The sequence below is a fragment of the Geobacillus proteiniphilus genome (genome assembly GCF_001908025.1).
Taxonomy (GTDB): Bacteria; Bacillota; Bacilli; order Bacillales; family Anoxybacillaceae; genus Geobacillus; species Geobacillus proteiniphilus.
Map to the genome: position 1 here is coordinate 1 of NZ_MQMG01000016.1, position 57,671 is coordinate 57,671.

Consider the following 57,671-nt stretch of genomic DNA (forward strand, 5'->3'; position numbering starts at 1 on the left):
CCATCTGTGAAAGCAACAGAAGAACATAATGATTTTCTTAGAGTTTCACAAGCACAATTTCACTTATCTTTACTAAAACGACAGGAACAAAAAATTTATAATGAAAATGGTGAGTACGTAGGGACTCTTGGTATTGAGCCTGTGCTATCAGCAGGATCAAATGATAATATTATGTCAGCTTTAGCTTCATATAAAGTCGGCACAGGGAATAGTACTTGGAAGATTTATTGGTACTCTGGAACTGTCAATTATCATTTTTATGTGGATATTAATATTAGTAGTACTGGGTTAGCCACAATAACACGAGCTTATAATGGATGGTATTTTATAACTCCTCCTTACACCGTTAAAAAAGATTGGATCTCTATTCTTAGAAAAACAGAAACATATACTTTACCAGCCGAAGCTAGATATCATCTAACCCTTAATAGCATTTGGGGTGGAGAATGGACTATTTATTTATATGCTCGTGTGAAGGATCAAACATTGTATACCGGTACCAATTAACAAAAAGGAGAATGGGACATGCTGACCACCATTACGTCTATTTTAGGCTACCTTTTTATAGGTGTCGTTATTTTAGCTGTTTTTATGGTTTTTAAATTCGTGAGAAAACGGTAAAAAATTAGAAGACTGATAATAAAAGAAAAACGCCGTTCATAAATCGAAAAAGTTCCCAAAACACGGCGTTTCCAAAAACCTCCCCTGGGAACGAAACGTCCGAAGGCTCTAACAAGACGGCCGCCGCCCTTTATGAGGGATTTGACGCCATTGCGGGCGGCGACGTTCGCTCTAGCCAGGGGGCATCCGACTTACTGCTTCACCTTTTCAATCGTCTCGACCGGCAGCCCGGTCAGTTCGTGAATCGTGTCGACATCGTACCCTTTCGCCAGCATTCTCTTCACCACGTCGAGCTTCCCTTCCTCGATCCCTTGTTGGCGTCCTTGCTTCATCCCTTGCTTCATCCCTTGCTTTATCCCCAGTTCGATTCCTTTTTGGATTCCCTTTTCCATCCCCCGCTGTTCGTATGAGACAATGAGCTCCATCACACGCTTTGCTTCCTTCGTTTCCATTTGGCTCACCTCGTTTCGCAGTTTCGCTTCCTCCTCTTCGGATAGACGCAAATACGTCTCGAAAAAACCGAACAACAGCCGCTGTTTCGCTTCATCCAGCTCGAGGCGGACGAGCATGCGCAAAAATTCCTTTTTCACTTCGACTTTCTCATCTTCATTATACCCCATTTTGCTTAGCAAAGCAGCGGCGACAGGGTTGGCATGGCGGATGTACGCCCGCCACGGCAGTTTGCGCAGCTCCACCGTCAGAAAGCGGAAGTCGAGAACGGTCAAAAACGGAAACTGCATGACCAATGAGGAAGGTTCATCGTATTGTTCGTCATAGCTGAAGATGGCAATCGGGAGAATGCGGCGGCGGTATTTTTGAAACAAGCGGCTGAAGTAGAGGAACATTCGCTCGGGGAAGGTCCGCTGGGTGTAGCTTTGATGCTCGACATGAACAATGACGAGCCCGTCTTCCCCTTTTACCTTTGTTTCGACCAACAAGTCGACGCGGTGCTTCTCTCCGGCCGTCACATCGGTGAACAGTTCCTCGGAGAGGAAAGAGAGATGGTGAACGTCAATGTGCTCGTACACGTCGGGAAAGAAAAGAAGCAAAAACTCCTCAAAAAATGTCGACAGCAACTCTTTGAACAACCGGTCATGATCGATTCGCTTCCTAGCCACGTTTTCCCTCCCTGCAATGTCGGATTCACTGTACTGTATTCGCTCTTCGCAGCCGAATTCCTCCTTATCCCTCCCATGTTTTTGGGCATGCGCCATGTCGCATTTGTCCTTTTCCTATGTCGAGCGGTAAAACAAGCTGAACTCAGCGGCAGTTCAGCTGTGGCAGGAGACAGTTTCAGTTCCTCATGGGTACGATAAAAAACGCGGGAACCGCTCAACGTTGTTACAGGCTCTACTGGTTTCAGTTCCTCATGGGTACGATAAAAAACCCAAACCATGCGCATAAAATCAAGCTTTTCTCTTTGGACTGTTTTTAGAATATAATGTTTAAAAATTCTGTTAATTATGTCTAGCCGTGTTGGCTGTTAGGAGTTTGACGAGAAAAGACATTGTCGTCGATCCTCCGGGATTTTTGCACGATTGGGGGTCGACGACAGCCTACCCCGTTTTCATCCCCAAATTGGAAACAACAGCCGGGCCGCATATACTGTGCCTGTCACGGTAATGGCGCTTAACAAGGTCGACACCAACACCGCTTGGGCGGCGTAATCTGGGTGGCAGTCATACTCGAGTGCATACAGCGCAGTATTGCGCGAGCACGGATAGGAACTGGCAATGAGCAACGCCTGAGCCGTCACGCCATCAATTCCTAATAGAAAGATCAAAGACGCAGCCAACAGCGGTGACAAAATCAAGCGCCCGAACACACTCACATACACAAGCCGCGGCAAGGCAGTAAAACGGACGTAGGCGATTTGCGCTCCCAACGTAAAGAGAGCGATGGCTAAAAACGCATCGGCGACCCGCTGAAGCGGCGCCCATAAAAATGATGGGATGGGGATGTGAAACCATCGACAAACTACGCCAAGCAACAGCGCGTGAAGAACGGGATTTTTCCATATCTCCGCAGTCCATTTCCCTCTTTTTCCATTCCCGGATACAAACTGGTATACCCCATATGTATTCGTCAAGAAATTTTGAAAGATCGTCACCATAATTTGAATCGTCGCCCCGAGCGGATGTTGATGAAATACAAGCTGACTGACCGGGATGCCGAAATTACCTGAGTTGTTCAACACAATAGTGTTTTGAAATACGGCTGACAAACTCCGTTCCAATTTGAATAACTTGGCCATTATCATACTCAAAACGATAAGTCCGCTGTTTTGCAACAAGAGAAATCCTAAGATGGCCGCCAACACCTTTCCATTCAACTCACTGTCATACACGTTGATGAATGCGACTGCCGGCAACAGGACATACATGTTCAATTTGGATAACGTATTGAGATCAAGGTGAAAGAAGCGGTGAAGCCCTGCCCCCAAGCCGACAATCAACAACATAGGAACCATCACTTGCAATAAAATGCCGCTAAAAACAGCCAAGACGCTCTCCTCTCTTTCTTTATCCATATAATGGATGTTTCATTTTTGCAAATCCATATCTACATTTTCTTCTTGTAAACTCGTTCCGGCCGCCCAACAGATCCATAGGTAATATCAGCTGTCACTTGATCAATCGAGACAAGATACTCCAAATAACGACGAGCCGTCGTCCGGCTCGTGCCGATTTGCCGCCCGACTTCTTCAGCGGTGATGCCTTCCGGGCACTGTCTCACAACCGCCAACACTTTTTCTAAGGTCAACGGCTGAATGCCTTTAGGCAACATGGGCTGTTCCTTAACGGACACTTCTCTTCCAATTAATGCATCAACATCTTCTTGGCCAATCCACTCTTTCTCTTTCACCCACCGTTGCATTTTGTCATAATACTCCTTGTATCGATTTAACGTTTCCACAAAACGGTCAAACATAATCGGCTTGATGATGTAATCAAACACTCCGCCATGCAGCGCTTGTTTCAGTACATCTACTTCCCGGGCTGCGGTAATCATAATGATATCAATATCAGAAAAATGTTCACGAACCCATTTCAAAAACGAAAGGCCGTTCATATCGGGAAAATAGACGTCAAGCAACAACACGTCTGGCCGCAACACCTCCGTCAATTCCCTTGCCTCTTCAGCGTTCGTGGCGATGCCGACCACTTCATAACCGTTCACTTTCTCAACAAAGCGCCGATTGATTTCCGCAATGCGACGGTCGTCTTCAATAATCAGTACACGAATCGGCAACATCGGTTCCCTCCTTCTAGCCTTGGCGGCACTGCCGACCGACATGGGCCGGTCGCTTTGGGATCATGATGGTAAATACCGTGCCTGCTCCTTGCTCAGATCGATACATCATTTGCCCCTCGAGCATTGTCAACGCCCGGTTCACTAGATCAAGCCCATACCCCCGTCCTCGGGTAGCTTTCGTTGAAAAGCCGCGGTCGTAGATCCGTTCCGCTACAACTGGGTCAATGCCTAATCCGTTATCCTCGACCTCAATAATCAAATCATCGCCGAGGTCAGTCAAAAAAATGGCCACTCGTTTCTCTTCCTTTCCGTTATGAAGGACCGCTTCCATGGCATTATCTACTACATTTCCAATAATGGTTACCAGATGGTCCCGGTCCATCCATGGAGGCACATCACGGAAACTGCTTTCCCGATCAATTTCAAACACAATTTTCAGCTCGTTTGCGCGATTGAACTTGCCGATCAGCAGCCCGCCAATGATCGGATCGGGAATTTCCTTCATCACAAACCGGACGATGTTTTGTTGCAAGTCGGTTTCTTTTGCAATCAGTTCAAGCGCTTCCTCATACGATTCCAGTTGAATAAGACCGGAGATCAAATACAGCTTGTTGGAAAATTCGTGTGTTTGCGCGCGCAAAGCATCGGCATAGCTTCGCAACTGTGACAGCTCTTTTGTCAGGCGATACAGTTCTGATTTATTGCGAAACGTCGACACCGCTCCGATCACGCCGCCCGTTTTATCTTTAATCGGGATGCGATTGGCAATAACCGTTTCTTCACCTAGCACCATTTCATCGTCAAATTCCGCCTGCCCCGTCCGAATGACTTCAGGCAGCCTCGAGTGGGGAATAAGCTGTAAGATCGGCATTCCTAGTACATCGCGTTCGTTCTCATACCCAAGCAACTTCAACGCGGTTTGATTGACCATTGTAATCGTTCCCTCTTGATTGATGGCCACAATTCCTTCGCGAATCGCTTCTAAAATCGCCTGCTTTTCTTGGTAGAGCAAACCGATTTCTTCCGGTTCAAGACCATGAATCGATTTTTTCACCGTGCTGGCGATCGCCATTGCACCCACCGCTCCGAGAAAGAGGGCAAAAACGGAGAAGAGAAACATCTTCATACGATACGACCATACTGTACGCTGAATATCCTCTAGCAAAAAACCAACCGAAACAATGCCGATCACATGTCCGTTTTCATCAAAAATCGGCGCTTTTCCGCGAATCGCCGGGCCAAGCGAACCGACCGCCTCGGAAATAATCGCTTTGCCTTTCAGCACTTCGCCGTTGTCGCCCCCTACCATATGCTTTCCAATCCGATCTGGCAGTGGGTGAGCGTAGCGGATTCCCTCATGGTTGCCAATCACTACATATTCCGCCCCTGTCTTTCGGCGAATATGTTCGGCAAACGGCTGCAAGCGCACTGACGGATTCGGGTCGCGGAACGCCTCGCGCACGAGCGGAGTCGACGCGACCGTCTCGGCCACATTCAGCGCTCGCATGCCAATTTGTTGTTTGAGCGTCGTCGCAAACATATGCTGAAACAAAAACGTTAAAACCACGATCACCAGCAGCAACAATGAACAAATAATGACCATTAACCGTGTCTGAAGCTTCATAGGGCTCGCTCCCCAAACAGAAAATAAAGAAAGACAGTCCGCCTGTTAGGCGGAACGTCTTTCTTTCTATTATTACATATCTTCGTTGATGACGACCGATTTTCCTCTTAGTTTCATGACAAACGGCACGGCAATCCATAAAAAGGCAATGACCAACAAGACGAGCGAAATCGGCTTTTCAAAGAAAACGAGATAGTCCCCGTTTGATGCCGTCAACGCCCGGCGCATATTGTTTTCGATCATCGGCCCCAACACAAGCCCTAGTACAAGAGGTGCAAGCGGGTAATCGTGTTCCGCAAGCCAATAGCCGAGCAAGCCAAATGCCAACAGCAGGAACACATCAAACGTCGTCACTTGCACCGCATACACCCCGAACACGGAAATGGCAATAATGAGCGGCAACAAATACTTCGTCGGTGTTTGGATGATTTTCGCAAATATTTTCACAAGCGGCATGTTGAGAATTAACAACATCACATTTCCAATGAACATGCTCGCAATCAATCCCCAGGCGACGGCCGGATGCTCGTCAAACAAAAGCGGCCCGGGCTGGACGTTGTACATAATGAGCGCTCCCATCAAAATAGCCGTCGTTCCCGATCCCGGGATGCCCAGCGTTAAAAGCGGGATCATCGCGCCTCCAGACGCGCCGTTGTTCGCCGACTCGGGCGCCGCGACGCCGGCGATCGTCCCTTGACCAAATTTTTCTGGATGTTTGCTGATTTTCTTTTCAAGAATATAGGAGAAAAACGAGGCCAATGTAGCACCGGCTCCCGGCAACACGCCGATGAAAAACCCGAGCAGCGACCCGCGGGCGATCGGTCCGGCGCTTTCTTTCAAGTCCGCTTTCGTCGGCAACACGCGGCCAATTTTCGCGATTTCCCCACTGTTCATTTCGTTGTGGAGAATGGACTTGAAAACTTCCCCCAACGCAAACAATCCGACCGCTACGGTTAAAAACTCAAGCCCCCCATACAAGTACGAGATATTGTACGTGAAGCGTGCGACGCCAGAGACGTTGTCGAGCCCGATCGTGGAAAGCAACAAGCCGAACACCGTCATGATCCACGCTTTCGTCATCGATTTGCCGGCAAGGCCGCTCACCGCGGCGAGCCCCAGCAGCATAAGCGAAAAGTATTCCGCCGGGCCAAACTTGAGCGCCACATTGGAAAGTGGTTCTGCCAGCAGCACAAGCCCAATCAAAGCCACAATCCCCGCCACAAACGAACCGATCGCCGCAATCGCAAGCGCCGCTCCGGCCCGACCTTGCCGCGCCATTTGGTAGCCGTCCAGCGTCGTGACAACAGACGATGATTCCCCGGGCGTGTTTAACAAAATTGACGTCGTCGAACCGCCGTACATCGCCCCGTAATAGACACCGGCCAACAAAATGATCGAACTGGCGGCCGCCTGCTCGGGACTCAAGCCCGATGTCATCGACGCCGTCACCGGAATGAGCAACGCCACCCCGCTCATCGGCCCGATCCCAGGAAGCACCCCAACCGCTGTACCGATCAACACCCCGATAAACGCAAACAGCAAGTTATGCGGCTGAAGCGCCGTCTGAAATCCATCAAGCAAAAACGATAGGGTGCTCATGATGCCCCTCCTTTCATTGGAACCAAATTGGCCAGCTTGGCAACGTTCCTTGCAGCAGCTTCACATAAAGGCCATATACGCCAAGCGAAAAGCCAGCCGCAATGGCGATCGACTTCCATAGCGCCCCTTTTTCCATCGTTTGAAAGCCGATCACAAGAAACAGAAACGTCGTGATCACATATCCAACCGTTTCAAGCAACGCCGCATAGAAAACAGCGGCAATGAAAATGACAAGAAATTTTTTATATTGCCGCGGCGGCTTCTCATCTGCCGCATCTGAATAACTTCTTGTCTCAAACAACAGTTTGATGCTTAAGAAAACCAACACAAGTCCAAGCAAAAACGGAAACACGTTCGGCCCGACAGCACTGCCGTAAGCGCTTTTCGATAGGCGCAAGCTCTCGGCCATAAACAGCGCCCCGACGGCCAGAAATGCCGCCGCCGCGATACGGTCAGCCGTTTTGTTCATCGCTCTGCCTCCTGTTCTTTACGAAAAAGGGGAAGAATGTTCTTCCCCCCTCGTTTTATTTATGCATGCCAAGCGACTTCAGAAGGTCGCCGATTTGCTGCTCTTGCTCTTTCAAAAATTTCGTAAACTCTTCGGAATTGCGGTACTCTGCTTCCCAACCTTGCTTTTGCAGCTCTTCTTTCCATTTTTCATGCTCAGACAGCTTTTTCAATGTCTCTTCCCAAAACGCTTTTGCTTCCGGAGACATTTCCTTCGGCCCGAAAACGCCGCGCCAAATCGTAAACTCGGCATCAAGGCCAAGCTCTTTCAACGTCGGCACGTCTTTCAGCACTCCGCCGAGGCGTTCTGGAGCGGAAACCGCCAACACCCGCACTTTGCCGGCTTTCAAATACTCCCCAACCGAAGACGCATCCGTTGCAATCACATCGGCATTGCCGCCAAGCAGCGCCGCCATCGCTTCCCCACCGCCATCGTACGAAACATACTTGACTGATTTCGGATCGATGCCCGACTTATAGATTGGCAAAATCGCGACTAAATGATCCATCGAACCTGGCGCCGATCCCCCGGCTACCGTGACCGATTTCGGGTCCTGTTTAATGGCATCAAGCAGTTGGGTCAACGACTGAAATTTGGAATCTGCTTTCACGACAATCGCACCAAAGTCCTTCGTCAACTGGGCGAGCGGGGTCGTGTCTTTGTAGCCAAATGGGCTGTTTCCTTCTTTTTTCAGGTTGTTGATGATAATCGGCGGCGAGTTGACAAACAGTTTGTAATCATTTTTGACATCTTGGGTGGCGTACTCAGCCATAAAGACCGCACCGCCGCCGCCCGGTTTGTTTTCAACCGTCATCGTCTGTTTGACAAGCCCCGTCTCATCGAGCACCTTTGTGATCGCGCGGGCCGTTAAATCCCAGCCGCCGCCCGCTCCGGACGGAGCAACAATCGTAATCGGCTTCGTCGGATAGTTTGAGGCCGATGAGCCAGAGTTCGAACCGGACGATTTCGATCCTGATGCATCGTTGCCGCTGCAGGCTGCCAATGCCAGTGTCATCATCCCTGCGGCTAGCAACCCCCACCATCTTTTTTTCTTCATTCTCCCTTGCCCCCTTGTTTTTGATAACGTTTTCATCCATAACGTTACCATGCTGCTGTGTTAGTGTGAAGTTTTTGAAAATAAAATGAATTTTGTGCATTTTGTTCACAAGAATGTCCTGCTGCGCACAACCCTAAACCAGCTCATCGTTCTTTGCACCGTCGAACGAGCAATGTAAAATAGCTGAAGCGGAAAAAATGACAGGGAATCGTCAAAAAGAGATGAGGGAATGAGCCATGTAGACAAAAATCCCGCCAGCCAAGAAGGCAAGCGGGAGACCAATTGACGTTGTTGTTTTTAGTGTGATTTTCGCATCTTGTCGTACTCTTCCCTCACCGCCGCCACAAGCGGGTGCGCACTCTCAAGCCCCGCGTATTGCCGAAGCGCGCCTTCGATTCCGTGCTCGGCAATTGTTTGCTGGAGGGCGGCGGCTTCCACGTCGCGGTCGTCATCGAACCGTAGCAGGGCGGCGATTCCTTTGGCCAAGCCGTGCGGGACTTTGCCGAATAAGGCGCAATATTGCACTGCCGGAGCGACGAGGCGGTCATTCGGCCCGAGCTTGCGGATCGGCGAACGGGCGACGCGGAGGATGTCGTCGGACAGTGACGGATTCATGAAGCGCCCGATCGTCGTGTCGATATACGCGTGGTGCTCTTTTTCGCTCCAACCATGCTTTTTCACCAACACTGCTCCCGACTCATGGAGCGCTTGTTCAACGCTCGCACGGACGCCCCCGTCTTTCATGGCGTCTTGCACCGTTTCGTATTGTTTTAGGTAGCCTAAATAGGCGGCGAGCGCATGGCCGGTGTTGACGGTAAATAACTTTCGTTCAATATACGGCCCTAAGTCAGCGACAAAATGCGCTCCTTGAATCGGCGGAACAGTGCCGATGACGTTTCGCGCCTCAATCGCCCATTCGAAAAACGGTTCCACCGTGACGGCGAGTGGATCATCATTCGTCTGATTCGGCACGATGCGGTCGACCGCACAGTTGAGAAAGCCGACATGTTCGCTCGCCAACTGTTGTTCGGCTTCGGAAAGGTGGGCAAGGACGTGCTGTTTCAACGCCTCTGTGCCGGCGATCATGTTTTCACACGCGATGACGTGAAGCGGCTTTTGTTGGATGGCGAACCGCCGCTGGAGCCCTGCAGCAACAACGGGAGCGATCGCTGGCAAAATAGGTGGGCCGACGGCGGTTGTCACCAAATCAGCGTCTGCGATCGCCTCGATGACCTTCTCCCGCTCCGTTTGGCTGTTCAGGGCCGAAACGCCGCGCACCCATTGTTCTTCTCGCTGCTCGCCGGCGACAATGACGCGATACTCCCCCCGCTCTTTCAGCAAACGGACGATTTGTTCATTGACATCAACGAACACGACGTCATATCCCGACGCCGCCAGCAGACTGCCGATAAAGCCGCGGCCGATGTTGCCGGCGCCAAAGTGGACGGCCCGCATCAGCCGTTCACCTCATTGAGCAGCGCAAGAATTTCTTCTTCTGTTTTGGCGTTCGCCATCGCTTCTACATGATCCGCTTCCGCGCAAACAAGCGCGAGTTGAGAGAGGATGTCTAAATGTTCCCCATCTTTGCCAGCAATGCCGATCACGATCGTGGCCATGTTGCCGCCGCCAAAATCGACGCCGTCTGGAACTTGCACGATCGAAATGCCGGACTGTTTCACGAGCGCTTTTGCCGCTTCCGTTCCGTGCGGAATGGCGACGTTGTTGCCGATATACGTTGATGTCAGTTCTTCCCGTTCAAGCATCGCATCAACATATGCTGGGGCGACATATCCTTGCTTGACCAGCACCTCGCCGGCGAGGCGGATCGCCTCTTCTTTCGTCTTTGGTTGCGCATTGAGCACAATGTTTTCTTTGTTTAAAATCGAATGGGTCAACATCCGTTTCACTCCTTCATCGATATCCAATAATCATCGAAAAATTGTTCCAAATGATCGCTAATAAGCGAATACACTTCGTCTTCGCCGCCATAAGCCAACATGGCCGCGCTTTGCTCGTCCTTTACGAGCAACGTGCTCACATGGCTTAATACTGAAAGCACCTCTTCATCCGCATCAGCAGGACCGAGAAGCAACACGACCGTGTTGATCTCCATCGGCTCCCCGTCCATCCCCGCCACCGTTTGCGGCGAATCAAGTCGGTACATTGTCAGCGACGGACGAAGGACAGCGAAGCTTCGAGCGTGGTAAAGCGCCAGCGTCGTGCCAGGGACGCCAAGCCCGCCAAGCGACTCGCGGCGCCGCAGCTCCTCGATGACGACATCGGCATCGACAATGACGCCGCTTCGTTCGAAGCGGCGGCACGCGTCCGTCAATATTTCATGAACAGAGCGCCTCTTGACCACCTCGAGGGAAAAACCGTCCAAAATGTGGACGATCGTCTCGCTGATGCGCCGAACCGCCTTCATCGTGTCGAGCGCTGGCCTGTTTCGCCGTGCGGTTGACTCTTTCCTCATCCGCTTTTCAGCGGCCGATTTTCGCTCTAAACACTCGCGGATCGACCGCGCTTCCTCCTCGGTCAGCATCGGGCTGACGACGATATGCGGCCCATACTCCTCGGGAAGCGGCACGGTCGAGATGACGAGATCGTACGCGCTGACATCTTTTCCTTTCCATTCAAACGCGGAAGCTTGTTCCAGCGAAACAATGTCCGGAATCTCTTTTTTCAGCCTCATCGCTAAAATTTTCGCCGTCCCAAGCCCGCTCGAACAAATGACTAACACCCGCCAGCCTTTTTTCTCCCGCATGAGCGCGGCCGCAAAATGGAGCACCAAATAGCCAATCTCCTCATCCGGGATCGGAATGTCGCCAAACAGCTGCCGCGCCCCATCTGCGACAATGGCGAACAGCTCCGCATAGTCTTGTTTGATTTGATCAAGCAGCGGATTGGCGACCCCCATTCCGTGTTCGAGGCGATACAGAGCCGGCTTTAAATGGACGACAAGGTCTTCGTATAACGTACGGTCGGTGGATAAATCAACGCCGAGCTTATCACTGACAGAGCGGATGAGTTGCTGCGCTTTCATGCCAACGGTTAAGCTCGGTTCTTCCATCATCGTTCCTTGACGGTTGCGCCATTTCGCTCCCATCAAGTGCATCGTCATATAGCCGACTTCTTCGTTAGGGATGTCAACGTCAAAGACTTTTTCTAACGATTCAGCGAGCTCATGCGCGATCTCATATTCTTTCGTCGCTTGCAACGCCTGCAAATCCCGCGGATCGAAGTGGATCGCTTCTCCCCGCTTGATGCGCTCCATGGCGAGCGCCAAATGGACGACGAAGGCGATGTACGAGCTGTCGGCCATCGTAAACGGAAGCTTTTCTTTCACTTGCTCGATTTGCTGCTCAATGATGGCGAGCTTTTTTCTGTCCACAAGCCCGAGCAGCTTCTCCGCCACGGTGTCAAGCGGAGCGTCCGCCCGTTTTTGGATCGTCTCTTTCATCAATGCCAAAAATTCGTGTTCATCAACATGGCGGAACAACAAGTCGCTCATCAAGCGCCGTTTCGCTGATTCCGAACCGGCAAGCTCCACCCCGTATCCACGCTTGCGGATGAGCGAAAGCCCGTACGCTTCTACCGTTTGTTCCAATTTGTCCAAATCCAAGCTGACAGTGGCGACCGTGACGTTCAAGTCATAGGCCAATGTGACGAGTTTCACTGGCTCGTTGGCTTCCAACAGCGCAATTAAAATCATGAGCTGCCGCTCTTCGGGGGTGTATTCATGATGAGAAAGGCGAAACAGCTCTGCGGCCAGCGCCTGCTTGTTTTCCTCTTCCCCGACGAGGCGGATGCCGACTCCTGCTCTTTTCGCGAGCTTAAGCCCATAGCGGCGGAAGACCGATTCCAAACCTTGCAAATCACGATGAACCGTGCGGGCGCTGACATTCAGTTCCTCCGCCAATTCGCCGACTGTTATGTCCCTATCGTCCGCCAACAACCGTTCAAGCAACTTCCGCTCCCGTGCCGATACGTACATCGCCGTTCACCTCCCATCACGGAACAGCATTGTTGACATTTTTGAAATAAATCTTTGCCTCTTCCATCCTTATTGTAAGGGCTTTTTTCTTGATTTGACAATGAATAGATGTTTCGTTTTCGTCATTGTTATTGTTGACAGATTTTAATTTTGCATGTATTTTTCTCTTTCGTCGTTTTAACGAAGTTCACCGCGGTCGGGCACATCCATGCGGATGGGAGCGGAGGAAAGTGCCCCTAGCCGTCGAGGTAAACGCGAAATCACAAAGCAAAACGCAGGGGGAACGCCATTTCCCCTGCGTCTCATGCCGATTTACGCGTTCTTTTTCAATTGCTCGATCAATTCATCGTATTTCGGGCTGTTTAAGAAGTTTTCGACCGATACATGGTACGCATTTGGCAACTTCGCCTTCGCCCGGTCGGTCAAGTTTTGATGGGTGACGACGATGTCGGCGTCGGCCGGAAGCTGGTTGATCGCTGTATTCGTCACTTCGATATCGAGCCCGGCCTTTTGTACTTTGTTGCGCAAAATCGATGCTCCCATCGCGCTCGAGCCCATTCCCGCATCACACGCGAACACAATTTTCTTCACGCGGCCAGGAACCGCTTGGGCCACAGCTGCCGAAGCGGCTTCTTTCTGTTGCAACGCGGCAGCCACTTGGCTCTTTTTTCCTTTCAGCTGTTCCATTTTTTCCGTTGCTTTCGTCAACTCTTCTTCCTCTTCGGATTGTTTCGCCGCTTTTAAGAAAATCGAAGCGACGAGGAACGACACCGCTGCGGCGACGAACACGCCGACTAGCACGCCGAAGTAATTCCCTTTCGGCGTCATCGCCAGCAAGGCGAAAATGCTTCCCGGCGACGGCACCGCCACCAGCCCGGCGTTGAGGATGGTAAACGTGAACACGCCGCTCACGCCGCCCGCCATGGCTGCCAAAATCAAAATCGGTCGCATGAGAATGTACGGGAAGTAAATTTCATGAATCCCGCCAAGGAAGTGGATAATGACTGCCCCCGGCGCCGATTGTTTCGCCATCCCCTTGCCAAACAGCCAATACGCCAGCAAAATCCCCAACCCTGGACCAGGGTTCGTTTCCAGCAAGAACAAAATCGATTTCCCGGTTTTCGCCGCTTGTTCGACGCCAAGCGGGCTTAAAATTCCATGGTTGATCGCATTGTTCAAGAACAGCACTTTCCCCGGCTCGATGAACAAGTTCGCCAGCGGCAACAAGTGCCAATCAATGATTTTTTCCACTCCTGCCGCTAACGTTTTACTGATCACAGAAATGACCGGGCCGACTCCTTTAAAGGCGAGCAGCGTCAACACGCCGCCGACGATCCCGGCCGAAAAGTTGTTCACAAGCATCTCAAATCCTTGCTTGACTTTCCCTTGGAAGAGCCCGTCTACCTTTTTGATCACATAACCGCCAAGCGGCCCCATGATCATCGCGCCTAAAAACATCGGGATTTCCGAACCAACGATGACCCCCATCGTCGCCGTCGCCCCGACGACACCGCCGCGGACGTCGTACACCATTTTGCCGCCCGTATAGCCAATCAACAGCGGCAGCAAATACGTAATCATCGGACCGACGAGCTTCGCAAACGTCTCGTTCGGCAGCCAGCCGGTCGGGATAAACAGGGCGGTAATCAGCCCCCAGGCGATAAACGCCCCGATATTCGGCATAATCATGCCGCTCAAATAACCGCCAAACCGCTGAATCTTCACACGGAAGCCTGTTTCGTTTCCGGTTGTATGCGTCATAAAGCTGTTCCTCCTTTTCTGCTTGACTGTACCTTTATCTTAAAACGCTTACAACCGGCCCTTCAATGATAAGTAAACGCGATTTTGTCAAGGGGGTTATTGACAGGTTTTAAAAAGGAAAAGCCGAGCGCGGTGGGCGGGGTTACGGTATTTCTTCTGCTAATGACAACGCCTCTCGATAGAGACGTTGGGAGAGATAAAATCCATTTTCAAGCAAAATGTCTAATAGCGGCTTTACTTCCGCTATTTTCCTGTTTTTCTTTCCCAGAATCAAAACTCCAATTGTACCGATAGGCCGTAAAAGGAATTGTTTCGACAATGATCTGGCAGCATGCTCATCAATCACAACGACTTGAGCACCAAGTTCTTTCGCTCCAATAATAACTTCTAACTCCCCGGCATGGAATTTTCCATATAAACTTTCAACAAGGCTGCGATTTTTTACATGGTATAGCCTAAACACCCCCTCGCTGACCAATCGTTTGAGCTCCTCTTTTCCATAATGGCGTGGGGCATGGTTATGAACAATTTCTTGATAGACAGCTTCCGGAACATATACTTCATCAAATAGTTCAGACAAAAGAGTCAATTGACCAACGATCGACAGACCTATAATCGGTGTAGAATTGACCGTAACCCTACTCATTGTGATCCCTATTTTCTTTGCTCAATTTTTGCACCGTGTCCCAATCATCTTTGATGTGTTCCTCCGTATATTCCATCCAAGGAATCGCCTTCGAACGCAATACATCGATAAATTCCCCTAAGGATTTTCCTGCCAATTCAGCCGCTTTCGCCAGCGTCACCTGTTTTCCAACAAACAAACCAATCGCCAATGAAAGCTTTATTTTTGCCTCAACTGTGTTGCCTTCCAATTCATTAATGGCGGGCAAAAACTCTTTCGGCAAGTTCACCTGAAAGTAGTCCATGGCCATTGAACTCACACCCTTTTTTATTTTATTCTATCACACTTCGCGCCTTTTGGATGCTGTCACGGAACGAATAGCATTTCCAAATTTTTTACTACACGCTCAACACGACGGAAATGAAACCGACTCAATTGAACACTCCCCACCCGCGCTCACGTAGAGAAGTAGGGGATTCTCGGGAACACCCTAACCTACGGTAAGCTGTCAGCTAAGCCATCCCTGTGCATCCCACCGTTGAGCTTCCTCAAAAAGATCGCAATCGAAGCCCTTCCTTTGTTCTTTTGGTGCAAGGGGAAGATCGTTGGTGGAAGACGCCGGTTCATCCCCCACTTACGCTCATGCTTGGAAGTTGAGGCCTTCTCGGTTCGAGGTGATAAAAAAGGGGACTGACCCAAAAGGGTAATTTTCCTTAACAAAACACAACATATTGTCTATATACGGTAATAAGAAAGGGTGCCCCGCTACATTTGGGACACCCCATCATTCGCTTATTGATATCTCGCCGTCACCATTTTCTTTCTCGTGTAAAATTCGACGCCGTCGCGGCCGTTGGCATGGAGGTCGCCGTAAAACGAGTTTTTGTAGCCCGAGAACGGGAAAAACGCCATGGGCGCCGGGACGGCGACGTTGACGCCAAGCATGCCGGCGTCGATTTCTTCGCGGAACTGGCGGATCGCTTTGGCGCTGTCGGTGTAGATGCAGGCGCCGTTGGCGAACTCCGACCGGTTGGCGATCTCAATCGCTTCGTCCAGATCACGGGCGCGGACGACGGACAAGACCGGGGCGAAAATTTCATCCGTCCAAATCGTCATGCCTGGTTTGACATGGTCAAAAATCGTTGGGCCGATGAAATAGCCTTTTCCGCTTGTCGCCGAGTCGCGGCGTCCGTCGCGGACAAGGAGCGCCCCCTCTTTTTCGCCGATTTCGATGTATTTGATCGTCCGTTCTTTGTGCGACTCGCGGATGACCGGCCCTAAAAAGACGCCTTTGTCGAGCCCGTTGCCGATTTGAATGCGGTCGGCGGCTTCTTTGAGCCGTCTCACTAATTCATCGGCGATATCGCCGACAGCGACAACGACCGAGCACGCCATGCACCGCTCGCCTGCCGAACCGAACGCGGCGTTGATGATGTTCGTCACCGCCATATCGAGGTCGGCGTCCGGCATGACAATCGAATGGTTTTTCGCACCGGCGAGCGCCTGCACCCGCTTGCCGTGGGCGGCGGCTGTTTTGTACACGTACTCGGCGACCGGCTGCGAGCCGACGAACGAGACGGCTTTAATGTCTTTATGCTCTAAAATGCCGCCCACCACCTCGTGCGCCCCATGAACGATATTGAGCACTCCCGGTGGCAGGCCGGCTTCGGTGAACAGTTCAGCTAAGCGGTTGGCCAGCATGGGCGTCCGCTCCGATGGCTTCAATACAAACGTGTTGCCGCAGGCGATCGCGAGCGGGAACATCCAGCACGGCACCATCATCGGGAAGTTGAACGGCGTGATGCCGGCGACGACGCCGAGCGGGTAGCGGTACATGCCCGATTCGATATCGGTCGCGATATCCGGCAGCTGCTGGCCCATCATGAGCGTCGGAATCCCAGCCGCAAACTCGACGCACTCAATGCCGCGCTGCACTTCACCGTAGGCGTCCTCATAGACTTTTCCATTTTCTAGCGTCACAAGTCTAGCGAGTTCGTCCCAATGTTCGACCAACAGCTGCTGATAGCGAAACAAAATGCGGGCACGGCGCGGAACCGGGACTTTGCGCCATTCGCGGAACGCTTCTTTCGCGGCCGCCACCGCTGCATCAAGCTCCTCGCGCGAGGAAAGCGGCACTTTCGCCAATACTTCCCCCGTTGCCGGGTTCGGCACGACTTCTTCTTTTCCGGATGTTGAAGCGACCCATTGGCCGCCGATAAAATTTTTCAATGTCTTCGTTTCGGTCACGGAACTCATGGATGAAACCACCTTTCTAGTCGATCTTTCAAAAGATTGGTTCATGAACGCACACAAGAGTTATGGATGATCAGCGAGCGCTTCCTTTCGCGGAAACGGCCGGCGGGCTGAACGCTTCCAAAAAGCGGCGTTCTTTTCTGTCTGTTTGCTTCTGGTCGCTGTCATGCATTCTGCAATCGCCATCCCAGCCGCCGACTCATTTACGAACTTACGGTTTTGGTGTCGTACTGATAGTCGTAACAATAATGGTACAATGCCACAATTTCCTCATGCGTCGGCACTTTCGGGTTGTTGGCGGGGCTGCCGCTCGCAAGCGCGTCAGCCGCCATTTTGTCCACCACCTTGTCAAACGCTGTTTTGTCAATGCCCCACGTTTTCATATTCGGGATGTGCAAATCGCGGCAAAGCTGTTTCACTTCCTCAACGAGCGCCTCAGCCGCTTCCGTATCGGAAACGTCTTTGAGCGGCGGCTTGATGATTCGGGCGATCACCGCCAATCGTTCGATGGCGCTGTCTTTTGTAAACTCAAGCACCCCAGGCAACAACATCGCGTTCGATACGCCGTGCGGCACGTGGAAAAGCGCGCCGATCGGCCGCGACATGCCGTGCACGAGCGTCACCGAGGCGTTGGAAAAGGCCATGCCGGCTTTCATGGCCGCGATCGCCATCTTCTCCCGCGCTTCGATGTCTTGGCCGTTTTCATACGCCCGGCGCAAATGACCGACGATCGCTTCAATGGCAGAGAGCGCCAGCGCATCGGTCACCGGGTGGGCGCGTCGGGAAATATACGCCTCGATCGCATGGCACAGCGCATCAACCCCGGTCGCCGCTGTAACGGACGGCGGGCATGAAACCGTGAGCAACGGGTCGACAATCGCCACGGCTGGAAGCAGCGCCGGTTGGGAAATCATCATTTTGACGTCCATCTTCGTATCGATAATGACCGTTACTTTCGTCACTTCCGAACCCGTTCCGGCCGTTGTCGGAATGGCGATGAGCGGCAGCGGTTTTTCGGTAAACCTTTTTTGATTGCCGACATAGTCGCTGATCGTTCCTTCATTCGTCATCATCACGGACACCGCTTTGGCGGCGTCGATGCTGCTGCCGCCGCCAAGAGCGATAATGACATCGCACTGCTCGCTCCGGCAGACGTCAAGCGCTTCCTTCACATGGACATCCGTCGGCTCCGTGTCAACCCCTGTGTACTTGGCAAACGTCATCCCCACCTGTTGCAAGTATTGCTCGCAACGGGCGACAAGGCCGATTTTCTCCATCACCGGGTCGCTGACGATCAGCGCTTTCGTCCCGAGCGCTTTTGCTTGTGGGCCGACTTCGGCGAACGTATCGCGCCCATACACAACCCGGCTGGGCACCAACAATTCGTACATCGTTTCCCCTCCTTTTTTGACAACGGTTTCATTTCCTTATAAAGCAAATTCCGTGCCAACATACAAAAGGCACCATGATAAGGGGGCTGTTTCGAAACGAAAACGCGTTCACCGACAGTAAGCAGACATTTTCCCTACAATACCAGACACTTATCCAACAGAGCAACAAAAAACAACGGCTTTGCCGCCGTTGCCTACAATCCGTATTTTTTCAGCTTCTCATATAACGTCGAGCGGTGAATGCCGAGCCTCCTTGCCGCTTCCGCCTTGTTGCCGCCCGCCGCCACCAGCGCCGCAGCGATGCGCTCACGTTCCGATTGATAGACCATTTCTTTCCACCGATCAGCCATCTTCACACCACCGTTTGGCAAAGACGAGGCTGCCGGTTGAACGGTCGACAAGTAAGACGGCAAGTGTTCGCGTTCCACTTTTTCCCCTTCGACCATACTGATCAGCCATTCGACGACGTTGACCAGCTCGCGGACGTTCCCCGGCCATGAATAGTGGACAAGCACTTCCATGGCCTCTTTGGTAAACGACTTCAACGCGACGCCAAACTGCCGGCACATCCGCTCCATATGGTAAGCCAACAGCGCGGGAATATCCGTTTTCCGCTCGCGCAACGGCGGAAGATGAATGCGAATGATATTCAACCGATAAAACAAATCTTCGCGAAAGGTTCCATTCCGCACCATCTCCTCGAGCGGCTTGTTCGTCGCGGCAATAATGCGCACGTCCACCTCTGTCCCCGACAATCCGCCGACTTTTTCCACTTTCTTTTCTTCCAAGACGCGCAAAATTTTCGCCTGCATGGCAAGCGGCATATCGCCGATTTCATCCAAAAACAGCGTCCCTCCATGGGCGAGTTGAAACTTGCCGGGCTTGCCCCCTTTTTTCGCACCGGTGAACGCCCCATCTTCATAGCCGAACAGTTCCGCTTCCAACAACGACTCAGGGATGGCGGCGCAATTCACGCTGACAAACGGTCCGTCCGCATGCGGCCCCGCTTCATGGATCGCCCGCGCCACCACCTCTTTCCCCGTTCCGCTTTCACCGGTAATGAGCACCGTCGACGGCACGCGCGCCGCCCGACGAATCATCTGCTTCACAGCAGCGATCGCCGGGTGGCGGCCAATGATCCGCTCGATTCCTTTCGGGGCGGAGGCGGCCGTCTCCTGTGGTTTCGCTTCCGTCTCTTGCTTCTCCTTCCGGCTTGCCTCACGCGACAGCTCCTGCAGGCGCCGGAAAATTTCATATACTTCCGATACCCCTTGGAAAATAAGCATCCCGATCGCCCCGATCACCTTGCCGTCCCGCCAAATCGGAATACGGTGCACAACCATCGGCTGGCCGTAAATTTTTTGAATATATCCTCTTTCTGGAATGCCCGATTGAACACAAATGTGCAGACGGGTGTTTTCGATCACTTCCGTCACATGTTTTCCGATCGCTTCTTCCCGGCGAATGCCGAGAAACTGGCAATACGCCCGGTTGATTTCACGAACCACGCCGTCCTCATCGACGACAACCACCCCTTCGTACGCCGCATCCAACACCGTTTTCATCGTCTCAGCCAGACGGTGCGTTTCCTCCAACTCACGCCGCAGTCGCTCGAGCTCATTCGTTGCTTTGGAATCGCTTTCGGACATTGGCATTGCAGCGCAGACGCCTTCCTGTTTCGTTTCCCACTTGTCGGAAAATGCCGTCAATACTTCCCCTATCGGCATGGAACGATCGAGCCCATCCGCCGCCGCCCGCAGCATCATCCGCCACGTGCACCGCCCCACCGTCCGGCCGTGCTCATCGATCACGTTCACCGACTCAAGCCCACGAGCCGCCATCAGCTGCATGGCTTCTTGCAACGTTTGGCAGCGGCTGACCATCGGCGAGGTGTCGCCATTGCTCGTCATCGTCATCCCCCCTTTTCGCCATCTTTTCCTTTTCGTATCGTTCGTCGTTGGCATGGAAAAATCCTTCTGTTTGCTTTTGCTTGAAAATCATCCATGGGAGCATACGTATATTCCAAGTACAGTGCGTGTTGACGCCCGCAAAAATAAAGGCAGGCCTTCGCCTACCTTGATCGTACCGTGTTATCAACATCTTTTTATCATATACACCAAATGGTCTCAAACGCGGACTCCCCAAGACTGTTTATACATAAAGCCCTTTCTCTTTCAAACGCATCTTTTCCTTGACGTTATGGTTGACAAGATAGGTCGGATAATATCCCGACAATACATCGGCAACGTTTTGAGCGGTTTTCCGTTTTAATTCTTTTTCCGATTCCTCAGAATACCAGGCTACATGAGGAGTAATGACCACGTTTTCCATTTTCAGGAGAGGGTTGTCCGGTTGGATCGGCTCACATTCCGTCACATCGAGCCCAGCGCCGCTGATTTTTCCCTCTTGTAAAGCGCGAATTAAAGCGGATTCATCAATGACCGGGCCACGAGCCGTGTTGACGATGATCAATTCCTTTTTCGCCAAGTTAAATTGTTCGTCGCTGATCATTCCTTTTGTTTCTTTAGTCAACGGGGCATGAACGGAAATGTAGTCCGATTGTCGGAACACATCGTTCAGTCCAAGCAGTTGAACATTGAGCTCGTCAGCCACTTTAGCGGGGACGTACGGGTCATAGGCAATAACGCGCAGTCCAAAAGCTTGGGCCTTTTTCGCCAACGCTTGCGGAATTCTTCCCAATCCCACAAGACCGAGCGTTCTCCCCCGCAGCCGGTAAATCGGCTTGCCGACATTAAAATTCCATGTACCACTCTTTACTTCGTGATTCAATTTGACGATTTTGCGAGCTAGCGAAAGCAACAGCGCCAGCGCGTGATCCGAGACCTCATCGATCGAATAGTCCGTTACATTGGCTACAATAATACCCTTTTCGGTGGCAGCGTCTACATCAACTGTATTGACACCGACGCCATATCGGGAAATGATTTTGCACTTTTCCAGTTGTGCGATTACCTCTGCAGATATTGGAGCATACTGGTTGATAATGGCGTCGGCGTCCCTGCACGCGGAAATGACTTCCTCCTCTGTACGACACTGGGTGGCGACAAACTCCACATTGAGAGATGAAAGCACTTCTTGTTCAGGTGCCAACGTTTGAAATTCGTAGTCTGTCACCACAACTTTAAATCTATCCATATCGTTCTTCCTCCATTTCGTGAAAAATTCGGATTTATCGCTGAAAGACGTGCTTGGTTTTTAGACAATCATGATTGCAATGTTGCTCCAAACAAGATGGAACAAAAAGGAGAAAATCCATTTTGATTTTCTCTATCATCGAGTCTTTGAGTCTGTTTTTGTTAAGCATATTTTGTGGGTGAAGAGCCGAAATCCCAAAAAACTGCTTTTATATCTACCATTCAGCAACGGAACCGTCAGCATGACGCCAAACGGGATTTTTCCAATTATGTCCAACCTTTGCCATTTCTCTCACATACTCTTCGTTAATCTGTATTCCTAAACCGGGGCCTTGTGGAATTTTGACATACCCGTTTCGATACTCAAACACAGAGGGATCCACTAAATAGTCAAGAAGATCATTCCCTTGATTATAATGAATGCCAAGGCTTTGTTCTTGGATAAAAGCGTTGTACGACACAGCATCCACTTGTAAAGAGGCTGCCAGTGCAATCGGCCCCAACGGACAATGGGGAGCTAAAGCAACATCGTATGCCTCAGCCATTGCAGCAATTTTTCTTACCTCGGTAATACCGCCGGCATGAGAAAGATCAGGCTGAATGATATCGACGTACCCGTCAGATAAAACCGTTTTGAAGTCCCAGCGTGAAAACATTCGTTCGCCGGTTGCGATCGGAATATTGGAATGTCTAGCAATTTCTTTTAACGCTTCATTATGTTCGGGTAATACTGGTTCCTCAATAAACATTGGGTGATATGGTTCAAGCTCTTTCGCTAAAATTTTCGCCATCGGCTTGTGAACACGCCCATGGAAATCGATTCCAATCCCAAATTCGTCACCTGTCACTTGACGTACCGCGGCCACCCTTTCGACCGCTTCCTCAATCTTTTTAAACGAATCAATATATTGAAGCTCCTCTGTTGCATTCATTTTTACTGCCGTAAACCCCGTTTCTTTCGCTTTTTTAGCCGCTTCGGCAACGTCGCTTGGACGATCGCCACCAATCCAACTGTAAACCCGAATAGAATCGCGAACCGGGCCGCCAAGCAATTGATGAACCGGGGCGTTGAAGTATTTCCCTTTAATATCCCAAAGCGCTTGATCAATTCCCGAGATGGCGCTCATTAAAATGGGGCCTCCACGGTAAAATCCCCCCCTGTAAAGAACGGTCCAATGCTCCTCAATTGCCAGTGGATCTTTGCCGATCAAGTAGTCGCTGAGCTCCTCCACCGCTGCTCGTACGGTACCGGCTCTTCCTTCGACAATCGGCTCCCCCCACCCCGAGATTCCTTCATCCGTGCTGATTTTTAAAAACAGCCACCGCGGCGGGACAAGAAACGTCTCGAACTTCGTTATTTTCATGTTCATTCTCCCTCTCTTGATAAAGCGTTTCTGACCGTTTCAACAAATTTTTGCGCTGTTTCCCTAATTACATCAAATCTCTCTTCTTCAATAGCCCGTTTATCTAATAAAGCGCTTCCTACCCCTACAGCGACCACACCGTTGCGGATAAACTCCGCCGCATTATCCAACGTTACACCACCTGTCGGCATCAGTGGAATATGTCCCAGCGGACCGCTTAGCTCCTTAAAATATTTCGGGCCTAAAGAACCGGCTGGAAATACTTTCAACAGGTCAGCTCCCATTTGATACGCCTTAACGATTTCCGTCGGGGTCATCACGCCAGGAATAGAGATTTTCCCGTATCGATTGGTTAAAGAGACCATTTCTTGATCGAAAATAGGCGAAAAAATGAAGTCTGAACCAGCTTCTATCGCCCGTTTGGCTGTCTCCGCATCGAGGACAGTCCCCGCGCCAACGATCGCCTTGTCTCCGAACGTTTCCTTCAGTGCAGCGATCATCTCAAAACTGCCAGGGCTATCCACCGTCACTTCGAGCACCTCGACTCCCCCGTCGATAAGAGCCTCAGCAATCTGAAAAATTTGCGACCGTTTCGGTTTTCGAATTACCGCGACCAATTTAGATTGCTTCAGCCGGTTTAAATGCTCAAGCTTATCCATACTTGTCTCTCCCCCTTTATCGTTTTACATCTCGTTGGTACGCGGCACCTTGCAAAAATTCATCGAGTTCTTCTCTAGTTGGCAACCCTTCAACATCTCCATTCGTCCCCACCACGATCGCGCCGACTGCATTCCCTCGCCTAACCGCCTCAGAGATTGGCACGTTCTGCAAAAGTCCACTGATAACCCCAGCAGCGAAGCCGTCGCCCGCTCCCACCGGATCCACGATCTGCGGCACAGCAAATCCTTTGACATATCCTTCTTCGCTGCCAAACTGATAATACGCCCCACGCTCTCCCAGCTTAATGATGACCAGTTTTTCCTCTCCAAAAAAACGGGCAATATCCTCGGGGGTATTTCGACCGGACAGCAATTCTCCTTCATCAAGACCCGGCAAGATAATATCTGCCTCTGCCGCGATTTCCATAAGCACCTGTCTTGCCTTTTCAATCGTCCATAGCTTCAGTCGAATGTTCGGGTCAAACACAATTTTGACACGATGCCGTTTCGCTATTTCTATAGCTTTGAACACCGTCTCTCGGCACGACGTGCTGAGGGCGGGGGTAATTCCCGTAATATGAAGAAACTTTGCATTGGCGATATACTCTTCATCCAAGTCGTCAGGAGACAGCAAACTAGCTGCCGAGTTCCTGCGATAATAATAGACTTTTATATTCGAAGGCGAACGTTTCTCTTTAAAGAAAATCCCTGTTGGAGCTTCATCCGTATAAATGCAGCGGGATGTATCAACTCCCTCGCCCCTCACAAATTTATGGATATACCTTCCAAACGGGTCATTTCCTAACTTGCTAAACCAGCCGACGGAATGGCCGAGTCTTTGTAACCCGATGGCGACGTTCGATTCAGCTCCCCCAATTTGTTTCGAAAAATGACTGCTGTACTCAAGCGGAGTCATGGCTTCGGATGTAAATAAGACCATTGTTTCTCCAAATGTGACGACGTCGAGCGTTTTCATGATGAGCCCTCCAAGCGTTTGCTTTCATCATCGACCGAAACATCGGTTTAAAATGTCGGTCCAATTCTCCAAATACCAAAGTCGTGCTGTTTTAAGATCTCAGATTTGGTCAGCTTTCCCGAGGCAGTAAGGAGCAATTCATCGAAAATTCTCCTCCCTACGGATTCAAGCGACTCTTTTCCTTCGATAATTGTGCCAGCATTGACATCCATATTTTCCCTCATTCGCTCAAACATTGGGGTATTCGTAGCGATTTTGATTACCGGTGCAATCGGCGATCCGGTTGGCGTGCCGCGGCCACTCGTAAACAATACGATCTGCGCCCCGCCAGCAACCATTCCTGTCAGCTGCTCAATATCATGCCCCGGAGTGTCCATCCAAACGAGCCCTTTTTTTGTCGGACGCTCAGCGTAATTGATCAGCTCTTGCAAAGGTCTCGTTCCAGCTTTGGCCGCTGCTCCAAGCGATTTTTCTTCGAGAGTGGTGAGTCCCCCCTTTCGGTTTCCAGGGCTTGGATTCCCAGTGCGGATGTCCACTCCCATCATAATGGCCCGTTTCTCCATGGCTTCAATGACTTCATAGACCCTTTTCGCCACTCGATCATTAACGGCACGGCTGGCTAAAAGGTGTTCGGCTCCAATCAGTTCAGTCGTTTCCGCTAAAACGACCGTTCCCCCTCTATCGACAATCATGTCGCTGACATACCCAACCGCCGGGTTAGCGGAAAGACCGGAGCATGCATCGGATCCACCGCACTCCGTTCCAACAATCAATTCGCTGACATCAAACGGCTCGCGCATGACTGTTGAAGCATCTTGCACCATTTTCGTGGCGATTCTCGCCGCTTCGGCAATCGCCCCGAGTGTTCCACCATGATCTTGAATAGATACAAGCTCAACCGGCTTGCCGCTTTTTGCAATTTCTTGAGCCACGTTTCTTCCTTGATGGGTTTCACAGCCAAGCCCCATCACCACGACGCCATATACGTTCGGATTTGTTCCCATGCCGACATACGTACGGAACGTCTGTTCATAATCCACTCCTACTTGGGCGCATCCGTGCTGATGAATGAAAGTGACCGTGCCATGGACCAGCTCCGTCACTTGTCTTGCCGCCTGAGTAGCACACACAATGGTCGGTAAAATGAGCACATGGTTTCGAACTCCCACCCGTCCATCAGGACGTCTATACCCCCAAAATTGAGCGTTTTCCATGCTTTTGATCTCCCCTTCCCCTTTTTCCTTCCACGTTATGGACGTGAACGTGCTCTCCTTCGGCAATATCATTCGAAGCGACCCCGATTACTTCCCCATACTTTAAAACATCTTCTCCTTGTTTGATTGGCACAATGGCAAACTTGTGCCCAAACTCAATAGGTTGCTTTATGGTGATGTCCTGTTCCCGGTTTTGATAGGTAATTTTTACGACGCTTCCAGCTGGAATAAAATCCAAGGCAGTGGCGACGTTGTCTTTTGGGTTTAAGATTACGAAACGATAGGGCGACATTGTATCCCTCCTTTCCTACTTAGACCTTGGCATTTTGCACGCCTGTCACTGGAACGCCTAACCCTTCAGCGCCTAATTTTGACGTAACCGCTTCCGGATAATATTGTTCAACGATCCGCATTCCTAGCGCCGCCCGACGCACTCGTTCCCGACATAATTCAATGTTCACCGATTCCAAGTGTTTCCCGGATGGATAGACGTCTGGATGGTTGCGCAAACCGAACTTAATATAAACAGGCGCCAAAATACGGATGATCTCAGGGATCTCATAATGTCTAATGAATCCACCGAATCCGTCGGGTACTTCCACGTACACATCAAGAGGAAGGTTAACCGTCTGGCGGATCGCTGCCAGCTTCGGCAAAGTTAAGGCAGTCGGAACGTTATATGTGTCAGCCCCCAACTGCTCCATCAGCTTAATTGATACCGGATTTGAGGCCATCATTTGTACCGACACCTTGATGACAAAGTTTTGCGGCAATATCCCTCGATGTTTCATTTCTTTTGTTAAAAGCAGCAACCCTTCATCTGCCACTAAAGCCCCTCTTACTCCTAACTGGGCTGCTCGTTTCAGGTCCTCAATAGCATAAACTAGCTGATCCATCCCTTCATGTCTTAACCCCGCCGCTTTTCCGGAAGGCGTCAATGGCAGTGCGCTAATATCCCATGTGCCTCTTGGGCCGACAAAAAGGCTAAGCTCAATCCCACGGCTCGCGCACATCTCGCACATATCGCTAATTTCCTCATCTGTCAACAGCATAATCCCACTCCCTTGCGACACCCGATGGATGGTAATTCCTAGACGATCCGCCTCGTCAAGGACAGCCTCCAGCGCCCGCGGCCCTTCAACGCTCGGAATCTCCACCCGATATTGTGCCCCATCGGGGAAGCGTTTGGCGGAAGTAGGAAGATCGTAACAGTCACCACCTGGATAACCTAGCGATTCAAGAAACTCTCTTGTTTCCTTCATAAACATGTTGACCACCCCTTCATTTTCTATGTAGCCATTCTGAAAACGCTCTTTTCTATTTTCTCACTTTGTTTATATGAAGATTATGTTTATTCAGAAACATATGGACACGTTCTTTCAAATCCGCGCACTCTTTTAAAGGCAGCCTCAGTGCTGTCTGCCGACCTAAAATCAACTGATGAACGGCCTCTTTAATCGCAAGAAACAGCGGTTGAGAAAGCTCGTAAATTTCCATAAGCCGCAAAATCGACGCGTTCGCTCTGAACGCATCTTCGTATTGTTGGGATTGAAAGCTCTCAAACAGCCTGACGGACAGCTCAGGACAAAACACAGCCGTACCGTTGATAGCACCTGCCGCTCCCATTTGCAACGATGGAAAAAGAAGATCATCAAAAGCGGCAAACACGGCGAAATCTTTTCTCTGTTCCTTAATGCGGATTAACTGACGAATATGACCTAGTTTCTCTGTTGTATCTTTAATTCCAACAATATTTTCCTGATCCAGCGCGAGCCTCAACACAAGATCCGGAGACAAATCTTGCCCAGTCAGCAACGGAATATTGTAAATCAACAAAGGAATGCGAATGCTTTGAGCCACGCTTATATAGTAGTCATATAGCTGGCGCTCCGTATATTTCCAATAAAACGGGTTAACGACAAGTACACCGCTCGCTCCGATCGATTCAGCATGTTGTGACAAAGAAATTGTCTCCTTTAGCGATGTCGACCCTGCGCCAATGAGAACTGGAACACGCCCATCTATGTACCGTATCATCCGCTCCGCAAAATTTTTCCTCTCTTCGGTCGTCAACGTGGAAAACTCTCCCGTGCTTCCCATATAGAGCAATCCATGAACGCCTCGCTCGATCAAGTAGTCGGCGAGAAGATAATTTGCTTCCCAATCAAACTCGCCTTTCTCATTAAATAAGGTGACAACTGGAGGAATAATACCTTTCAAGTTGTAAGCCATTCTTGCCCACCCTTTCATATATGGCAATATAAATAATATCCTCCAAAACAAAGGCTGATCACTGCCGTTGTAAACTCCATCACCTTCCCTATATTAAGACGCATCTTGCCCAATATAATGGGAATGACTAAAGCAGTAGTAAAAGAAGACATTCCAATAATTGTCCCTGCGCCAAAAACCAAAATGTATAAAGCAGCGACAGCAAAATCGTCTACAGTTGACAAAACGAGAATTGTTAAAGCTGCACTTCCCGCTAGACCATGTACTCCGCCAATCGCGACCGATTTGACGTAGACCTTGTTGTTCGTATTATCTAAGGAAAGATGCCCGCTCCGCCTACTCATGGCAAACAACGAGTTTACCCCTAAGTAAACAAGCATCATCCCAACCACGATTTCAAAACCTGATTCGATTTCTGGGGGGATTTGAAATTTGAGAATAATAGCTAACAGACCGACTACAAACAAAACAAAACTATGCCCCAATCCCCAACACACACCCGCTAATAAAGAGCGAAACAAACTTTTGCTTTTGCTTGCAATAGTTGAAACGGCTATCACGTGATCCGGCTCGAAAGAATGCTTTATCCCCAACAACAGACCAGCTATTAACGTTGAAACGACCCCTGCCTCCATTCGTCATTCTCCTTTTATCCTTCTTCTAGCCTGTTCCGCAGCTTCTGCATAAACGTCTAAAAAGGCTACTTGATGAGTGAGCGCTGCTTCCTTCACATCCTCATACTCCGGCATCTGCCTGATCACCTTTCCCTTGTGTATAGCCTGTTTAACGCGAATATTTCCGTATGATGTAGCAACGGTCACAACGTCTCTTTCTAAAACCTCTCGCACCCAGATATCTTTTCGAATGCCAAGAGTCGTTGTCTCTTTCAGCATAAATTGCTCGCACTGCTCTACATGAGTTGCTGAAGTCAAAACCGTCAAAAGAACACCGGGACGGTTTTTCTTCATAAAAACAGGAGTATAAAATACATCAAGCGCTCCTTTTTGAAAGAGCCCATCCATCACATATCCAAGCGCTTCTCCTGGCATATCGTCCAGCTGACACTCAAGAATATAAACCGTCTCTTCTTTTGAATGGAATAACGATGGACCACTCGATGTAATACGAGTTTCCTCCCCAATTACTACCCGCAACACGTTTGGCTGATCAGGCAAGTCACGTGTCCCGGCGCCATATCCAATTGCCGATATTTTCATCGAGGGAAGCGGCCCGTATGAATTCACCTGGCTTTTCACAATCCCCGCCCCAGTTGGAGTCGTCAATTCAAACGGCAAATGGTTAGAAACGACTGGTACGCCTTGAAGAATTTCTAACGTTGCCGGGGCTGGAACAGGATATACACCATGTGCACAACGAATAGATCCGTGTCCTAACGGAATAGGGGCAGAAATAATATAATCGATATGAAGCTCCGTGAGTGCAATCGCTGTAGCGACAATGTCGACGATTGAATCAACAGCTCCAACCTCGTGAAAATGAACGTTTTCAACGGGAATGCCATGGATTTTTGCCTCTGCGACAGCAATGCAATGAAAAATTTGTCCGGCCCGTTGTTTAACCTCCTCGCTTAGTTCCGAACGACGAATCATATCGATAATATCTGAATAATGTCTATGGGCATGATGGCTTTGATGATGATGTCCTCCTTCGATGCTCTCTTGTATAATGACGTCGAATTTCGTAGCAGAAATTCCTTTTTTCACTACCTTCCCCCATTGCAATTTATAACCGGACAGGGACAATTTTTTCAGTTCTACCTCGATTTTCTCCGACGGCACACCCGCATCCACAAGAGCACCCACCATCATATCACCGCTGATTCCCGAAAAACAGTCCAAGTACAAAATCTTCATTTTTCTTCTCTCCCTAACGCTTTGGCCTCAGCAATGGCCTGCTCGATCACAGCCATAATGGTAGCAGCATAATACCCCGCACCAAACCCGTTATCAATATTCACGACGGAAACACCGCTTGCACATGAATTCAACATAGTAAGCAAAGCTGAGAGCCCTCGAAAGTTTGCACCATATCCAACACTTGTAGGAACAGCGATAACCGGTTTGGAAACAAGTCCACCGACCACACTCGCGAGTGCTCCTTCCATCCCAGCAACTACAATGACGACACGGGAACGTTCAATCATCTCGATTTTGTCGAGTAATCGGTGAATACCCGCAACGCCTACATCATATATTCGCTTTACTTCGCACCCTAATAACTCAGCCGTTACCGCCGCCTCTTCAGCAACAGAAAAATCTGATGTCCCCGCGCTAACAACCGCTATATAACCTGGTTTTTTTATTTCGACATAATCATGAGAAATCCAATAAAAAATATTGCAATCATTCCGATACTCAAAATGTTCCGTTGGATAACGTTCCTTGAGGTTGGCCGTCAGGTAAGAAGCTTTCTCTTGATCAACGCGTGTAGCAACCACCTTTTTATGAAATCTCATTAATCGTTCAAAAATACCAAGTAAATGCTCCCTTGATTTCCCTTCTCCAAAAATGATCTCCGGAAATCCTTTTCTTCGCTCCCGCTGAATATCTAATGTGGCATATCCGAGATGATCATAGGAGGCGAGAGTTCGATATGCTTCCTCTACTGAAATACTCCCTTCTTTTAACTTGTTCAGCATTTCTTTTATAACCTCGCTCATTTCACCATTCCCTTTTCTAACATCTCATTCATACTTCCAGATTTATATCCTCTAAGATCAAGGGTCACATATAAAAAACCTAACTCTTTCAACTTGTTATAAATCGTTTGACGATGCCTGATCACCATTTCCATCTCTTCAGGCAACACTTCGATTCTCGCTATTTCTCCATGGTGACGAACACGAATCTGACGGAAGCCGAGATTGAAAAGGAATTCTTCAGACTGGTCCAGTTGCTCGATTTTCTCTTTTGTAATTTTTTGTCCATAAGGAATGCGAGAAGATAAACAAGCGAACGACGGTTTATCCCATGTTTCCAGGCCCATTTCTTTCGATAAAATTCGAATCTCTTTCTTGTATAGCTCCGCTTCTTGAAGAGGACTCCGAACCCCGAGCTGCCTAGCCGCCTGAAGCCCTGGACGATATTCCCCTAGATCATCCATGTTGGAGCCATCAACAACAGTGTAAGTCTCACTATATTTTCTAGCTAATTCTCCTAAATGGGTGTATAAATTGTTTTTGCAGTGGAAACAGCGATAAAGATCATTTTTGACAAAGTCCTCATTCTTGAGTTCATTAATTTGAATTTTTATATGTTTAACCCCTATTTGCTCCGCCAGTTTAGTTGCATGTTGCACTTCACGAGTTGGAAATGTTTCCGAAACAGCAGTCACGGCAAGCACCTGATCGCCCAGTACCTCTTTTGCCATTGCCAATAAAAACGTGCTATCTACCCCGCCGGAAAAAGCAACTAATACATTTCCCATTCCCTTAAGAATATGGATGAGCTGCTCTCTCTTCTGCAATAAATGTTTCTCCAACCCACTCTCCCCCTTTCCGTTGTCATTGTCCATAAAACTATTTGGTGAGAAGGTGTCCCCTAGTAATGGGACACCTATGTGCTATTCTGTAAAACCTATTGCTTAATTAGGCTTTCACAAATACAGTTTTGATTGTTGTGAAAAACTCAATGGCCGCCTGTCCTTGTTCCCGAGAATGTGAGCTTGATTGCTTCATTCCGCCAAACGGTGCTTGGTACTCAACCCCCGCTGTTTCTGCGTTGACTTTGACCAATCCCGCCTCAATATCCTTAATGAAGTCAAGAATATTCCCAATGTTTTTCGTATAGATCGAGGCGCTCAGCCCATATTCTGTATCGTTGGCCAATTCAATCGCCTCCTCAATGCTGTCGACTGGAATCAACACCAATACTGGGCCAAAGATTTCTTCGCGGGCAATCGTCATTTGAAGGTCGACCTCTTCAAAAATCGTCGGCTCGACGTAAAAACCGTTGGCCAGTTCGCCTTCTGTACATCTATTGCCTCCATAAATCAATTTGGCGCCTTCAGCTTTTCCCTTTTCAATATAGGATAAAACCGTATTAAGCTGCGATTCACTGGCGCATGGCCCCATCCACGTTTCAGCATCCATGCCATTCCCGATTTTCAGCTGTTTCACCCGTTCAAGAAGTTTTTCTTTAAACGGTTCGTACACTTCCCGCTCAATAAAAACGCGGCTTGTGGCTGTACATTTTTGCCCCGTTGAGCGCAAACCACCGCTGATCGTCCCCTCAACAGCGAGATCCAAATCGGCGTCTTTGGCCACAATAACCGGGTTTTTCCCCCCCATCTCGAGCTGGTATTTGGCCCCGCGCTCAAATGCCGCTCTTCCGACTTGTTTTCCAACCGTGTTGGAGCCGGTAAAGGTGACGCCATCAACATCTGGATGGTTCGCGATCCCTTGACCAATGACGGATCCAGAACCGCACACCATATTGACGACCCCTTTCGGGAAGCCCGCTTCATGGAAGCATTCAATCACTTTCGCCGCTGTCACAGCTGTTTCGCTTGCCGGTTTGAGCACGACCGTATTTCCGTACACAAGCGCCGGCGCCATTTTCCAAATCGGAATCGCGACAGGGAAATTCCACGGTGAAATGACGCCAACCACACCAAGCGGAACGCGGGTTGTGAACATGAGCCCTCCACTGTCGCTCGATGGGATGACATCGCCAATTTTCCGCGCTCCTTCACCCGCATAGTAACGCAATATATGAACGCCCCTCATCGTCTCCGCTTTTGCCTCGGCCAAAGTTTTTCCCATTTCTCTTGTCATCGTTTCGGCAATGTCCTCAAGGCGCTGCTCTAAAAGAAGCGCCGCTTTATACAAGTACTCTCCTCTCTCGATCCCAGATCGCTTCCACCACGATTTCTGCGCCTGTTTGGCCGCAGCTACAGCCGCGTTTAAATCTTCCAGTGTCGAGCGCGGAACATACCCGACAATGTCATTTCGATTTGCTGGATTGATGCTCGGTTCGACGTTCTTGCTCACCGAACCGACCCAACTACCATCAATGTAGTTTAAATACGTTTTGATTTCTGTTTGCACAGCCATCTTTTCTCCCACTCCCTCTTTTATTTATTAGCAATAGTTTGTTTTACCGGCGATTTTACTGGATTGGATAACACCCCGATCTCAGGAACCTCAATTTCAATTCGATCCCCGTCTTCAAGCGTGAACTGATTCGGTGGAACAATGCATGTTCCTGTCAATAATACTGTGCCGTCAAACACCTTATTGTCGCGAAGCAAGAAAGACACTAACTCATCGTATCTTCTTTTCAACTGTCTTGTATTGGCACTTTCCTCAACAACAAGTTGGTCGTTGCGGTAAATGCGACAAATAATTTGCAAGTTATATGGGTCTTCCACTGTCTCCGCTAATCGGATCGCCGGTCCAATGGCGCACGAATGTTTCCATATTTTTGCCTGCGGTAAGTATAATGGATTTTCTCCCTCGATGTCTCGGCAACTCATGTCGTTTCCAATCGTATATCCTACGATTTCCCCTTCTCCGGTGATCACCAATCCGAGTTCGGGCTCAGGGATTTGCCAATTTGAGTCGCTGCGCAAATAAACGGGGTCATTCGGGCCTACTGTACGGGCAGCAGTAGATTTAAGGAAGATTTCCGGCCTTTCTGCATGGTACACCCGGTCATAGCACGTCTCTTGACCGTCTATTTTTTCAGATGTTTCGTAGTTCCTCGCATCCCGACTTTTCTCATACGTGACTCCGGAAGCCCATACTTCAGGAGCGACGATGGGAACGAGAAGATGCAATTCGGCTAATTCTTTTTTCACCCCCTGTTTCCCACTGATTATGGTTTGAATGTAGCAAAAAACGGACAGTTGATTCTTCTTGGCCTCGCGGACGACATCCATTAAATCGGCAAATGGCAGTGGATATATAGTACGATCGTCCGTCATGGCAGCCAATACAACGTGCGAATCTTCAATATAGCGGATAATTCTCATAGTCCTCTCCCCTATCGTTTTATATTAAAAAACTAGGTTTTATCATATTGTCAAAAAGAAATCGCACAGTTTAGACAGAGAGATGTCCGTGCTGAACGTATCCCATTTCTCGTGAAATTTGTTCAGCGGCGCTTTGAAGCAGACGAATTTCCGTATTAAGGACAAGATCGTCCACTTTAGCGGAAGGCTGGGATATGCTGATCGCCGCAATGACATTCCCTGAATGGTCACGGACAGGAACAGCGACGCAGGTGATGCCCGGCTCGTTTTCCTCTCTGTCTAAAGCATAACCGTTGCTTCGCACCCGCTCGAGCTCCTGAAGAAATTCTTCCTCGCTTGCAATGGTATTGGCGGTATGTCGTTTATACACATACCCTCGCAAAAGTTCTTTCAGCTCTTTCTCGCTTTTGAAGGCGACGAGCGCTTTCCCGACCGCACTGCTGTGAATCGGAACCCTCCGTCCAATTCTTGAATACAATACCGTCCCCGATGTTCCTTCGACTTTATCGATATAGATTCCTTCTTTACCATCAAGAATTACTAAATGGACCGTGTTCCCCGTTTTGATAGAAAGATCAATCAAATGCTTTTTGGAAACAGAGCGAATATCGAGATGACGGATGACTAAGTTCCCACGTTCAAACAACTTCATCCCGAGTCGATATTTCCCGTTTTCTGGATTTTGTTCAATATAATGGTGGTGTTGCAACGTTTTCAACAGTGAATGCACCGTGCTTTTATGAAGCTGCATCCGTTCGCTGATATCGGTAATTTTAAGCTCTGTCTCATACTCGTCAAATAAATCTAAAATACGGAGAGCACGGTCCACAGCTTGAATCAATGGCAATGCCTTCACCCTCTTCTCTAGAAGTTTTATGCATCATGTTAGGAAATCAGCTATAGTTCTATTATAATACGTGAGGGTGAAAAGCACGAATCCCTTTGGTCCACCCTTTATATTTTTTTTACTGTCGGAAGAACGACATCCTTTTTGTAATCATATACCGCCTCTTCGGCAATATGGAGCGGGACAACCCCATGGGCAGCATCGGTATGCCCGATCAACCGGTTGCTCGCCGCGATGCGCCGTTGCCGTTGGCGCATGTTGGCCATGCGTTGATTGGCTATTTCCGCTCTCTCTTGTTTCACACTTTCAAACTCGAATACCAGCTTTCCATTTTGGAACAACCATTCATTCACGAATTCAATTTTCCGCTCGCGAAGCCCGATATATAAAAGATCGCCTGTTTTCAAGTACAAAATTCCCCCGCCGCGGATGGCCTCAGGAGTCATATGTCCGATGGCCGCTCCGTATGTGACGCCTGAATATCGTCCATCACTAATCAAAGTCGCGATCCGTTTCAATTGCCGATTTGCGTTAATATGTTGCATCGGGGTAAACATCTCCGGCATTCCGAACGCCTCCGGCCCTTGGCCGGCAATAACCACTGCAATTTTCAACACACCTTCTTTGGCCATTGCATCAAACAAATCATCATATTCTCGGTCTTTCCATTCGTCAAACAAGTGCGGAGCATTGTGCTGCAATGCAGCCAATAAGCTTTGATGTTGGAAACAACGGCTGTGCTTTAGCTTTTCCAACAAGTGAACATCAAGCAGCCCTTGATTCGCCTCATCCTCGTTTTCGTAATACAAGACAAAGGCCACTTTCTTGTCAAACTCATCGATTTGCTTTGTCGACATACCGCTGATTTTGACAACCGCACTTTCAAAGAAGTTCCCCGACAAAACATCAACACCACTGAATGGTCGTCTCGGCTTGGACAAGATGATTGGATTGTTTTTGACGTTTTCAGCGGGCAACTGTTCCTGATTGACAGAAAGTCTTTCTCTCCACGTCGTCCCCGTAACGGTCGGGGCATCGACATCCATCGGCACCCCATTGCTTAGTAATTCGTGGAATACCGTTTCCATCCCTCTGATTTTCCCGCTGCAACATTGAATCGCTAATGCAAAAATGTCTCGTCCTTCCGTTAAACTGTAATCAAATAAATCGGGCACCGGCACTTCATGATGGATATTGTCATACTCCCATAAGTCAAATTGATATCCACCATAAAGCATCGCCGCAACAATATGCATCATAATGTTTGTCGATCCACCGGTAGCGCTGTGAATGCGAATCGCGTTTTTAATGTTCGCCGCCATAATATTGGCTACCCCGTACACCGGATCATTCATTAAAAGCGCCAAGCTATCTAAGGCAGCATTAACTTGCTCCTGCGTCGGCGGGGCGGTCAATAATTCCAAGGCAGGATGAATTAATCCTAACCCAGCAATCAAATGCCGCGAACTGTTGCCAGTCCCATTAAAAGCGCACACTCCTCCTTGGCTGTCGCATGTCGCTACGGCTAGCCGTTTTTCATAGTCTTCGTGTTGTTCTTTTGTGATAATTCCTTTCCCTCTCGCCCGTTCGAGAACTCCTTGAAAAGCCGTATTAGAAGAACACTGCAAAATGTACGATAATGCATCCCGCAAATCGTAGGCAATATCTTCTTCACCTGCCAACTCCGCTCTACGGGCAACCTCCTCCAGTTCGGCATATAACTTAGGAGGAATCGTTCCTCCTTTTAACACATGTGCGGGTGCAAACGTAGCGAAGAAAGGCGGCTCTCCCCGCTCCCGACGAACGCGGTCAAGGTGTGCCAACGCGCTGACTACTCCAAGCGGTTGCTTGTCGCATCCTTGGATGACAAACGCTCCGTGATAGCTGTGCGCTTCCAGCTGGTTGACGATCATTTGTGCTACGGCGTTGCGGCTTTGCAACGAATAACTCATCCCTTGGTTGCTCTGCGCCGTTCCATCACACATCACCGGTGTTGAAAACTGAAACGGCACACCTCCGTTTTGCCAAATGCGAATCGCTGCTCGAGCGATCGTCTGATAATCCATAATGTGCGCCGGGTGGTCTGATGAGCCACCGATAATCGCAATCCGCGGAGCGTTATGGTGCAACCGATCGTAAATTTCCTCGAGCGTCCAATCTGGTTGCATCCCCTTTAACTCGGAACCTAAAATTTGCTTCGAACGGTCAAGCAGCCCAGCGACACATATCGGCTCATTAGCCTTTCCTTGCACATTATCCCGGTATGGGTTGACCTGGCTTTCAATTCGTGGATAAACAACCGCTGGCATTATGAATCTCCCCTCATCCCCATGTTTGTTCGCTTGAAAAATCCATCTCCATCGGCGCCGACAAAATCTCTATCCCTTCTGTTTGGCGCGCTTCATCTAAAAGACTTTCAGAAATCCAAATCTCTCGAAGCGCCAGCGTATTCTTGATTCTGACCATTCTCACCTTTTTGAGATCAAACGCATTGCATGTTTTGATCGCTGCTTTCACCGCCAGCTCTTCTGTTTCCAAAAACATCGGCAATTTGACAACAGAAACGACAGTGCTTGTCAAGGCGTTTGCAAAACCTTTTTCCCAAATGATCTGTTCTTTCACTTTCTTTGTTGTAATATCGGCTAAGCCGATTCCATTAGCATTGCCATCCGTTTTTTCTGACAGGCCCAGCACGACGATTCGTGTGACGTCCGGACCGCCGCTCGCATAAGGGGTCGCGTACCTTCCTGTAATGTTCGGGTCCATCCCGTCACCGGAAATATCTTTTCCAATTTCATCGACGACAAGCACATCAATTGGGTTAAACATGATTCTCGGCATGAGCGATTTCGCCTCAACCAACAGTTCAGGTTCCACCGTTTCAAACTGCTCGGCTGGCACTGCTACAATTTTGGCGGGACGGTCGTAGGCATTTTCTAACACAGCGACACCGAAAATAATCGGCGCTTGTTGAATCACAATCTTCGCCATATCGACTACGTGCCGGGCCATGTATTTGAAACTGTACTGATGGGCTGCTTCCGCCCCTTTTTGCTTGCCGAGCCCGATCGTAATCATTTTCATTAATCCGCTTTCCACCAGTCCGCGAAACGCCGTATGGGGCTTAACTCGATTGATGACAATGATTTTGTCTGCCTCATAAGCGAGTTTGTCTATGTAGACCGGCAATCCGTTGTCCAGCCTCCCCACTTCAACAACATCCATATTCGAGTGAATCGGCGCCCCGACAAATTCTTCTGTTACCCCTAAATGAGCGAGTACCTCTTTCTGTCCTTCCGCTGTCGCCCCTCCGTGGCTTCCCATCGCCGGCACGATAAACGGGATGCCCCCCGCTTGCTTTACCGCATTTACGACTTCCCGGACAATCACCGAGATATCGGCAATGCCCCGGCTTCCAACAGCGATAGCGACTTGGTCGCCCGGGGAAATCCGTTCCAAAACACCTGCTTGGTTGATGCTCTGATGAACTGCTTTAGGGACATCGGCAATTTCCGGGGCGTAAAAATTTTGCCTTACCTTTATCATTTTAGGAATGGGAATATTTTTGAGCATATCATTAATGATTTTCATCTGTATCTTCCCTCGATCTCTAATTGATCGCTTAATCCTCAGTGCATTTCGGAAGGAAGAGGGCAAACGCTCATTGCCCCCTCCTCTCAACTGTCGGCCTATTGTTTTCACTGCCGTACTTTATCTAATTCGCTGTACAGTTCATTCACAAGATCTTCACCAAATTCTTTCGCGTATTTCTCAACGACAGGTTTAATGATTTCAGCCATTTTTTCACGTTCTTGATCGCTGACTTCATTGATGTTTATACCTGTCTTTTTCAACTCTTCCAATGCCTTTTGATCTTCTTCCCGACTCAGTTGACGTTGATATTTTCCGGCTTCGATTGCAGCCTCTTGTAAAATCTTTTGTTCTTCAGGCGATAACTGATCCCAAAACTTCTTGCTGACAAGGAACACGAATGGAGTGTAAACGTGCTTGGTCAAGCTCAAATATTTTTGTACTTCGTAAAACTTATTTGACTTAATCGTTGCCAATGGATTTTCCTGACCATCAATTGTGTTGCTTTCCAACGCTGTGAACACTTCCGAGAAAGGCATTGGCGTCGGATTGGCGCCAAGCGCTTTAAACGCATCAATATGCACTTCATTTTGCATCGTCCGCAACTTTAATCCTTTAAAATCGTCGGCTGTCTTGATGGCATGTTTGCTGTTTGTTACGTGCCGGAATCCGTTTTCCCAGTAGCCAAGTCCAATCAGCCCATGTTCCGGCAACTTTTCCAATAATTTTTTACCGATTGGCCCGTCTAAAATGGCGTCAGCTTCTTCAGGTGTATTAAAGAGGAACGGAAAATCGAAAATACCAAACTCTTTGATCATCCCAACAAGCGGTGAAGTCGATGGGATCGTAATTTCTTGCGTTCCGCCTTGAAGCGCCTCGGTCATTTTTAAATCATCACCCAAAGTGGCACTGAAATACGTTTGGACTTTCAGTTTGCCACCGCTTTTCTGCTCGACAATTTCCTTGAACTTAAGCAAACCTTGTCCTTGGGGATGGTCTTCGTTTAGGCCAATCCCGGCTTTAATCACTCGTGGTTGAATTCCTTTCGATTCGGTCTTGTCGGTATTTCCCCCTTGAGTCGTTCCTGAACTGCACGCGGTCAGGAAAAGCAAGCCCATAGCTATGCAGCCAGTCATTATCTTTCTGATCACATTTCTTTTTTTCATAGCCCTCGCAACCCCCTTAATATTTAATAAGAATATTCATCAACTGCCCGTAAACCATCCGAGCGGCACGGTCACAAGAGACGGGAAGAAAATCAACAAAAGCAACAGGAGCGTTTCCACAAGCAAAAACGGCCAAACTCCTTTCATAATGTCTTCCATGCTGATTTTCCCGACCCCGCAGGCGACGTTCAGCACCGTGCCGACCGGCGGCGTGAGCAGCCCGATGCAGTTGTTCAGGATAAACAGCACCCCGAAGTACACCGGGTCGATTCCCGCTTTTTGAATAATCGGCATCAACACCGGCGTCAAAATGAGCACCGTCGGCGTCAAATCCATCGCCGTCCCCACAAGCAGCACCAAGGCGTTAATGGCCAGCAGCAGCGCCAGCGGATGATCGATGAGCGGCGCGAGCACGTCCGTGACGATCGCCGGAATGTTGGCGACCGTAATGAGCCAGGCCGACACCATGGCGGCTGCCACCAAAAACATGACGACACTTGTCGTTTTCGCCGCGGCCACGAGCACGTGAAACAAGTCTTTCACTTTCAGCTCACGGTAAATGCACAAGCCGACAATCAACGCGTAAAACGCGGCCACCACCGCCGCCTCGGTCGGCGTAAACACTCCTCCGCGCAGCCCACCGACGATGATCACCGGCAGCAGCAACGCCCAAAACGCCTCGCGGGTCGCCCGCCAAATGTCTTTCGCCGATTGGCGCGGAAGCACGTCCACTTGATCTCTCCGGGTCACCCACCACCAACAAACCGCCAAAGAAATCCCAAGCAGAATCCCCGGAACAATGCCGGCCATAAACAGTTTCGTAATCGACACGCCGCTCGTCACCCCAAAGATGATCATCGGGATGCTCGGCGGAATGATCGGCGCGATGATGCCGCCGGCGGCGATGAGGCCGGCCGACCGGTTGCGGTTGTATCCGGCTTTCACCATCATCGGGATGAGAATGGCCCCAAGCGCCGCCGTATCGGCCACCGCCGACCCCGACAAACCGGCAAACAGCACGCTTGCGATGATCGCCACATATCCGAGCCCGCCGCGGATATGGCCGACAAGCGCCATGGCAAAGCGGATGATCCGCTTCGAAATGCCGCCGGCGTTCATCAGCTCCCCAGCGAGCATAAAGAACGGAATCGCCATCAGAGGAAAGCTGTCCGCGCCGCTGATTAAATTTTGCGCGATGATTTGCGTATCAAAAATATTCAAGTAAAACATGAGAGCAACGCCGCTGACAAGCAGCGCAAACGCGATCGGCATCCCGAGCGCCATGACCCCTAAAAGCGACCCGATAAAGACGACTAACGCCATCTACCGCTCACCTCCAGCGGCGCCTTGCTTTCGCCCGAGCGCCAGTTCTGTCGCTTCGTGTTGCACTGGAGCGGCCGCCATGATTTCTTCCTCGGATTCTTTCATTCTCGTCAACTCGTCAATCGCCCCGGGGCGAAACAGCGCCTGATACAGATGAACCAAGATGATGAGGCCCATCCCGATGCTGACGACAAGCCCGGTTCCGTAGATGAACGCCATGGACAGCCCGGTCGCCGGAGCCCGGCTTCCGACGCTGCTGAGCGTAATTTTCCAGCTTCCGTCAAACAGCAAATAGAGCACGTAAAGCACGATGGCGTTGCTGATGACAAACACGATGCGCTTGGCGCCGGTCGGCAGCTTTCTCACCAATGTGTCGACGCCTAGATGGTCATTGTCCTTCAAAGCACCAATGGCTCCAAGAAACGACATCCAAATGAAGAGAAAGCGCGACATTTCTTCCGACCAGGTGATGCCGGAGTTAAACCCATAGCGGAGCACGACATTGCCAAATACTAAAATACACATGAAAGCAAGCGTCGAGGCCATCAATACATTCAGAGCACCATCCAAAAATTTTCCTGCCTTTTTGAACAATTCCATCACCCTTTTGACTTTTGACTTGTCTTATTCCGCCTCTGCTTTGATTCTCTTATACAAGTCTTCAGCCCAATCATATTTTTTGAACAGCTCGTCATACAGCGGCTGCACGGCTTCTTCCATTTGCTTGACAAACTCATCGCTAGGAGTGGTGAATTTAATACCATGCTCTTGCAAAAACTTCTTGTCTTCTTCGTAACTTTTTTCCATCAGCTCAAATTCATAGTTGGCTGCCTCTTTAGCTGCTTCTTGGATGATTTTCCGTTGTTCGTCCGTCAGGCTATCCCAAAACTTTTTATTGACCACATATACATTTGGGCTAAACATATGCTTCGACTCTAATACATCTGTTTGAACTTCGTACCATCCGGAAGCCCGCAATGTCGCAATTGGGTTATCTTGCCCATCTACCACCTTTTGCTCTAAAGCAGTGAACACTTCCGAAATCGGCAATGGTGTGACGTTAGCTCCTAGCAATTTTCCAATCGTAATATAGTTTGGGATGTTAGGCATCCGCAGACGCAATCCTTTAAAATCGTCGATTGAGTCGATCGTTCTATTCGAAGAAAACATTCGGAATCCATTTGCACTCCACGCCAAGGGAACAACACCGTGTTTCGTCTCAAGCTCTGCGGTGATTTCTTTCCCGATCGGACCATTCAGCACTTTTTTAACATGTTCAAAGTCTTTGAATAAGAACGGCCACTCAGGAACCCCCATTTTTGGGATGTCATTTTGCATAATCAACCCCGGAATCCCCATTTCAATCGTGCCATTGCGAACGCCGTTGTAAAACTCCTGCTCTGCCCCTAAAGCACTATTGGGATAAATCTCGACCTTAAGACTGCCGCCGGATTTCTCCTCAACGATCTTTTTAAACTTTTCACGCAACGCAACATTTTGTGGATGACTTTCGGCAAAGTAGTTGGCCACCTTGATTACTCTAGTTCCACCCGTTTTTCCTCCGGTCGTTGATTTGGATCCGGAGCTCCCGCAGCCGGAAAGCAACAGAAGCAACAAGGATAAGATCGCAGAAAAAACCACCATTCGTCTCATAATACCATCAACTCCTTTTACAACACTTAGTTTTTTATTTAGAAAAAATATGAGGACTAACTACTTAATTTAGGGATTAAGCGTTTTCAGAAAACACTTTCAAAAAAACGAATTTCTGAACCCGCTTTCACACGTTGGGAGATTAAAAAGCTAAAATCACGTGGTTTGACATAGTAGAACTCAGTTTTAAAAACAGCGAAAAATTAAAAACGCCTCGCGAAGAATGTTTTATATTATAAAACAACGTTTATCAATGTAGTTCATCAGGCCTGATATTTTTATGTTAATTAAAATTTTCTGAACAGTCAATATATAAAATGAAATTTACCCTTATTTCTGTACAATGATGCTGTTTATTCCAACAAAGGTAAGTGCCTACAAGAGAAAAAGCCCGCCCAAACACAACCAACAGCTATAAAAAACGCCATCCTCCCGACGCAAACCTCATCTTCGGGAGAATGGCTCATTGCCCTGTTACGCCAAAATCCCCTCAATTTTCTCGAGCACATCTTCGCTGAGCACGACATCGACCGCCTTGACGTTTTCTTCGACTTGTTCCGGGCGGCTGGCGCCGATTAAGGCGCTGGCGACGTTCGGCTGGCGCAGCACCCAAGCGAGCGCGAGCTGGGATAACGTAATGCCAAGCTCAGCTGCGACCTTTTCCAACTGCTCAACTTTCGTTAAAATCTCGTCGTTCAACAATCCTTGGATAAACGTATTCGCTCTTGGATCAGCGGCGCGGCTGTCAGCCGGCAACGCTTGACCTCGTTTGTATTTGCCGGTCAGCACCCCTTGCGCGAGCGGCGAGAAGACGATTTGACTGATGCCGTTTTGTTCGCACACCGGGATGATTTCGTCTTCAATGTAGCGGTGGAACATATTGTATTGCGGCTGGTTGACCACGATCCGATCGAGCAAGTAGCGGTCAGCCACGCCGAGCGCCTCTTGAATTTGCTGGGCCGTCCATTCGCTCACGCCGACATACAGCACTTTTCCTTGGCGGACGAGATCATCGATCGTCCGCAGCGTTTCCTCGACCGGCGTCTCTTTGTCATAGCGGTGGCAATAGTAGATGTCCACATAATCGAGTTGCAGCCGCTTTAAGCTCGCATGGAGCTGCTCAAACACATGCTTGCGCGACAGGCCGCGGTCGTTCGGGCCGTCGCCCATCGGCCAAAACACTTTCGTCGCAATGACATACGATTCGCGCGGATATTTGCGCAGCGCCTCGCCGACGATTTTTTCCGCTTCCCCGCGCGCGTAGACGTTGGCTGTGTCAAACGAGTTGATGCCAAGTTCGTACGCCTTGTCAATGACGCGGATCGCGGTTTCTTTTTCCACAGAATTGCCGTATGTAAGCCAGCTGCCTAAACTAATCTCACTGACTTTCAGCCCCGTGCGGCCGAGTTTTCGATACTTCACTTTCGCTCCCCTCTCCTTTTGACGGCAATCAATGCCAAATTCTTCATGTCCTCATTATAATCATCGGTCGCTGATTTGCAAAGAGATTTGCCTTACTATTCAAAAAATGACTTTACTTCCTTTGCGTCCATCATCGTCTTTTTTCAACCGGTTCACAAAATTTTTTGTAGATTCCCGTAGATTTTCGTAGACGCGTATTTACAATCAATTCGAAAAACATTCACAAATTTGTCACAAAGGAGGGGGGCTATTGATTTATTTCCACCAAGTCAACAAATACTACGGCGATTTTCATGTGTTGAAAGACATTAACTTGACGATCAACCAAGGGGAAGTCGTCGTCATCATCGGGCCGTCAGGGTCGGGCAAAAGCACGCTTGTGCGCTGCATCAACCGGCTCGAGACGATCTCAAGCGGCGAACTGATCGTCGACGGCGTCAAAGTGAACGACAAACACATCAACATTAACGAACTGCGGCGCAATATCGGCATGGTGTTTCAACATTTCAACTTATACCCGCACATGACCGTCTTGCAAAACATCACGTTGGCGCCGCGCAAAGTGCTCGGCATGTCCGAAAAAGAAGCGAACGAGATCGCCATGTATTACTTGGAGAAAGTCGGCATTCCGGACAAAGCGAACGCCTATCCGTCCGCGCTGTCCGGCGGCCAGCAGCAACGCGTCGCCATCGCCCGCGGATTGGCGATGAAACCAAAAATCATGCTGTTTGACGAGCCGACATCAGCACTCGACCCGGAAACGATCGGCGAAGTGTTGGATGTCATGAAGCAGCTGGCGAAAGAAGGGATGACGATGGTCGTTGTCACCCACGAAATGGGATTCGCCCGCGAAGTGGCCGACCGCATCGTCTTTATGGATCAAGGCCGCATTTTAGAAGAAGCGCCGCCTGAGGAGTTTTTCGCGGCGCCAAAAGAAGAACGGGCTCGCGTCTTTTTAAGCCGCATTTTAAACCATTAATTCCGGTCAATCAAAGGGGGTTTTTTCTCATGAGAAAGAAAGCATGGAAATGGTGGATAGCCGTCGCCTTGACTGCCTTATTGAGCGCTGTTGCTTTAACGGGCTGCAGCACAACGGACAAAGGAGAAGGCGGAACATCGTCAGAAACCGCCAAAGCGACCAATACGCTTGAAAAAATTAAACAACGCGGCAAACTCATCGTTGGCGTCAAATATGATTTGAACTTATTCGGGTTGAAAAACCCGGAAACCGGAAAAGTCGAAGGATTTGACATCGATATTGCCAAAGGATTGGCGAAAAAAATTCTCGGCGATGAAAACAAAATTGAATTGAAAGAAGTGACGTCAAAAACGCGCATCCCGATGCTGAACAACGGGGAAATTGATGCCATTATCGCGACAATGACGATCACCGAGGAACGGAAAAAAGAAGTGGATTTCTCGGATGTGTACTTTATGGCCGGGCAATCGCTGCTCGTCAAAAAAGACAGCCCGATCAACAGCGTGAAAGACTTGAAAAAAGGAATGACCGTTCTGACAGCGAAAGGTTCGACATCGGCGGAAAACATCCGCAAAGTCGCGCCGCAGGTCAACGTGCTTGAATTTGAAAACTACGCGGAAGCGTTTACAGCGTTGAAAGCCGGCCAAGGCGATGCGCTGACCACCGACAACGCGCTGCTTTGGGGCATGGCGAAACAAGATCCGAACTATCGCGTCCTTGATGAAACGTTCACCGAAGAACCGTACGGCATCGCCGTCCGCAAAGGAGACAAAGAACTGTTGCAAGTCATCAACGAATACTTGAAAGAAATTAAAGAAAACGGCGAATACGATAAGATCTACGAAAAATGGATCGGCAAAAAGCCGCAACAATAACAGGCGAAACGGTGGGCGGAACATATCCGCCCACCTGTTTGCCCAAAGGACAGGCCATGAGTCAGCGAGGAAAGGAGGCGTTTAGCCTTGTTGCGCTATTCTATTTTAGTTGAACATTGGGATTTGTATATGCAAGGGTTTGGCCATACGATCAAGGCCAGCGTGCTGGCGCTGATCGGCAGCTTGGCCCTGGGGACCATCATCGCCATTTTCCGCATCGCGCCGATTCGCCCGCTCAATTGGGTCGGAACGGCGTACGTGGAATTTATCCGCAACATCCCGCTTGTGTTGATCGTTTTCGTTTTTTTTATGGGCTTGCCCGCCGTCGGCATCCGGTTTGACTCGTTTACCGCCGGAACGCTCGGACTGATGGTGTATACCGCTGCTTTTATCGCCGAAGCGATCCGCTCGGGCATTCAAGCCGTTCCGAAAGGACAAATGGAAGCGGCCCGTTCCTCCGGGTTGACCTACTTACAGGCGATGCGTTACGTCATCTTGCCGCAGGCGGTGAAAATCGTCATTCCGCCGCTTGGCAACCAGTTCATCAACTTGGTGAAAAACTCTTCGGTGCTTGGCGTCATCGCCGGATTGGATTTAATGTATTACGGCGACTTGATTTCCTCGAAAACGTTCGTCACCTTTGACGTTTATATTTTCGTCGCCTTGTTTTACCTCGTCTTAACGATCCCGCTCAGCCTTGGCGTCGGCTACTTAGAGCGCCGGTTGCTCAAGGCGCGGTAGGAAAGGAGGCCAAATGATGGATTTTGCCGGTGCTTACGCGCCCGCCCATTTGAAGTTTTTGCTTCAAGGGTTTCTCGTCACATTGGAAGTGGCGTTCATTTCGATTGTCTTGAGTTTTGTCTTTGGCATTATCATCGGGGTCATTCGCTATACGAAAATCCCGGTGCTTTCCCAATTGCTGGCCGTGCTGGTCGAAACGATCCGGAATTTGCCGCTGTTATTAATCATTTTCTTTACGTATTTCGCCCTTCCGGAAGTCGGATTAAAGCTTGATAAAATGTACGCCGCCATTTCGGCCTTGGTGATTTTTGAATCGGCCATGTTATCGGAAATTGTCCGCAGCGGCCTGCAGTCGATCGATAAAGGGCAAATCGAAGCGGCTCGCTCATCGGGGCTCACGTATATGCAGACGCTATGGTACATCATTTTGCCGCAAGCATTGCGGCGCATGGTGCCGCCGATCGTCAGCCAGTTTATTTCCTTATTGAAAGATACATCGCTCGCCATTGTCATTTCCTTGCCGGAATTGATGAACCATGCGCAAATCATTAACGGCCGCAACGTCAATTTTGTCATCCCGATCTTCATTCTTGTGGCGTTCATGTACTTTATCGTCAACTATTCGCTGTCGTTATTATCTCGCCGGTTGGAATACCGTCAGCGGTGATGGAACCGTATCCCCTTCTTCAGCCGGGGCATACGGTTTTTTCTTGCCATCTCTTTTCGTTAAAAAAGATCCGTTGTTTTCGCTTTCCTGTTATATAATAGAATTATAGATTAGGCCATGACCTTCGCAAAGGCGGTGACGTCCACTGACACCAGCGAAAAAAGAACCGCTTTGGCTTCTTTTGCTTTTGCTTTCTGCTACCGCGTTTCTGGGCGAAATGAAAATGAATCCGTTTGACAGCCCTTTTCGCGTCTCACTCGGCAGCGCCGTCTTTTTTCTCGGGCTTGTCGCCTTTACTTCTCTTCCCCCGCTCGTCATCGGCGCAAGCACTGGCGCGGTGGTCGTCGGGTTTCGCGTCTTTCTTGACTCATTGACGGGCGAAATGTCCGCTTCAGAAAGTGTGCTGACCCACATTCCGGCAGCCGGGTATTATATCAGCTTTTCAGCGATGGCGGCTGCCGTTCGTTTTCGCCATCGAATGGCCGCACCGATTCGGGCTGGAGCGGTTGGAGCGGCGCTCGACTTTTTTGCTAACGCCTGTGAACTAGGGATCCGGTATTGGATGGGCGAGCCGTTTGCCTTCAGCGGCCAAACAGTCATCGTCTTATGGTTATTCGCCATTTTGCGCAGTTTCTGCGTTATTGGCGTTTACAATATGTGGGTGACGAAGCATGTCCGCTCGCTCGCTGAAGCGAGAAAGCAAGAACTCGAGCGGCTCATTATGGTGAGCAGCGGATTATACGAAGAAATGTTTTACTTGCAAAAATCAATGGCTCTCATGGAAGACATGACGCGCCAAAGCTATGACCTTTACTCGCGGCTGATCGAAAGAAAACACGTTGAACCGCGCGTCGCCCTGGAGCTTGCCGAACATATTCACGAGACGAAAAAAGATATGCAGCGCATTTTCGCCGGCCTTTCTAAGCTCATCGGCCGCCAATCGGTGCGCGGGCGCATTTCGATTGCCGAACTGTGCGCCATGGTCATTCGCGCCAATGAAAAATACGCCAACTTATCCGGAAAAACGATCACATTTTCGTACAACGGCCATATCGATCTCATGACCGACCAACTGTATCCACTTCTTTCCGTACTCAATAACTTAGTATCCAATGCCGTCGAGGCGATTGGCGAAAGTGGGGCCATCTGTCTGCGCACACGCCTTGAAGGAACCGAATTGATCATCGAAGTGGAAGATAGCGGCCCCGGCATTGCGGCTGATGACATCGCCTGGATTTTTCAGCCCGGATTCACAACAAAATACGACCGCCAAGGCAATCCGTCAACAGGCATCGGTCTTACCCATGCACGGGATATCGCCCAAACACTTGGGGGGCATCTACAGCTCGTCAAAAGCGAGCCGGGGCAGACGGTGTTTCGCCTTGCCGTGCCGACATCTCGCTTACTGCAGGACAAATCGATGGCAACCGACTCATTCCACAACGAAGCCAATCAAGAAGAACATCCGCCCATGCAGCCGCGGGATGAACGCCCTGTCTGAACGCCATGAAGAGGAAAGGGGAGAACAAGGGGGATGGGACTCCATTTTTTCTTGATCGAAGACGATCCAGTGGTAAGAAAGATGTTAGAAAAATTGATTAACGAATCAGGGCTCGGCGAAGTCGTCGGCTGCGCCGAAGACGGTTTGAACGTCCGCGCTGCCGACTTGCTTCACGTTGACGTGGTGCTCATCGACCTATTAATGCCAGGGCGTGATGGCATTCAGACGATCAAAGCGTTGCGCCAAGAAGGGTTTATGGGGACATTCATCATGATCTCACAAGTGGAAAACAAAGAAATGATCGGCCAAGCGTACTTGCATGGCATTGACACCTACATTCAAAAACCGATCAATCGCTATGAAGTGCTGTCCGTGCTGAAACGCGTCGCCGATCACATGTCCGCCGTCCGCTCGCTCGAGTCGATCCGCCAAGTGCTCAAAGGGTTTGAGACGCAAACGGCCGATGCCGCCGTCTCCAAACCGTCCGCCATTGAGCAACAGGCGCAACAGCTTCTGCTTCTTCTTGGTGTCGCCGGTGAAGCGGGCAGCGCGGACGTGCTTCTTGTTGTGCGCTGGTTGGCAGAACAGGAAGCGAAAGGCCTTCCCGTCCGCGAACTGCCGCCGCTGAAAGAACTGTATGCAGAACTCGTCCAGCGGGAATACGGCCTGTCCCCGACTGAAACGGCCAAGGAAGCGCGGGCGATGGAGCAGCGCATCCGTCGGCTCGTCTTGCAGGCGTTCACCCATCTCGCTTCCCTCGGCTTGACTGACTACACGAACCCGACGTTTGAACATTTCGCTCCAAGGCTGTTTGATTTTGCTGACATCCGCCGGCGGATGAAGGAACTCGAACGAGGTCAAAGCGAGACGGAGTGCCGCATGAATGTGCGGAAGTTTTTAACGGCTTTTTTTCTCGAGCTGAAACGCGTCTAAAAGGCTGGTAAAAAATAGCTATTTCTTTTCAATCGGCGATCCTCGGATGCGAAGAAGAGCAACGTTTTATAAGGTTTCCCAATTTGAAACGAGGTATGATGAAGCTGCGCTTCCTGTTAAATCACCAGCCTTCTAAAATTTGCTGTTCAATTTTCGTTAAAATGCCAAGTTCATTCATCTTTTTTCTCCCTTTCCGTCCACCGTTCCATATTCTCATGGATGGGCGTCTGTTCTCCACGCCAATAAAAACTTTAATAAAAAATATTTGAATTCGAGATATATGTTTGCTATGATAATGATGTGATCATTACGTGAACAAGAGGAGGAGAACCATGACGACCTTTCAACTCGACAAAGCGCACAGCTCTGTCGCCTTCCAAGTGAGACATATGATGATCTCCAAAGCGAAAGGGGAATTCACCAACTTTGACGTTGAGGTGCAAGGCGACATCAACGAACTCGAGTCGCTGAAAGTGAAAGCGACGATCGACGCCGCCTCGATCGATACGAAAAACGCCGACCGCGACAATCATCTCCGCTCGGCCGACTTTTTCGATGTCGAGAACTATCCAACCATTACGTTTGTCAGTGAATCCGTGCGCAAGCTTTCCGACACGGAATATGAAGTGACCGGGAAGCTGACGATCCGCGGCGTGACGAGAACGGAAACGTTCAAAGTCGAGTACAACGGCCAAGTGAAAAACCCGCTCACCGGCGGCATCTCGGTCGGTTTTGATGTCGAAGGAACCATCAATCGTGAAGACTACGGGTTGGTATGGAACGTCGCGCTCGAAACCGGCGGATTCCTCGTCGGGAAAGAAGTCAAAATCCTCGCGAGCTTTGAATTCGCTCTCAGCTGAACGACCAAGCAATAAGCCCTTAGCCATTTGCGAGGCTAAGGGCTTATTGCGCTTCATTGCGCCGTATACCCGCCATCGATCACGACCGCCTGGCCGGTGATGCCTTTGGCTTGTTCCCCCGCCAAAAAGAGAACGTAATGGGCGATTTCTTCGGTCGACAATAGCCGCCGTTGCGGCACGAGCGGGTAAATCACTTCCTCGAGCACTTTCTCAAGCGGCACGTTTCTTGTCGCCGCTAAATCAGCGAGCTGGCCGCGGACAAGCTCGGTATCGACATAACCCGGACATAACGCGTTGACGGTAATGCCGTACGGCGCTCCTTCTAGCGCTGCCACTTTCGTTAAACCGATGACTCCATGTTTCGCGCTGTTGTACGCCGCCTTCCCGGCAAACCCGATCAATCCATTGATCGACGCCATATTGATGATGCGGCCATATCGTTGCTTTTTCATAATGGGAAATGCATGCTTGATGGCTAAAAACGGGCCGATGAGCATGACGCGGATGAGCTGCTCAAACTTCTCGGTTGGAAACTCTTCAATGTTGGCGACATATTGCAAACCTGCGTTGTTCACGACAATATCAAGCCGCCCCCAACGATTGACCGCTTCGCTGATTGCCCGCTTCACTTCTTCCTCAACCGTCACGTCACACTTCACCCCGATGACCTCGTACCCCGCCTGCCGCAGCGACTCAGCGGCCCGCTCGACCTCTTCCTGCCCCAGGTCAACGAGTACAGCCTTCGCGCCGCTCGCCTCCAACGTTTTCGCCACTTCATAGCCAATCCCCCGCGCCGCTCCCGTGATGAGTGCCACTCGCTTTTCCATCATTCCCCTTCCCCCTGCTTCATCTGGTTATACACCTCATCATACTGCTTCGCCAAGTCAAAATCGAGCTTCGTCAGCCCTTTCGCCCGCCATGAGGACAGTTTCACTGTAATAAGCTTGTAGTCGATCGAAATGAACGGGTGGTGGTTTGCGTTTTCCGAAATCGCGGCGATTCGCCGAACGAACTCGATTCCTTGCAAGTAGTCTTGAAAACGGTATTTTTTCACAATCCACCGCTCATCGGCCAGCTTCCAGCCGTCCGCTTTTTCAAGCAGCGCTTGCACTTCCTCTTCCGTTAACCGCACCTTTATCCCTCACCCTCTATATTTTGAAATATGCCAGCCAGCGAAACCGTCAAATCAGCGAACAAAAACGAGACGAGCACATCGCCTTCGCCAAAGACGCTCCGCTTCTCATACCCTTTTTCGACGCGGCCGTACACTTCCACCGTTCGATGCAGCGGATCCACGATCCAATATTCCTTGACACCTAGCTGCTCGTACAGCTTATATTTGTCATTCCGGTCTTTCAGCGCGGTACTCGACGACAGCACTTCCACGGCCAAATCAGGCGGATCATCGCATCCTTGGTTGCCAATTTTGCTTTTATCGCAAATGACGGAAATGTCTGGCTGCACGACATGCTTGGCCTGTTCATAGTCGGCCTGTTCATCGAGCCGCACATCAAACGGCGCCATGACAACCGCGCACCCTTTTTCGTAAAAAAAATGATCGCAAGGCGACCTGCAATTCACCAACGATGGCCTGATGGACAAACGAAGGGGCCGGTGCCATGCTATAGGGCGCCCCGTTGATCAGCTCCCACCGTCCGTCCCATTTGGCATAATCTTGATACGTATACCGCTCGTTTGGATGCCCGGGCGGTTTCAAGTCCATTTCTCCATCCGCTAGCTTTGCCTCTATTATACCATCGGATATCCGCGGCCGTCATACCAATCAGCTGCTTGTTCTCCAAAAACATCCATAAACCATTTTTCGTTTTTCACCCCGACATGAAACTGAAAGTTAAAGGAACGTGCATATTCACAGAAAAGTTCATGAACAGCGTTTGTTCTCCACCCGGGCATGAAAATGACCAACCAAGGCGCATGAATGTTCACAAAAAAAAGCGCCATCCGATCGAGATGGCTTTTTTCGCAAAATACTAGTTTTAAGGTTGCAAGCTCGCCAACTGCTCGGCAAGGCGCAAATAAAAGGCACGGATATCAAACAACGGATTCGGGTCAACGCCGATGACTTCCAAATGATCGACATTGTACGTTCCCATATAATTCCAAACCCCTTTTTTTATTGTCCCGTCATACGGCACGATCCGATCGGTCGATCCGCGCTTTGGTCCGTTCATCGAAAACGTATTGACGATGCCATCGTTCTCAAGCCAGCGGTCGTCAATGCCGAGCGTCGCATTGCGGTACGAACCGAGAAACGGGGCGCATACGACGGCGCTGAATGCATTCATTCCGAGTTCGGGATAATAGTTGCCTGTGAGCGCTCCGCGATACGTCCGTTCTGTGGCAAAGCTCAAATAATACGTATTCGGGCTTGCTTTCACCCATTGATTCAACTTCTCAGCCCCGGGAACGGATAAATCATAGCGGGCGGTATCTGTGGACGTCCAAACAGGGGAGCGCTTGAGCCGTTCAAAATAATGGTCGAACGATTCACCCGGCTGGCGGCGCAGTCCCCATTGGTCGAGCTTAAAATCGTATACTTGACTTGTGTACGGCACATTGCTGGCGACAGCCGCTGCTTTCAACACCGCTTTTTGCAAGTCAAAAAAGCGATCGGTGAAATCGACCATGTTGACAAGCGTCGTCCCGTCATGAGGAGTGGCGATGGTCGTCACACTCAACACAAAATGATGTCCACCTTCAAACAACGGTGACAACGACACGTTGTGCGCCTTGGCGTACTCCCGCTCTTCTTGGCTTCCGTTCTCTAGGAGCGAGACAAGCATGCGGGCCGTCTGCCCCCCTTGGCTGTGGGCGATGATATGGATGCGGCCACCCCTTTTCAATTCCGGCAACAGGCCGGGATAGGTGCGGCCAAACCGCGCATGGCCGTGCTTTGCCGCATGGACTGCCCCATAATCGACCGTCCCGCCGACAAGCTGGGCATACGCTTCGCACGCCCGATCCCAGTTGCTCGAGAGCGGGCCGACCGCCAGCGTATAAGTTCGATAACCGTTGTCGTTCAGCCATTGTTCGATATCGCCGCGCACGCCGCCCCAGTACTTGAACCCAAACATTTCTTCTCTTCCCCAGCCGGTAAACCCGTGGAGAAGTACAATCGGCGCATCGTTGGCTCGCGAAGCCGCCGCTTCAGCTCGCCCTCCCAGAACAGATATGCAGAACACAAACCATAATCCGAGCAACACAAGGGCAACACGCCGACAGCATTTCATCATGTTCTCCCTCTCCTTTCCTTCAATAGGCCGAAATCTTTTCATTCTGAATTACCAGAATATTTTATACATAAGACCAAGGCCCTTCAACCCCTGCAATTGTCGGGGTTCCTATATGAAAAGAAACGCTCGAAAAAATGGAACTGGCGATCATCACCAAAAACGCTTTCTTTCACGCGCGCTAGCCGCCGCGCCTACATGGCTTCAGCGCTGCTCGCGTCTTGGGCGGGTACGTATTTGGATTTGTATTTTGTGGGAAAAGGGCTGTATACGTTCCCGAAATGGCCCTTTCCCTCTGTCTTTTCGATCGATATTTTTCTTTACAGACCTGCGAGCGAGAAAGCCCACTCCTTGAGGGGTGGGATGAAAGCGAGCCGTTTTCTGAATATTGAATGATTCTGAAAAAAATGGTATCCTGAAATCGCCACAAGGAGGTGAATCCATGCCCACGATCACACTAAGGCTGGAGCTGCACAACCCAACGAAAGTCAAACAAGACATGTACGAACGGATGACAGAAGTGAATACATCGTTTGCGAATTGGCTGTTGAATCATCCCGAGCTGAATCAAGCGACGAGCAAACTATTTAAAGCGTTTTCGTCGCAGCGGTTTCCTTCCGCCGTCGTGAATCAAACGATTCGAGAAGTGAAGTCCCAAAAGAAAAACCAGAAAACAAAGAAGTTTCGAACATTATGGTGTTGCTTTAACAATCAAAACGTGAAGGTGGAAAAGAAAGGAGAGTTCTACACCGTTTCATTCCCAACATTAGAGAAGCGAGTCGGTGTGCCGGTGGTCACGCGCCCCTATCAGGAAGCGTGGCTGAATCGGCTGATCAATGGAACCGCCAAACAAGGGGCGGCCAAGCTCTACAAAAAGAGAAAGAAATGGTACTTGGCTATCGCGATCACATTTGAAGTGGAGCCGCGACACGAAACAAAGGTGATGGGGGTTGACCTTGGGCTTCGCTATATCGCCGTTGCCAGCGTGGGAACGAAATCGTTGTTTTTCAAAGGGAGCCAATGCGCCTTCATTCGCCGACGATATGCGGCTTTGCGGCGAAAGTTAGGCAAAGCGAAGAAGCTCCATATGATTCGCAAAATCGGCCGTAAAGAGTCCCGCTGGATGAAGGATCGAAACCACAAAATCAGCCGTCAAATCGTCCGTTTTGCCCTCGCCAACGGTGTTGGCGTGATTCGGATGGAAGCGTTGACGGGGATTCGCAAGCGGGCAAAATCGGCCAAAGAAGCGGGGCGAAGCCTTCATGCTTGGGCGTTCCACCAACTGCAAACGATGATCGCCTATAAAGCGGAAATGGCGGGCATTCGGGTGGAGTGGGTGAAGCCGACCTACACGAGCCAAACGTGTAAATGCGGACATCGGGAAAAGGGAAATCGCAATGGCATCCACTTTCAGTGTAAAAAATGCGGATACACCATCCACGCCGACTTGAACGGGGCCATCAACATCGCCAAAGCGATTTCGGGCTTCGCCTCCTAACCTAGCGCACTGGTCACAGGTGCGCCGCCCATCGGGGTACATCTTAACCCGATGGGACGGGGTGATGACACACCCCTGATCTTGGGCGTGGTCCGAACCAGAAATGGATGAGGACGTGAGCGACCCAAGAATCCCACGCCCTTTAGGCGTGTGGAGTGTCAATTGTTCATCCAATTCGGCCACAACGATGAAAAGGTGAACGATCCGGCGCGCTACACCGAACCATTCACCTCCTACCAATCATACTTGAAACGGTATATTGACGGCGCCCGCACGAAAGGAGCAACCCCTGTCCTCATCACTCCGGTCGAGCGGCGGCGCTTTTCTGCCGACGGACGAGCGCTCAACTCGCATGGACTTTATCCTGCGGCCATGAAGGCGCTTGGGGAGAGAGAGCACGTTCCCGTCATCGATTTGACGGCAAAAAGCAGACAACGGTTTGAACAGCTCGGCCCGGAACAAACGAAACAGTTGTTTCTATGGCTTGCGCCCGGCGAGCATGCAAATTATCCGCACGGAATCAAAGACAACACGCATTTTCACAAACGAGGAGCGAAAGAAATCGCCCGGCTAGTCGTCGAGGGGATTATGGAGCTCAACCTCCCCCTCGGCCGCCACCTGATCCGTTCACTGGGACAAGAACCTGTGCGAAGCCGCTAAACCGGGCGGTTCCTGGCCCTTAGCCGCACTAGCTCATCTACGAAACGTCATGACGCCGGCAGTGACCCCTTTTGCCTTTCACCCAAGGCCCGCCCGATCCAAGCTAGGATGGGCGTCTTTTTTTACCTCTCATTCCCGTCGGATGTTGCCGATGCCCAGTGTATCACTTGCCCTCGCTGCCTACCGGGCGCTGCCGATAGAAGGCGTTTGTCCACCGGACGACAAATGATACGTTTTTTCCAGCAAGCGATGGTATATGGACGCGAGCACTTGTTGAAACAGCATGCCGAGAACGACCGGCACGCTGACGGCCGGCGGAAAATACGTCATCGCGAGCACCGCGCCGGCGCTGATGTTGCGCATCCCGCCGGTAAACGTCAACGCGATGATGTCCGCCGGGGCAAATTTGAGCCAACGGGCGGCCATCCAAGAAAGAAAATAGCCGGAGCTTGCGATCACCAAGACGAGAAGCGCCATAAACAGCAATCGGCCGCTTGCATGCCCGAAATGGGGCGCGACGACCGCACTGTTGATCATGACAACAAGCACGAGCGCCAATTTGGAAAACGGCGACAATACCATGGCAAGCCGTTCATTCACCTGATTGGACAGCCGTTCGCTCACGAACATGCCGCCTAGCGACGGCAAAATGATCATAAAAAACAACCCGAGCATCATCTGCCAAACATCGATCTCAACCGCGCTCCCAGCGAACAAAAGCAATGTCAACGGCACAACGACCGGCGACAAAAACGTATCAATCAAAATGACGGACAGCGCCAACGCCAAGTTTCCCCGTCCGATCGACACCCAGATGAAGCTCGTCACCCCGGTCGGAATGGCCGCTGCCAACACAAATCCGATCACCGTCAACCGATCGCTGCCAAAAAACAGATGCCCAAGCCCAAACGCCCAAAGCGGGATGACGAGGTGAAGCAAACATAATGCTGCGGCAATCGGGCCGGGATGGATGAATGCCTGTTTCAAATCAGCCAAACGTAGCCGCAAACTTCCACTAAACGTCATAAACGCAAACAGCCATGGCACAAGCGCCGCATAGCCGCGCAACTCCTCAGACAGCCATAAGCCTGCCGCCACACTCGCCGGCGTGAGAAACGGGAGCGTCTTCTCAAGCCGGCGATTGATCGTTTGCCACATCGGTTTCATCTCCCAATCTGGTCATGAAGGGGTGTGCTCGCCTTTGCTATGCCTACACCTCCCCATTATACACCGTGATCGCCCCATTGGAGCGACAAATTTTCGCCAAAACCGATGGACAACGATCGGCCAGCCAAGCTCCTTAGCTATTTCGCCACTTTTTCCTCTAACCGTTCAGCCGGCAAGACGACCTCTCCTCGCTTCACATCATACAAACCAACCGTTGCTCTTTCCAGCGGTTCAAGCCTTTCTGTTTTCGTGCAT

General features: G+C 50.0%; 52 protein-coding genes and 3 pseudogenes (1 of these 55 running past the window's edge). 11 read left to right on the plus strand and 44 right to left on the minus strand.

Annotated features, from left to right (window positions below):
- Window positions 1–6 precede the first annotated feature (6 nt).
- Entirely contained in the window at window positions 7–507 is a 501-nt protein-coding gene (locus BRO54_RS07185; protein ID WP_074043579.1) for a DUF5626 family protein, read from the plus strand.
- Between the two features lie 305 nt (window positions 508–812).
- Here BRO54_RS07185 and BRO54_RS07190 read toward each other — a convergent pair whose 3' ends face one another.
- The 38 genes from BRO54_RS07190 to BRO54_RS07380 all read right to left on the minus strand — a co-directional run bounded on the left by BRO54_RS07190 (window position 813) and on the right by BRO54_RS07380 (window position 44,284).
- Window positions 813–1,739: an Rpn family recombination-promoting nuclease/putative transposase gene (locus BRO54_RS07190; RefSeq protein WP_074043556.1), complete on the minus strand. Its 927-nt coding sequence runs from the start codon at window positions 1,737–1,739 to the stop codon at window positions 813–815.
- 449 nt (window positions 1,740–2,188) lie between these two features.
- A complete protein-coding gene (locus BRO54_RS07195; RefSeq protein WP_074043557.1) occupies window positions 2,189–3,124 on the minus strand; it encodes an AEC family transporter in 936 nt (311 codons plus the stop codon).
- A 59-nt stretch (window positions 3,125–3,183) separates the two neighbouring features.
- The gene (locus BRO54_RS07200) at window positions 3,184–3,876 is read right to left on the minus strand and encodes a response regulator (protein ID WP_074043558.1); all 693 of its coding nucleotides are present in this window, start codon (window positions 3,874–3,876) and stop codon (window positions 3,184–3,186) included.
- A 13-nt stretch (window positions 3,877–3,889) separates the two neighbouring features.
- A complete protein-coding gene (locus BRO54_RS07205; RefSeq protein WP_074043559.1) occupies window positions 3,890–5,500 on the minus strand; it encodes an ATP-binding protein in 1,611 nt (536 codons plus the stop codon).
- Between the two features lie 72 nt (window positions 5,501–5,572).
- Complete coding sequence (locus tag BRO54_RS07210; RefSeq protein ID WP_074043560.1) at window positions 5,573–7,099, minus strand: tripartite tricarboxylate transporter permease; 1,527 nt, start codon at window positions 7,097–7,099, stop codon at window positions 5,573–5,575.
- A gap of 13 nt (window positions 7,100–7,112) precedes the next feature.
- Complete coding sequence (locus tag BRO54_RS07215) at window positions 7,113–7,568, minus strand: tripartite tricarboxylate transporter TctB family protein (RefSeq protein ID WP_074043561.1); 456 nt, start codon at window positions 7,566–7,568, stop codon at window positions 7,113–7,115.
- A gap of 55 nt (window positions 7,569–7,623) precedes the next feature.
- Window positions 7,624–8,664 carry a Bug family tripartite tricarboxylate transporter substrate binding protein gene (locus BRO54_RS07220; protein ID WP_074043562.1) on the minus strand — a complete coding sequence of 347 codons (1,041 nt, stop codon included), beginning with the start codon at window positions 8,662–8,664 and terminating at the stop codon, window positions 7,624–7,626.
- 297 nt (window positions 8,665–8,961) lie between these two features.
- Window positions 8,962–10,119, minus strand: coding sequence for a mannitol-1-phosphate 5-dehydrogenase (locus BRO54_RS07225; RefSeq protein ID WP_074043563.1), 1,158 nt, complete (start codon window positions 10,117–10,119; stop codon window positions 8,962–8,964).
- Window positions 10,119–10,562 carry a PTS mannitol transporter subunit IIA gene (locus BRO54_RS07230; RefSeq protein ID WP_074043564.1) on the minus strand — a complete coding sequence of 148 codons (444 nt, stop codon included), beginning with the start codon at window positions 10,560–10,562 and terminating at the stop codon, window positions 10,119–10,121. The genes BRO54_RS07225 and BRO54_RS07230 overlap by 1 nt, the downstream gene beginning before the upstream one ends.
- 5 nt (window positions 10,563–10,567) lie before the next feature.
- On the minus strand, window positions 10,568–12,658 hold the full coding sequence (locus tag BRO54_RS07235; RefSeq protein ID WP_074043565.1) for a BglG family transcription antiterminator: 2,091 nt from the start codon (window positions 12,656–12,658) through the stop codon (window positions 10,568–10,570).
- Between the two features lie 312 nt (window positions 12,659–12,970).
- Window positions 12,971–14,419, minus strand: coding sequence for a PTS mannitol transporter subunit IIBC (locus BRO54_RS07245; protein WP_074043566.1), 1,449 nt, complete (start codon window positions 14,417–14,419; stop codon window positions 12,971–12,973).
- A 142-nt stretch (window positions 14,420–14,561) separates the two neighbouring features.
- Window positions 14,562–15,065: a PIN domain-containing protein gene (locus BRO54_RS07250; protein WP_074043567.1), complete on the minus strand. Its 504-nt coding sequence runs from the start codon at window positions 15,063–15,065 to the stop codon at window positions 14,562–14,564.
- Window positions 15,058–15,354, minus strand: a complete 297-nt coding sequence (locus BRO54_RS07255; protein WP_011231436.1) for a UPF0175 family protein — start codon at window positions 15,352–15,354, stop codon at window positions 15,058–15,060. Before BRO54_RS07255 ends, BRO54_RS07250 begins: the two co-directional genes overlap by 8 nt.
- Window positions 15,355–15,836: 482 nt before the next feature.
- A complete protein-coding gene (locus tag BRO54_RS07260; protein ID WP_074043568.1) occupies window positions 15,837–17,300 on the minus strand; it encodes a CoA-acylating methylmalonate-semialdehyde dehydrogenase in 1,464 nt (487 codons plus the stop codon).
- 200 nt (window positions 17,301–17,500) lie between these two features.
- Window positions 17,501–18,688, minus strand: coding sequence for an iron-containing alcohol dehydrogenase (locus BRO54_RS07265; RefSeq protein ID WP_074043569.1), 1,188 nt, complete (start codon window positions 18,686–18,688; stop codon window positions 17,501–17,503).
- Window positions 18,689–18,882: 194 nt separating this feature from the next.
- Window positions 18,883–20,598, minus strand: coding sequence for a sigma 54-interacting transcriptional regulator (locus BRO54_RS07270; RefSeq protein ID WP_074043570.1), 1,716 nt, complete (start codon window positions 20,596–20,598; stop codon window positions 18,883–18,885).
- Between the two features lie 241 nt (window positions 20,599–20,839).
- A complete protein-coding gene (locus tag BRO54_RS07275) occupies window positions 20,840–21,844 on the minus strand; it encodes a C-terminal binding protein (protein ID WP_011231440.1) in 1,005 nt (334 codons plus the stop codon).
- Window positions 21,845–22,058: 214 nt separating this feature from the next.
- On the minus strand, window positions 22,059–23,207 hold the full coding sequence (gene dgoD, locus BRO54_RS07280) for a galactonate dehydratase (protein ID WP_074043571.1): 1,149 nt from the start codon (window positions 23,205–23,207) through the stop codon (window positions 22,059–22,061).
- 2 nt (window positions 23,208–23,209) lie between these two features.
- Window positions 23,210–23,866, minus strand: coding sequence for a bifunctional 4-hydroxy-2-oxoglutarate aldolase/2-dehydro-3-deoxy-phosphogluconate aldolase (locus BRO54_RS07285; protein ID WP_011231442.1), 657 nt, complete (start codon window positions 23,864–23,866; stop codon window positions 23,210–23,212).
- Window positions 23,867–23,882: 16 nt separating this feature from the next.
- A complete protein-coding gene (locus tag BRO54_RS07290; protein WP_011231443.1) occupies window positions 23,883–24,842 on the minus strand; it encodes a sugar kinase in 960 nt (319 codons plus the stop codon).
- Between the two features lie 47 nt (window positions 24,843–24,889).
- The gene (locus BRO54_RS07295) at window positions 24,890–26,056 is read right to left on the minus strand and encodes a UxaA family hydrolase (protein ID WP_011231444.1); all 1,167 of its coding nucleotides are present in this window, start codon (window positions 26,054–26,056) and stop codon (window positions 24,890–24,892) included.
- Complete coding sequence (locus tag BRO54_RS07300; protein WP_011231445.1) at window positions 26,028–26,348, minus strand: UxaA family hydrolase; 321 nt, start codon at window positions 26,346–26,348, stop codon at window positions 26,028–26,030. Before BRO54_RS07300 ends, BRO54_RS07295 begins: the two co-directional genes overlap by 29 nt.
- A 19-nt stretch (window positions 26,349–26,367) precedes the next feature.
- Complete coding sequence (locus BRO54_RS07305; protein ID WP_011231446.1) at window positions 26,368–27,324, minus strand: U32 family peptidase; 957 nt, start codon at window positions 27,322–27,324, stop codon at window positions 26,368–26,370.
- A 49-nt stretch (window positions 27,325–27,373) separates the two neighbouring features.
- A complete protein-coding gene (locus BRO54_RS07310; protein ID WP_239691227.1) occupies window positions 27,374–28,306 on the minus strand; it encodes a dihydrodipicolinate synthase family protein in 933 nt (310 codons plus the stop codon).
- Window positions 28,303–28,923: an urease accessory protein gene (locus BRO54_RS07315; protein ID WP_011231448.1), complete on the minus strand. Its 621-nt coding sequence runs from the start codon at window positions 28,921–28,923 to the stop codon at window positions 28,303–28,305. The genes BRO54_RS07310 and BRO54_RS07315 overlap by 4 nt, the downstream gene beginning before the upstream one ends.
- Before the next feature lie 3 nt (window positions 28,924–28,926).
- The gene (gene larC / locus BRO54_RS07320) at window positions 28,927–30,162 is read right to left on the minus strand and encodes a nickel pincer cofactor biosynthesis protein LarC (protein WP_011231449.1); all 1,236 of its coding nucleotides are present in this window, start codon (window positions 30,160–30,162) and stop codon (window positions 28,927–28,929) included.
- Window positions 30,159–30,968 (minus strand): nickel pincer cofactor biosynthesis protein LarB, encoded by an 810-nt coding sequence (gene larB / locus BRO54_RS07325; protein WP_011231450.1) that lies wholly within the window; start codon window positions 30,966–30,968, stop codon window positions 30,159–30,161. Before larB ends, larC begins: the two co-directional genes overlap by 4 nt.
- Window positions 30,965–31,789: an ATP-dependent sacrificial sulfur transferase LarE gene (gene larE, locus BRO54_RS07330; protein ID WP_011231451.1), complete on the minus strand. Its 825-nt coding sequence runs from the start codon at window positions 31,787–31,789 to the stop codon at window positions 30,965–30,967. Before larE ends, larB begins: the two co-directional genes overlap by 4 nt.
- A 106-nt stretch (window positions 31,790–31,895) precedes the next feature.
- Window positions 31,896–33,362 (minus strand): alpha-ketoglutaric semialdehyde dehydrogenase GucD, encoded by a 1,467-nt coding sequence (gene gucD, locus BRO54_RS07335; RefSeq protein WP_011231452.1) that lies wholly within the window; start codon window positions 33,360–33,362, stop codon window positions 31,896–31,898.
- Between the two features lie 20 nt (window positions 33,363–33,382).
- On the minus strand, window positions 33,383–34,282 hold the full coding sequence (locus tag BRO54_RS07340) for a fumarylacetoacetate hydrolase family protein (RefSeq protein ID WP_011231453.1): 900 nt from the start codon (window positions 34,280–34,282) through the stop codon (window positions 33,383–33,385).
- A gap of 70 nt (window positions 34,283–34,352) precedes the next feature.
- Window positions 34,353–35,129 (minus strand): IclR family transcriptional regulator, encoded by a 777-nt coding sequence (locus BRO54_RS07345; protein ID WP_063192772.1) that lies wholly within the window; start codon window positions 35,127–35,129, stop codon window positions 34,353–34,355.
- 107 nt (window positions 35,130–35,236) lie between these two features.
- Window positions 35,237–37,438: a dihydroxy-acid dehydratase domain-containing protein gene (locus BRO54_RS07350; protein ID WP_011231455.1), complete on the minus strand. Its 2,202-nt coding sequence runs from the start codon at window positions 37,436–37,438 to the stop codon at window positions 35,237–35,239.
- A 13-nt stretch (window positions 37,439–37,451) separates the two neighbouring features.
- Window positions 37,452–38,720 (minus strand): nickel pincer cofactor-dependent isomerase, group 22, encoded by a 1,269-nt coding sequence (locus BRO54_RS07355; protein WP_041467877.1) that lies wholly within the window; start codon window positions 38,718–38,720, stop codon window positions 37,452–37,454.
- Window positions 38,721–38,827: 107 nt separating this feature from the next.
- A complete protein-coding gene (locus tag BRO54_RS07360) occupies window positions 38,828–39,886 on the minus strand; it encodes a TRAP transporter substrate-binding protein (RefSeq protein ID WP_041467878.1) in 1,059 nt (352 codons plus the stop codon).
- A gap of 39 nt (window positions 39,887–39,925) precedes the next feature.
- Window positions 39,926–41,209: a TRAP transporter large permease subunit gene (locus BRO54_RS07365; RefSeq protein ID WP_011231458.1), complete on the minus strand. Its 1,284-nt coding sequence runs from the start codon at window positions 41,207–41,209 to the stop codon at window positions 39,926–39,928.
- Window positions 41,210–41,809, minus strand: coding sequence for a TRAP transporter small permease (locus BRO54_RS07370; protein WP_041467879.1), 600 nt, complete (start codon window positions 41,807–41,809; stop codon window positions 41,210–41,212).
- Window positions 41,810–41,833: 24 nt separating this feature from the next.
- Window positions 41,834–42,862 (minus strand): TRAP transporter substrate-binding protein, encoded by a 1,029-nt coding sequence (locus BRO54_RS07375; protein ID WP_011231460.1) that lies wholly within the window; start codon window positions 42,860–42,862, stop codon window positions 41,834–41,836.
- Between the two features lie 474 nt (window positions 42,863–43,336).
- A complete protein-coding gene (locus BRO54_RS07380; RefSeq protein WP_011231461.1) occupies window positions 43,337–44,284 on the minus strand; it encodes an aldo/keto reductase family protein in 948 nt (315 codons plus the stop codon).
- A gap of 250 nt (window positions 44,285–44,534) precedes the next feature.
- Here BRO54_RS07380 and BRO54_RS07385 point away from each other — a divergent pair, with 250 nt between their 5' ends.
- The 7 genes from BRO54_RS07385 to BRO54_RS07415 all read left to right on the plus strand — a co-directional run bounded on the left by BRO54_RS07385 (window position 44,535) and on the right by BRO54_RS07415 (window position 50,840).
- Window positions 44,535–45,263 carry an amino acid ABC transporter ATP-binding protein gene (locus BRO54_RS07385; protein WP_011231462.1) on the plus strand — a complete coding sequence of 243 codons (729 nt, stop codon included), beginning with the start codon at window positions 44,535–44,537 and terminating at the stop codon, window positions 45,261–45,263.
- Between the two features lie 29 nt (window positions 45,264–45,292).
- Entirely contained in the window at window positions 45,293–46,138 is an 846-nt protein-coding gene (locus tag BRO54_RS07390; protein WP_011231463.1) for a glutamate ABC transporter substrate-binding protein, read from the plus strand.
- Window positions 46,139–46,225: 87 nt separating this feature from the next.
- The gene (locus BRO54_RS07395) at window positions 46,226–46,879 is read left to right on the plus strand and encodes an amino acid ABC transporter permease (RefSeq protein ID WP_011231464.1); all 654 of its coding nucleotides are present in this window, start codon (window positions 46,226–46,228) and stop codon (window positions 46,877–46,879) included.
- A 16-nt stretch (window positions 46,880–46,895) separates the two neighbouring features.
- On the plus strand, window positions 46,896–47,546 hold the full coding sequence (locus tag BRO54_RS07400; protein ID WP_074043572.1) for an amino acid ABC transporter permease: 651 nt from the start codon (window positions 46,896–46,898) through the stop codon (window positions 47,544–47,546).
- A gap of 217 nt (window positions 47,547–47,763) precedes the next feature.
- The gene (locus BRO54_RS07405) at window positions 47,764–49,047 is read left to right on the plus strand and encodes a sensor histidine kinase (RefSeq protein ID WP_049752170.1); all 1,284 of its coding nucleotides are present in this window, start codon (window positions 47,764–47,766) and stop codon (window positions 49,045–49,047) included.
- A 33-nt stretch (window positions 49,048–49,080) separates the two neighbouring features.
- On the plus strand, window positions 49,081–49,980 hold the full coding sequence (locus BRO54_RS07410) for a response regulator (protein WP_011231467.1): 900 nt from the start codon (window positions 49,081–49,083) through the stop codon (window positions 49,978–49,980).
- Window positions 49,981–50,312: 332 nt separating this feature from the next.
- The gene (locus BRO54_RS07415; RefSeq protein WP_074043573.1) at window positions 50,313–50,840 is read left to right on the plus strand and encodes a YceI family protein; all 528 of its coding nucleotides are present in this window, start codon (window positions 50,313–50,315) and stop codon (window positions 50,838–50,840) included.
- A gap of 53 nt (window positions 50,841–50,893) precedes the next feature.
- On the opposite strand, the gene BRO54_RS07420 is transcribed toward BRO54_RS07415, so the two are convergent.
- The 4 genes and pseudogenes from BRO54_RS07420 to BRO54_RS07440 form a co-directional block, all read right to left on the minus strand.
- The gene (locus tag BRO54_RS07420) at window positions 50,894–51,670 is read right to left on the minus strand and encodes a 3-hydroxybutyrate dehydrogenase (protein WP_074043574.1); all 777 of its coding nucleotides are present in this window, start codon (window positions 51,668–51,670) and stop codon (window positions 50,894–50,896) included.
- Window positions 51,667–51,972, minus strand: a complete 306-nt coding sequence (locus tag BRO54_RS07425; RefSeq protein WP_011231470.1) for a 4a-hydroxytetrahydrobiopterin dehydratase — start codon at window positions 51,970–51,972, stop codon at window positions 51,667–51,669. Before BRO54_RS07425 ends, BRO54_RS07420 begins: the two co-directional genes overlap by 4 nt.
- Window positions 51,973–51,974: 2 nt before the next feature.
- Window positions 51,975–52,563: pseudogene (locus BRO54_RS07430) on the minus strand (Uma2 family endonuclease).
- A 274-nt stretch (window positions 52,564–52,837) separates the two neighbouring features.
- Entirely contained in the window at window positions 52,838–54,091 is a 1,254-nt protein-coding gene (locus tag BRO54_RS07440) for a lipase-like domain-containing protein (protein ID WP_074043580.1), read from the minus strand.
- 99 nt (window positions 54,092–54,190) lie between these two features.
- Here BRO54_RS07440 and BRO54_RS20990 point away from each other — a divergent pair.
- From BRO54_RS20990 to BRO54_RS07455, 3 genes and pseudogenes are all read left to right on the plus strand, one after another.
- Window positions 54,191–54,409: pseudogene (locus tag BRO54_RS20990) on the plus strand (hypothetical protein); the annotation flags it as partial.
- Between the two features lie 124 nt (window positions 54,410–54,533).
- Entirely contained in the window at window positions 54,534–55,589 is a 1,056-nt protein-coding gene (locus tag BRO54_RS07450; RefSeq protein ID WP_074043576.1) for an RNA-guided endonuclease TnpB family protein, read from the plus strand.
- A gap of 162 nt (window positions 55,590–55,751) precedes the next feature.
- Window positions 55,752–56,249 (plus strand): annotated as a pseudogene (locus BRO54_RS07455) (rhamnogalacturonan acetylesterase); the annotation flags it as partial.
- A 180-nt stretch (window positions 56,250–56,429) separates the two neighbouring features.
- Here BRO54_RS07455 and BRO54_RS07460 read toward each other — a convergent pair.
- Together BRO54_RS07460 and BRO54_RS19435 are read right to left on the minus strand one after the other, a co-directional pair.
- Complete coding sequence (locus BRO54_RS07460; RefSeq protein ID WP_074043581.1) at window positions 56,430–57,407, minus strand: bile acid:sodium symporter family protein; 978 nt, start codon at window positions 57,405–57,407, stop codon at window positions 56,430–56,432.
- Window positions 57,408–57,553: 146 nt separating this feature from the next.
- Window positions 57,554–57,671 carry the 3' portion of a hypothetical protein gene (locus BRO54_RS19435; RefSeq protein WP_139268047.1) on the minus strand. 101 nt of this gene lie beyond the right edge of the window, so only the last 118 of its 219 coding nucleotides appear in the window; its start codon lies beyond the right edge, outside the window; its stop codon occupies window positions 57,554–57,556.

What these genes read in the sequence shown, in the direction of transcription:
- BRO54_RS07200 (WP_074043558.1), bottom strand. Translation starts at nt 3,876, where the DNA reads ATGTTGCCGATTCGTGTACTGATTATTGAAGACGACCGTCGCATTGCG.
- BRO54_RS07205 (WP_074043559.1), bottom strand. Translation starts at nt 5,500, where the DNA reads ATGAAGCTTCAGACACGGTTAATGGTCATTATTTGTTCATTGTTGCTG.
- BRO54_RS07210 (WP_074043560.1), bottom strand. Translation starts at nt 7,099, where the DNA reads ATGAGCACCCTATCGTTTTTGCTTGATGGATTTCAGACGGCGCTTCAG.
- BRO54_RS07215 (WP_074043561.1), bottom strand. Translation starts at nt 7,568, where the DNA reads ATGAACAAAACGGCTGACCGTATCGCGGCGGCGGCATTTCTGGCCGTC.
- BRO54_RS07220 (WP_074043562.1), bottom strand. Translation starts at nt 8,664, where the DNA reads ATGAAGAAAAAAAGATGGTGGGGGTTGCTAGCCGCAGGGATGATGACA.
- BRO54_RS07225 (WP_074043563.1), bottom strand. Translation starts at nt 10,119, where the DNA reads ATGCGGGCCGTCCACTTTGGCGCCGGCAACATCGGCCGCGGCTTTATC.
- BRO54_RS07230 (WP_074043564.1), bottom strand. Translation starts at nt 10,562, where the DNA reads ATGTTGACCCATTCGATTTTAAACAAAGAAAACATTGTGCTCAATGCG.
- BRO54_RS07235 (WP_074043565.1), bottom strand. Translation starts at nt 12,658, where the DNA reads ATGTACGTATCGGCACGGGAGCGGAAGTTGCTTGAACGGTTGTTGGCG.
- BRO54_RS07245 (WP_074043566.1), bottom strand. Translation starts at nt 14,419, where the DNA reads ATGACGCATACAACCGGAAACGAAACAGGCTTCCGTGTGAAGATTCAG.
- BRO54_RS07250 (WP_074043567.1), bottom strand. Translation starts at nt 15,065, where the DNA reads ATGAGTAGGGTTACGGTCAATTCTACACCGATTATAGGTCTGTCGATC.
- BRO54_RS07255 (WP_011231436.1), bottom strand. Translation starts at nt 15,354, where the DNA reads ATGGCCATGGACTACTTTCAGGTGAACTTGCCGAAAGAGTTTTTGCCC.
- BRO54_RS07260 (WP_074043568.1), bottom strand. Translation starts at nt 17,300, where the DNA reads ATGAGTTCCGTGACCGAAACGAAGACATTGAAAAATTTTATCGGCGGC.
- BRO54_RS07265 (WP_074043569.1), bottom strand. Translation starts at nt 18,688, where the DNA reads ATGTACGAATTGTTGGTGCCCAGCCGGGTTGTGTATGGGCGCGATACG.
- BRO54_RS07270 (WP_074043570.1), bottom strand. Translation starts at nt 20,598, where the DNA reads ATGACGAGCAATGGCGACACCTCGCCGATGGTCAGCCGCTGCCAAACG.
- BRO54_RS07275 (WP_011231440.1), bottom strand. Translation starts at nt 21,844, where the DNA reads ATGGATAGATTTAAAGTTGTGGTGACAGACTACGAATTTCAAACGTTG.
- dgoD (WP_074043571.1), bottom strand. Translation starts at nt 23,207, where the DNA reads ATGAAAATAACGAAGTTCGAGACGTTTCTTGTCCCGCCGCGGTGGCTG.
- BRO54_RS07285 (WP_011231442.1), bottom strand. Translation starts at nt 23,866, where the DNA reads ATGGATAAGCTTGAGCATTTAAACCGGCTGAAGCAATCTAAATTGGTC.
- BRO54_RS07290 (WP_011231443.1), bottom strand. Translation starts at nt 24,842, where the DNA reads ATGAAAACGCTCGACGTCGTCACATTTGGAGAAACAATGGTCTTATTT.
- BRO54_RS07295 (WP_011231444.1), bottom strand. Translation starts at nt 26,056, where the DNA reads ATGGAAAACGCTCAATTTTGGGGGTATAGACGTCCTGATGGACGGGTG.
- BRO54_RS07300 (WP_011231445.1), bottom strand. Translation starts at nt 26,348, where the DNA reads ATGTCGCCCTATCGTTTCGTAATCTTAAACCCAAAAGACAACGTCGCC.
- BRO54_RS07305 (WP_011231446.1), bottom strand. Translation starts at nt 27,324, where the DNA reads ATGTTTATGAAGGAAACAAGAGAGTTTCTTGAATCGCTAGGTTATCCA.
- BRO54_RS07310 (WP_239691227.1), bottom strand. Translation starts at nt 28,306, where the DNA reads ATGAAAGGGTGGGCAAGAATGGCTTACAACTTGAAAGGTATTATTCCT.
- BRO54_RS07315 (WP_011231448.1), bottom strand. Translation starts at nt 28,923, where the DNA reads ATGGAGGCAGGGGTCGTTTCAACGTTAATAGCTGGTCTGTTGTTGGGG.
- larC (WP_011231449.1), bottom strand. Translation starts at nt 30,162, where the DNA reads ATGAAGATTTTGTACTTGGACTGTTTTTCGGGAATCAGCGGTGATATG.
- larB (WP_011231450.1), bottom strand. Translation starts at nt 30,968, where the DNA reads ATGAGCGAGGTTATAAAAGAAATGCTGAACAAGTTAAAAGAAGGGAGT.
- gucD (WP_011231452.1), bottom strand. Translation starts at nt 33,362, where the DNA reads ATGGCTGTGCAAACAGAAATCAAAACGTATTTAAACTACATTGATGGT.
- BRO54_RS07340 (WP_011231453.1), bottom strand. Translation starts at nt 34,282, where the DNA reads ATGAGAATTATCCGCTATATTGAAGATTCGCACGTTGTATTGGCTGCC.
- BRO54_RS07350 (WP_011231455.1), bottom strand. Translation starts at nt 37,438, where the DNA reads ATGCCAGCGGTTGTTTATCCACGAATTGAAAGCCAGGTCAACCCATAC.
- BRO54_RS07355 (WP_041467877.1), bottom strand. Translation starts at nt 38,720, where the DNA reads ATGAAAATCATTAATGATATGCTCAAAAATATTCCCATTCCTAAAATG.
- BRO54_RS07360 (WP_041467878.1), bottom strand. Translation starts at nt 39,886, where the DNA reads ATGAAAAAAAGAAATGTGATCAGAAAGATAATGACTGGCTGCATAGCT.
- BRO54_RS07365 (WP_011231458.1), bottom strand. Translation starts at nt 41,209, where the DNA reads ATGGCGTTAGTCGTCTTTATCGGGTCGCTTTTAGGGGTCATGGCGCTC.
- BRO54_RS07370 (WP_041467879.1), bottom strand. Translation starts at nt 41,809, where the DNA reads ATGGAATTGTTCAAAAAGGCAGGAAAATTTTTGGATGGTGCTCTGAAT.
- BRO54_RS07375 (WP_011231460.1), bottom strand. Translation starts at nt 42,862, where the DNA reads ATGAGACGAATGGTGGTTTTTTCTGCGATCTTATCCTTGTTGCTTCTG.
- BRO54_RS07390 (WP_011231463.1), top strand. Translation starts at nt 45,293, where the DNA reads ATGAGAAAGAAAGCATGGAAATGGTGGATAGCCGTCGCCTTGACTGCC.
- BRO54_RS07400 (WP_074043572.1), top strand. Translation starts at nt 46,896, where the DNA reads ATGGATTTTGCCGGTGCTTACGCGCCCGCCCATTTGAAGTTTTTGCTT.
- BRO54_RS07405 (WP_049752170.1), top strand. Translation starts at nt 47,764, where the DNA reads ATGAAAATGAATCCGTTTGACAGCCCTTTTCGCGTCTCACTCGGCAGC.
- BRO54_RS07410 (WP_011231467.1), top strand. Translation starts at nt 49,081, where the DNA reads ATGGGACTCCATTTTTTCTTGATCGAAGACGATCCAGTGGTAAGAAAG.
- BRO54_RS07415 (WP_074043573.1), top strand. Translation starts at nt 50,313, where the DNA reads ATGACGACCTTTCAACTCGACAAAGCGCACAGCTCTGTCGCCTTCCAA.
- BRO54_RS07420 (WP_074043574.1), bottom strand. Translation starts at nt 51,670, where the DNA reads ATGATGGAAAAGCGAGTGGCACTCATCACGGGAGCGGCGCGGGGGATT.
- BRO54_RS07440 (WP_074043580.1), bottom strand. Translation starts at nt 54,091, where the DNA reads ATGAAATGCTGTCGGCGTGTTGCCCTTGTGTTGCTCGGATTATGGTTT.
- BRO54_RS07450 (WP_074043576.1), top strand. Translation starts at nt 54,534, where the DNA reads ATGCCCACGATCACACTAAGGCTGGAGCTGCACAACCCAACGAAAGTC.
- BRO54_RS07460 (WP_074043581.1), bottom strand. Translation starts at nt 57,407, where the DNA reads ATGTGGCAAACGATCAATCGCCGGCTTGAGAAGACGCTCCCGTTTCTC.